51 protein-coding genes (2 of these 51 cut by a window edge) are annotated in these 57,671 nt (G+C 64.9%); 31 read left to right on the top strand and 20 right to left on the bottom strand.

Features of this window, described 5'->3' with window-relative positions; all coding sequences use genetic code 11:
• The 4 genes from HNS03_RS08250 to paaG all read right to left on the bottom strand — a co-directional run.
• Positions 1-542, bottom strand: the 5' portion of a protein-coding gene (locus HNS03_RS08250) for a TetR/AcrR family transcriptional regulator (protein WP_367194424.1). 52 nt of this gene lie to the left of the window's left edge; 542 of the gene's 594 nt are visible here — the first part of the coding sequence; its start codon is at positions 540-542; its stop codon lies off the left edge, out of view.
• Between the two features lie 46 nt (positions 543-588).
• A complete protein-coding gene (gene paaK / locus HNS03_RS08245) occupies positions 589-1,899 on the bottom strand; it encodes a phenylacetate--CoA ligase PaaK (protein WP_367194423.1) in 1,311 nt (436 codons plus the stop codon).
• A gap of 170 nt (positions 1,900-2,069) precedes the next feature.
• The gene (gene paaI / locus HNS03_RS08240) at positions 2,070-2,525 is read right to left on the bottom strand and encodes a hydroxyphenylacetyl-CoA thioesterase PaaI (RefSeq protein WP_367194421.1); all 456 of its coding nucleotides are present in this window, start codon (positions 2,523-2,525) and stop codon (positions 2,070-2,072) included.
• Between the two features lie 11 nt (positions 2,526-2,536).
• Entirely contained in the window at positions 2,537-3,334 is a 798-nt protein-coding gene (gene paaG / locus HNS03_RS08235) for a 2-(1,2-epoxy-1,2-dihydrophenyl)acetyl-CoA isomerase PaaG (RefSeq protein WP_367194419.1), read from the bottom strand.
• 212 nt (positions 3,335-3,546) lie between these two features.
• On the opposite strand from paaG, the gene paaN reads away from it, so the two are divergent.
• The 6 genes from paaN to HNS03_RS08205 all read left to right on the top strand — a co-directional run bounded on the left by paaN (position 3,547) and on the right by HNS03_RS08205 (position 10,080).
• A complete protein-coding gene (paaN, locus tag HNS03_RS08230) occupies positions 3,547-5,214 on the top strand; it encodes a phenylacetic acid degradation protein PaaN (protein ID WP_367194417.1) in 1,668 nt (555 codons plus the stop codon).
• Positions 5,215-5,359: 145 nt separating this feature from the next.
• The gene (locus HNS03_RS08225; protein WP_367194416.1) at positions 5,360-6,523 is read left to right on the top strand and encodes an ABC transporter substrate-binding protein; all 1,164 of its coding nucleotides are present in this window, start codon (positions 5,360-5,362) and stop codon (positions 6,521-6,523) included.
• Between the two features lie 257 nt (positions 6,524-6,780).
• Positions 6,781-7,653 (top strand): branched-chain amino acid ABC transporter permease, encoded by an 873-nt coding sequence (locus HNS03_RS08220; protein WP_367194414.1) that lies wholly within the window; start codon positions 6,781-6,783, stop codon positions 7,651-7,653.
• A gap of 3 nt (positions 7,654-7,656) precedes the next feature.
• On the top strand, positions 7,657-8,601 hold the full coding sequence (locus tag HNS03_RS08215) for a branched-chain amino acid ABC transporter permease (protein ID WP_367194412.1): 945 nt from the start codon (positions 7,657-7,659) through the stop codon (positions 8,599-8,601).
• Positions 8,598-9,386 (top strand): ABC transporter ATP-binding protein, encoded by a 789-nt coding sequence (locus HNS03_RS08210; protein WP_367194410.1) that lies wholly within the window; start codon positions 8,598-8,600, stop codon positions 9,384-9,386. The genes HNS03_RS08215 and HNS03_RS08210 overlap by 4 nt, the downstream gene beginning before the upstream one ends.
• A complete protein-coding gene (locus tag HNS03_RS08205) occupies positions 9,373-10,080 on the top strand; it encodes an ABC transporter ATP-binding protein (protein WP_367194408.1) in 708 nt (235 codons plus the stop codon). The genes HNS03_RS08210 and HNS03_RS08205 overlap by 14 nt, the downstream gene beginning before the upstream one ends.
• Before the next feature lie 170 nt (positions 10,081-10,250).
• Here the strand turns inward: HNS03_RS08205 and HNS03_RS08200 are convergent, their stop codons facing one another.
• Both HNS03_RS08200 and HNS03_RS08195 read right to left on the bottom strand, forming a co-directional pair.
• Positions 10,251-10,964 (bottom strand): uracil-DNA glycosylase, encoded by a 714-nt coding sequence (locus HNS03_RS08200; protein ID WP_367194406.1) that lies wholly within the window; start codon positions 10,962-10,964, stop codon positions 10,251-10,253.
• A 4-nt stretch (positions 10,965-10,968) separates the two neighbouring features.
• On the bottom strand, positions 10,969-11,568 hold the full coding sequence (locus HNS03_RS08195) for an NYN domain-containing protein (protein ID WP_367194405.1): 600 nt from the start codon (positions 11,566-11,568) through the stop codon (positions 10,969-10,971).
• Between the two features lie 337 nt (positions 11,569-11,905).
• On the opposite strand from HNS03_RS08195, the gene rpoZ reads away from it, so the two are divergent.
• The 11 genes from rpoZ to parC all read left to right on the top strand — a co-directional run bounded on the left by rpoZ (position 11,906) and on the right by parC (position 23,285).
• Positions 11,906-12,292, top strand: a complete 387-nt coding sequence (rpoZ, locus tag HNS03_RS08190; RefSeq protein ID WP_367194403.1) for a DNA-directed RNA polymerase subunit omega — start codon at positions 11,906-11,908, stop codon at positions 12,290-12,292.
• 272 nt (positions 12,293-12,564) lie between these two features.
• Positions 12,565-14,730 carry a bifunctional (p)ppGpp synthetase/guanosine-3',5'-bis(diphosphate) 3'-pyrophosphohydrolase gene (locus HNS03_RS08185; protein WP_367194401.1) on the top strand — a complete coding sequence of 722 codons (2,166 nt, stop codon included), beginning with the start codon at positions 12,565-12,567 and terminating at the stop codon, positions 14,728-14,730.
• Between the two features lie 138 nt (positions 14,731-14,868).
• Complete coding sequence (gene pyrE / locus HNS03_RS08180; protein ID WP_367194399.1) at positions 14,869-15,450, top strand: orotate phosphoribosyltransferase; 582 nt, start codon at positions 14,869-14,871, stop codon at positions 15,448-15,450.
• 275 nt (positions 15,451-15,725) lie between these two features.
• Positions 15,726-16,229 carry a DUF2062 domain-containing protein gene (locus HNS03_RS08175; protein WP_367194398.1) on the top strand — a complete coding sequence of 168 codons (504 nt, stop codon included), beginning with the start codon at positions 15,726-15,728 and terminating at the stop codon, positions 16,227-16,229.
• Between the two features lie 7 nt (positions 16,230-16,236).
• The gene (locus HNS03_RS08170) at positions 16,237-17,016 is read left to right on the top strand and encodes a pyridoxine 5'-phosphate synthase (RefSeq protein ID WP_367194396.1); all 780 of its coding nucleotides are present in this window, start codon (positions 16,237-16,239) and stop codon (positions 17,014-17,016) included.
• Positions 17,013-17,435, top strand: coding sequence for a holo-ACP synthase (gene acpS, locus HNS03_RS08165; RefSeq protein WP_367194395.1), 423 nt, complete (start codon positions 17,013-17,015; stop codon positions 17,433-17,435). The genes HNS03_RS08170 and acpS overlap by 4 nt, the downstream gene beginning before the upstream one ends.
• Before the next feature lie 171 nt (positions 17,436-17,606).
• Positions 17,607-18,359 (top strand): signal peptidase I, encoded by a 753-nt coding sequence (gene lepB / locus HNS03_RS08160; RefSeq protein ID WP_367194393.1) that lies wholly within the window; start codon positions 17,607-17,609, stop codon positions 18,357-18,359.
• Entirely contained in the window at positions 18,356-19,078 is a 723-nt protein-coding gene (rnc, locus tag HNS03_RS08155) for a ribonuclease III (protein WP_367194391.1), read from the top strand. Before lepB ends, rnc begins: the two co-directional genes overlap by 4 nt.
• Positions 19,056-19,985 (top strand): GTPase Era, encoded by a 930-nt coding sequence (gene era / locus HNS03_RS08150; protein ID WP_367194389.1) that lies wholly within the window; start codon positions 19,056-19,058, stop codon positions 19,983-19,985. The genes rnc and era overlap by 23 nt, the downstream gene beginning before the upstream one ends.
• Positions 19,986-20,224: 239 nt before the next feature.
• Entirely contained in the window at positions 20,225-20,965 is a 741-nt protein-coding gene (gene recO, locus HNS03_RS08145) for a DNA repair protein RecO (RefSeq protein WP_367194388.1), read from the top strand.
• A 73-nt stretch (positions 20,966-21,038) separates the two neighbouring features.
• Positions 21,039-23,285: a DNA topoisomerase IV subunit A gene (gene parC, locus HNS03_RS08140; protein WP_367194386.1), complete on the top strand. Its 2,247-nt coding sequence runs from the start codon at positions 21,039-21,041 to the stop codon at positions 23,283-23,285.
• Between the two features lie 84 nt (positions 23,286-23,369).
• Here the strand turns inward: parC and hspQ are convergent, their stop codons facing one another.
• The 3 genes from hspQ to HNS03_RS08125 all read right to left on the bottom strand — a co-directional run bounded on the left by hspQ (position 23,370) and on the right by HNS03_RS08125 (position 26,331).
• Complete coding sequence (gene hspQ, locus HNS03_RS08135) at positions 23,370-23,705, bottom strand: heat shock protein HspQ (protein ID WP_367194384.1); 336 nt, start codon at positions 23,703-23,705, stop codon at positions 23,370-23,372.
• 465 nt (positions 23,706-24,170) lie between these two features.
• A complete protein-coding gene (locus tag HNS03_RS08130) occupies positions 24,171-25,214 on the bottom strand; it encodes a CoA ester lyase (RefSeq protein WP_367194383.1) in 1,044 nt (347 codons plus the stop codon).
• 235 nt (positions 25,215-25,449) lie between these two features.
• Positions 25,450-26,331, bottom strand: coding sequence for a lysophospholipid acyltransferase family protein (locus HNS03_RS08125; protein ID WP_367194381.1), 882 nt, complete (start codon positions 26,329-26,331; stop codon positions 25,450-25,452).
• A 188-nt stretch (positions 26,332-26,519) separates the two neighbouring features.
• Here HNS03_RS08125 and HNS03_RS08120 point away from each other — a divergent pair, with 188 nt between their 5' ends.
• Positions 26,520-27,476, top strand: a complete 957-nt coding sequence (locus HNS03_RS08120) for an AEC family transporter (RefSeq protein ID WP_367194380.1) — start codon at positions 26,520-26,522, stop codon at positions 27,474-27,476.
• A 35-nt stretch (positions 27,477-27,511) separates the two neighbouring features.
• On the opposite strand, the gene HNS03_RS08115 is transcribed toward HNS03_RS08120, so the two are convergent.
• The gene (locus tag HNS03_RS08115) at positions 27,512-28,780 is read right to left on the bottom strand and encodes a UbiH/UbiF family hydroxylase (protein WP_367194378.1); all 1,269 of its coding nucleotides are present in this window, start codon (positions 28,778-28,780) and stop codon (positions 27,512-27,514) included.
• 186 nt (positions 28,781-28,966) lie between these two features.
• Here HNS03_RS08115 and HNS03_RS08110 point away from each other — a divergent pair, with 186 nt between their 5' ends.
• From HNS03_RS08110 to HNS03_RS08095, 4 genes are all read left to right on the top strand, one after another.
• Positions 28,967-29,902 carry a DUF2182 domain-containing protein gene (locus tag HNS03_RS08110; protein WP_367194377.1) on the top strand — a complete coding sequence of 312 codons (936 nt, stop codon included), beginning with the start codon at positions 28,967-28,969 and terminating at the stop codon, positions 29,900-29,902.
• A 93-nt stretch (positions 29,903-29,995) separates the two neighbouring features.
• Positions 29,996-30,730 (top strand): TerC family protein, encoded by a 735-nt coding sequence (locus tag HNS03_RS08105; protein WP_367194375.1) that lies wholly within the window; start codon positions 29,996-29,998, stop codon positions 30,728-30,730.
• Positions 30,731-30,763: 33 nt separating this feature from the next.
• Complete coding sequence (locus tag HNS03_RS08100; RefSeq protein ID WP_367194373.1) at positions 30,764-31,741, top strand: quinone oxidoreductase; 978 nt, start codon at positions 30,764-30,766, stop codon at positions 31,739-31,741.
• A gap of 10 nt (positions 31,742-31,751) precedes the next feature.
• Complete coding sequence (locus HNS03_RS08095; protein ID WP_367194371.1) at positions 31,752-32,969, top strand: ArgE/DapE family deacylase; 1,218 nt, start codon at positions 31,752-31,754, stop codon at positions 32,967-32,969.
• 53 nt (positions 32,970-33,022) lie between these two features.
• Here the strand turns inward: HNS03_RS08095 and HNS03_RS08090 are convergent, their stop codons facing one another.
• Positions 33,023-34,237: an MFS transporter gene (locus HNS03_RS08090; protein ID WP_367194369.1), complete on the bottom strand. Its 1,215-nt coding sequence runs from the start codon at positions 34,235-34,237 to the stop codon at positions 33,023-33,025.
• Positions 34,238-34,698: 461 nt separating this feature from the next.
• Between HNS03_RS08090 and clcA the strand changes: the two genes are divergently transcribed.
• From clcA to HNS03_RS08050, 8 genes are all read left to right on the top strand, one after another.
• Positions 34,699-36,072, top strand: a complete 1,374-nt coding sequence (clcA, locus tag HNS03_RS08085) for a H(+)/Cl(-) exchange transporter ClcA (RefSeq protein ID WP_367194368.1) — start codon at positions 34,699-34,701, stop codon at positions 36,070-36,072.
• A gap of 128 nt (positions 36,073-36,200) precedes the next feature.
• Positions 36,201-38,471: an ATP-binding protein gene (locus tag HNS03_RS08080; RefSeq protein ID WP_367194367.1), complete on the top strand. Its 2,271-nt coding sequence runs from the start codon at positions 36,201-36,203 to the stop codon at positions 38,469-38,471.
• A 5-nt stretch (positions 38,472-38,476) separates the two neighbouring features.
• Positions 38,477-39,847: a sigma-54-dependent transcriptional regulator gene (locus HNS03_RS08075; RefSeq protein WP_367194365.1), complete on the top strand. Its 1,371-nt coding sequence runs from the start codon at positions 38,477-38,479 to the stop codon at positions 39,845-39,847.
• 98 nt (positions 39,848-39,945) lie between these two features.
• Positions 39,946-41,322 carry a Trk system potassium transporter TrkA gene (trkA, locus tag HNS03_RS08070; protein ID WP_367194364.1) on the top strand — a complete coding sequence of 459 codons (1,377 nt, stop codon included), beginning with the start codon at positions 39,946-39,948 and terminating at the stop codon, positions 41,320-41,322.
• A 152-nt stretch (positions 41,323-41,474) separates the two neighbouring features.
• Positions 41,475-42,335, top strand: a complete 861-nt coding sequence (locus HNS03_RS08065; protein ID WP_367194362.1) for a D-amino-acid transaminase — start codon at positions 41,475-41,477, stop codon at positions 42,333-42,335.
• A 225-nt stretch (positions 42,336-42,560) separates the two neighbouring features.
• The gene (hfq, locus tag HNS03_RS08060) at positions 42,561-42,809 is read left to right on the top strand and encodes an RNA chaperone Hfq (RefSeq protein ID WP_367194361.1); all 249 of its coding nucleotides are present in this window, start codon (positions 42,561-42,563) and stop codon (positions 42,807-42,809) included.
• A 126-nt stretch (positions 42,810-42,935) separates the two neighbouring features.
• Complete coding sequence (gene hflX / locus HNS03_RS08055; protein WP_367194488.1) at positions 42,936-44,186, top strand: GTPase HflX; 1,251 nt, start codon at positions 42,936-42,938, stop codon at positions 44,184-44,186.
• A 63-nt stretch (positions 44,187-44,249) separates the two neighbouring features.
• Positions 44,250-45,182, top strand: a complete 933-nt coding sequence (locus tag HNS03_RS08050) for a cation diffusion facilitator family transporter (RefSeq protein ID WP_367194359.1) — start codon at positions 44,250-44,252, stop codon at positions 45,180-45,182.
• Positions 45,183-45,218: 36 nt separating this feature from the next.
• On the opposite strand, the gene HNS03_RS08045 is transcribed toward HNS03_RS08050, so the two are convergent.
• From HNS03_RS08045 to HNS03_RS08005, 9 genes are all read right to left on the bottom strand, one after another.
• Positions 45,219-46,424, bottom strand: coding sequence for a glycine betaine/L-proline ABC transporter ATP-binding protein (locus HNS03_RS08045; protein ID WP_367194358.1), 1,206 nt, complete (start codon positions 46,422-46,424; stop codon positions 45,219-45,221).
• 6 nt (positions 46,425-46,430) lie between these two features.
• Positions 46,431-47,300, bottom strand: coding sequence for an ABC transporter permease (locus HNS03_RS08040; protein ID WP_367194356.1), 870 nt, complete (start codon positions 47,298-47,300; stop codon positions 46,431-46,433).
• Between the two features lie 230 nt (positions 47,301-47,530).
• Entirely contained in the window at positions 47,531-48,544 is a 1,014-nt protein-coding gene (locus HNS03_RS08035) for an ABC transporter substrate-binding protein (RefSeq protein WP_367194355.1), read from the bottom strand.
• 495 nt (positions 48,545-49,039) lie between these two features.
• Positions 49,040-50,755: a thiamine pyrophosphate-dependent enzyme gene (locus HNS03_RS08030; protein ID WP_367194353.1), complete on the bottom strand. Its 1,716-nt coding sequence runs from the start codon at positions 50,753-50,755 to the stop codon at positions 49,040-49,042.
• A 123-nt stretch (positions 50,756-50,878) separates the two neighbouring features.
• Entirely contained in the window at positions 50,879-51,883 is a 1,005-nt protein-coding gene (locus tag HNS03_RS08025) for an Ldh family oxidoreductase (protein ID WP_367194352.1), read from the bottom strand.
• 76 nt (positions 51,884-51,959) lie between these two features.
• Entirely contained in the window at positions 51,960-52,649 is a 690-nt protein-coding gene (locus HNS03_RS08020) for a DUF3726 domain-containing protein (RefSeq protein WP_367194351.1), read from the bottom strand.
• A 2-nt stretch (positions 52,650-52,651) separates the two neighbouring features.
• The gene (locus tag HNS03_RS08015) at positions 52,652-54,343 is read right to left on the bottom strand and encodes a hypothetical protein (protein WP_367194349.1); all 1,692 of its coding nucleotides are present in this window, start codon (positions 54,341-54,343) and stop codon (positions 52,652-52,654) included.
• Positions 54,333-55,355 (bottom strand): membrane dipeptidase, encoded by a 1,023-nt coding sequence (locus HNS03_RS08010; protein ID WP_367194347.1) that lies wholly within the window; start codon positions 55,353-55,355, stop codon positions 54,333-54,335. Before HNS03_RS08010 ends, HNS03_RS08015 begins: the two co-directional genes overlap by 11 nt.
• 10 nt (positions 55,356-55,365) lie before the next feature.
• The gene (locus HNS03_RS08005) at positions 55,366-56,820 is read right to left on the bottom strand and encodes an aldehyde dehydrogenase family protein (protein WP_367194346.1); all 1,455 of its coding nucleotides are present in this window, start codon (positions 56,818-56,820) and stop codon (positions 55,366-55,368) included.
• A gap of 124 nt (positions 56,821-56,944) precedes the next feature.
• Between HNS03_RS08005 and HNS03_RS08000 the strand changes: the two genes are divergently transcribed.
• Positions 56,945-57,671: the 5' portion of a LysR family transcriptional regulator gene (locus HNS03_RS08000; RefSeq protein ID WP_367194344.1), read on the top strand. It continues 167 nt past the right edge of the window; the window shows 727 of its 894 coding nt (coding positions 1-727); the start codon lies at positions 56,945-56,947; its stop codon lies beyond the right edge, outside the window.

Raw genomic sequence — 57,671 nt, 5'->3', positions numbered from 1 at the left:
TAGTCCTGCCGGCTGACGGGTCCGTCGGGTCGGAACCAGAGATAATGCCAGTTGAGCATTCCGAACAGGGACATCGTGACCGGCTTCAGACGGGTCGGATCGCGGGCGAGATCGGGATTGGCCGCAGAGATCGCGCCGGCGAAGACGTCGACGAGCTGGCGTTCCATCTGCTTCAGCGCATCTTGCTTGTCTGCAGGCAGCCGGCCCAGATTGTTGATCTGAACCTTATGCTCGGCGTCGGCATCCCGGTAAGCCTCCAGGATCGCCGTGCACAGTCCGACCAGCCGTTGTTCCGGGTTACCGGTGTCCGGCACGGCCGAGACCGCCGCCACGAGGTCCTGCAGATGGGCCTCGATGACGTCGAACAGCAACTGCTCCTTGTTGGCGTAGTAGTGATAGAGCAACGCCTTGGAAAATCCGCACGACAGCGCGATCTGGTTCATCGAGGCGCCGTCGAAGCCGGTCTCGGCGAAGGCCTGGGCCGCCGCCGACAGGATCGCGTTGCGCTTGTCGTCGTAGTCGACCGCACGCGGGCGGGCCATCGTCGCGTTCCTTCAAGCTCGTCCCTGCAGCCGACGGCGTCTTGGTCTACGCCTTCGGGCGCCGGTCGATCACGCGCCGGGCCTTGCCCATGGAGCGCTCGACGCCGCCGGGATCGGCGACCACGATACGGGTCGAGACGCCGATATTGTTCTTGATGTGGGCCTTCAGCTCCGCAGCCTGGGATGCGCGGGTCGCTTCGTCGGCAAGGCCCTCTCTGGCTTCCACATGGACGGTGAGCTCGTCCATCCGACTTTCCCGAGTTACCTCGATAACGTAGTGCGGGGCAAGACCGCTGCAGCGCAGCAACTGCTCCTCGATCTGGGTCGGGAACACGTTCACGCCGCGAATGATCAGCATGTCGTCGGAGCGGCCGGTGATCTTCTCCATCCGGCGCATGGAGCGTGCCGTGCCCGGCATGAGCCGGGTCAGGTCGCGGGTGCGGTAGCGGATGATCGGGAGCGCTTCCTTGCTCAGCGAGGTGAAGACCAATTCGCCGACCTCGCCGTCGGGGACGGGCATGCCGGTGACCGGATCGATCACCTCCGGATAGAAATGATCCTCCCAGATGTGCAGGCCGTCCTTGGTTTCCACGCATTCGTTGGCGACACCCGGACCCATCACCTCCGACAGGCCGTAGATGTCGACGGCATGCAGGTCGAACGCGGTCTCGATTTCCTGGCGGACCGCATTGGTCCAGGGTTCGGCGCCGAAGATGCCGACCTTCAGCGACGACGCGGCCGGATCGATGCCGCGATGACGGAACTCGTCCAGGATCGCCAGCATGTAGGAGGGCGTCACCATGATGATCTCGGGCTGGAAATCCTCGATCAGCTGGACCTGGCGCTCCGTCATGCCACCGGACATGGGCACCACGGTGCAGCCGAGCTTTTCCGCGCCATAGTGGGCGCCGAGGCCGCCGGTGAAGAGCCCGTAGCCGTAGGAGACGTGCACGATCATGCCCGGACGTCCGCCCGAGGCGCGGATCGACCGGGCCATCACGGTCGCCCAGACGTCGATGTCGTGCTGGGTGTAGCCAACCACGGTCGGCTTGCCGGTCGTACCCGACGAGGCGTGCACGCGGACCACCTGTTCGCGCGGCACGGCGAACATGCCGAAGGGATAGTTGTCCCGCAGGTCCTGTTTGCTGGTGAACGGAAACTTCGCAAGGTCCTCCAGCGACTTGAGGTCGTCGGGGTGCACTCCCGCAGCCTCGAAACCGCGGCGATAATGCGCGACGTTGTCGTAGGCATGCTTGAGCGACCATTTCAGCCGCTCAAGCTGCAGGGCGGAGATCTCGTCGCGTGAGGCAACTTCGATGGGATCGAGAATGTCTCGGGTGGGGCTGAGGTCCAGCATGGCGTCGTCTCCCTGGATCACGGCGCGTCCGGGTCGACCCGACCCGAACGCGAAACCCGTGATTGATGCTCGTTCGTTGGAGCGTCGCGGGCGGTTTTTGGTTTGACTGGGCCCGCTTGCCCGGCCACGCGCGCAAAAGCGCGATGCGGCCTATTGGATTCGACCACGTGTCAGGATGACGGGTCGTTTGGTCCGTCTTTGTCGTGACCGAGAAGGCGGCCCGAAATCGTCCGCGACTGGCCGCGAAATTCCGCGACCGTCGTACCGGTCTGGTCGGCGACCGTGATGTCGTAGATGCCCGAGCGGCCTTCGCGCCAACGCTCCGCCGCCGTCGCCGTCAACACGTCGCCGAGCCTGGCGGATTTGACGAAGCTGATGGCGCAGCTCTGCGCCACGGTGCGCTGGTCGTAGGTGTTGCAGGCGAAGGCGAACGCGGAATCGGCCAGCAGGAAGATGTAGCCGCCGTGGCAGATCGCGTGGCCGTTCACCATGTGGTCCTGAACCGGCATGGTCAGCACGGATTTTCCCGGCTCGACCGAGACGATCTCCATGCCCTGGCCGCGCGAGGCCTTGTCCTCCGCCCACATGGCATCGGCACAGGCGCGGGCGATCTCGGTTGCGTCCATCGCCGCCGTCCTCACCCCTTGCGGCCGGAGAAGGCCGGAGTGCGCTTTTCCATGAAGGCGCGGACGCCCTCGGCGTAGTCCGGATGGCGACCGGCCTCGCGCTGGGTGTCGCGCTCCAGATCGAGCTGGGTGTCGAGATCGTTGGTCTCAGAGGCGTTGAGCAGACGCTTCTGGAGGGCGAGGCCGTCGGTCGGCGCATTGGCGAAGCTCTCCGCCATCGCGGTGGCCTCTCCCATCAGTGCGTCGTCGTCGACGGCCTGCCAGATCATGCCCCAGTCGGCGGCGGTGTCGGCATCGACTGGCGTCGCGGTCAGACACAGCGCGCGGGCCCGGGCCATGCCGATCAGGCGCGGCAGCACCCAGGTGCCGCCGGAATCCGGGATCAACCCGATCTTGGCGAAGGCCTGGATGAATTTCGCCGATCTAGCCGCAAGCACGATGTCGCAATTGAGCGCGATGTTGGCGCCGGCGCCGGCGGCGGTGCCGTTGACTGCGGCGAGCGTCGGAAAGGGCAGGCCGCGCAGCCTGCGGATCAGCGGATTGTAGAAAGTCTCGATGGTGCGGCCGAGATCCGGGGCCTCGCTCCCTTCCGGACGGACCCGGTCGGACAGATCCTGGCCGGCGCAGAAGCCGCGACCGGCACCGGTGAGCACAAGCGCGCGGCAGGCGAGGTCGGCTTCCGCCTCCGCCAGCGCTTCGGCCAGCGCGACATGCATCGCTTCGTTGAAGGAATTCAGCTTGTCCGGCCGATTGAGCGTAATCAGCCGATATCCCTCGCGAACCTCGGTGAGGACCGGGGTCTCGTCCATGGCGTGTCTCCCAAATCAATGGCGATCATCGGAGCGACCGGCATAGCACGCCGGCGGCCCGTGCCGCTTCTCGTCCGAAAATCAGTACTTGACTGACCGGACGGTTAATCAATTAGTATGGCTCAAAAGCCGGGCTGTCAACGCGATCGGTGTCGTTGCGGACAGGCGGCCGATCGCCGGAGTTGGAAGCCGGCGGCGCATGGGAGAGAGACATGTCGGAGTTGTTCGATCGCCATCGCGAGACCCTCGAGCGTGCCGTGGAAGCGGCGCACAGCCGAGGCTATTGGACGCCCTATCCGGAGATGCCGTCCGGCAAGATCTATGGCGAAAGCGCGAAGGCCGATGGGGAAGCTGCTTTCCAGGCGCTCCTGAACGCCCCGTTCGATCTGGATCAGCCGACCACTGGCGGCCGGGTCGGCAAGGAAGAGAGCCCTTACGGCTTCGCGCTCGGCACGACCTATCCGGCTGTCGACCCCTCCGCCCTGGTTGCCGCGGCGAAGGCGGCCGGCAAAGCCTGGGGCGCGGCTTCCGTGGAGACCCGGGTGGGGATCTGCATGGAGATCCTGGACCGGATCAACAAGCAGTCCTTCCTGATGGCGAATGCCGTCATGCACACCTCCGGCCAATCCTTCATGATGGCCTTTCAGGCTGGCGGACCGCACGCCCAGGATCGCGGGTTGGAAGCCCTGGCCTACGCCTATGACGAGATGCGGCGTGTGCCCGGTGCGGCGCGTTGGGAGAAGCCTCAGGGCAAGAACCCGCCGGCCGTGCTGGACAAGACCTTCAAGATCGTCCCACGTGGCGTGGCGCTGGTGATCGGCTGCGCGACCTTCCCGAACTGGAACTCCTATTCGGCCTATTTCGCCGATCTCGCCACCGGCAATTCGGTCGTGGTGAAACCGCATCCGATGGCGATCCTGCCGCTCGCGCTGACAGTGAAGATCACCCGCCAAGTCCTTGCCGAGCAAGGCTTCGACCCGAATGTGGCGACGCTCGCTGCGGACGAGCCCGACGCGCCGATTACCCAGGCGCTCGTGACCCATCCCGACATCGCGATCATTGATTTCACCGGCTCGCGCGCCTTCGGCGAATGGATCCGGACCAATTCGGACGGCAAGCAGGTCTTCACCGAGGAGGCGGGTGTCAACTCGGTGGTGGCGCTCTCCACGGACTCCTTCAAGGGCATGTGCGGCAACATCGCGTTTTCGCTGTCGCTCTATTGCGGCCAGATGTGCACGGCGCCGCAGAACATCTTCGTGCCCCGCGAAGGCATCCAGACAGATGATGGCCACAAGAGCGTCGACGAGGTCGCGGCCGGCATCGCGGCCGCGCTGGACAAGCTGCTTGGCGATCCCGACCGGGCGATGGGTATTCTGGGCGCGGTCCAAAATCCCGACACGCTCGCCCGCATCGAAGCGGCGCGCGCGCTCGGCAAGGTGGTGCACGACTCCGCGCCGGTAACGGGTGGCTCGGTGCCCGAAGGGGCGCGGACGGCCACGCCGCTGCTGGTCCAGCTCGATGCGGCGGACGAGGCGGCCTATTTGGAGGAGCGGTTCGGTCCGATCGCGTTCGTGATTGCCACCGATGGCGCAGACGATGCCATTCAGCGGGCAGCCGGCGCCGCCAAGACCAAGGGCGCGATCACTGCCTCGATCTATTCCACCGATACCGGCGAGCTGGAAGCGGCCGAAGCGGCCTTTGCCGATGCCGGCGCGCCGCTCTCGGTCAATCTGACTGGACAGATCCTGGTCAATCAGTCGGCGGCCTTCTCCGACTATCATGTCTCTGGCGCAAACCCGGCGGGCACGGCCTGCCTAACCGATGCGGCGTTCGTCGCCAACCGGTTCCGGGTCGCCACTGTGCGCCGGCAGGCGGCCTGAGGTCACGATAGCAAGATCAACGGCCGCGGGCAAAGAGGACCCAGGGCCGGAACCCGCATCCTGCGGCAATAAGAGGTTCGAGCGGAGCGAGGGCAGAAAGCTGATCCCGATCCGCTTCAGGACGACAAACATGGGAGGAAATCGAATGAGAACGCTTCGTCGCGTGACGCGTGTGGCGGCTGCCTCGGTGGCCGCACTTGCGATCGGTTTGACGGCGGCAGCCGCCGAAGAGCCGATCAAGATCGGGTCGGTGCTGGCCGTGACCGGACCTGCGTCCTTCCTGGGAGATCCGGAGAAGAAGACGCTGGAGATGTATGTCGACAAGGTCAACGAAGAGGGCGGCGTGCTCGGTCGCCCGTTGGAACTCGTGATCTACGATTCCGGCGGCGACCCGAACAAGGCGCGCACCTTCGCCACTCGTCTGATCGAGGACGACGAGGTCACCGCGATCGTCGGCGGTGCGACCACAGGAACCACCATGGCGATGGTGCCGCTGGTGGAGGACGCCGAGATCCCGTTCATTTCGCTCGGTGGCGCCGTGGTCATCACCGACCCTGTCAAGAAATTTGTCTTCAAGACGCCGCACACCGACAGGATGGCTTGCCAGAAGGTCTTCGAGGACATGAAGGCCAACGGCTACACCAAGATCGGCATGATCTCCGGCACCGGCGGGTTCGGAAAGTCGATGCGCGAGCAGTGCCTCGACGTGGTCGGCGACTACGGTATCGAGGTGATTGCCGACGAGACTTACGGCCCCTCCGACGCCGACATGACGCCGCAGCTTACCAAGATCAAGAACACCGACGGCGTCCAGGCGGTGATCAATCCCGGCTTCGGCCAGGGCCCGGCGATCGTCACCCGGAACTATCGCCAGCTCGGGATCGATGTGCCGCTCTACCAAAGCCATGGCGTCGCCTCCAAGAGCTTCATCGAGCTCGCCGGAGACGCGGCGGAGGGCGTGCGCCTGCCGGCCGCCGCGCTGCTGGTTGCCGACAAGCTGCCGGACGACGATCCCCAGAAAGAGGTCGTGGTCGGTTACAAGACAGCCTACGAGGACGGCACGGGCGAGCCTGTCTCGACCTTCGGCGGTCATGCCTATGACGGCCTGATGATCCTGGTCGATGCCATCGAAAAGGCGGGCTCCACCGATCCGAACGCCGTGCGCGACGCGATCGAGGAGACCTCCGGCTTCGTCGGCACCGGCGGTGAGGTCAACATGAGCCCGGACGACCACCTCGGCCTCGACGTCTCGGCTTTCAAGATGCTGGAGATCCGCGACGGCGACTGGGTCATCGTCGGCGAGAATTGATCTTCGCTCGGCCAAAGCGAGCGTCCGCCGGCCCGACGCGGCGGACGCTTCCTTCCTTCGTTTGGATTGCGACGCATTCGAGAGCCGTTCCGCTTTTCGCGGACGAGCAGATCGGCTCCAACTCATTGTTTTAACGCGTTTCCGGACGGCGAACCGGTTTCCATGTCGCCAGGAAACGCTCCAGGGGCAGTCTCTCGCTGCCAGTTCGGGCGGGCCGCTTAAGGCGCGCTCGCGTCCCGGCGGCGTGGGCGGATACTATGGCTGAATTTCTGCAATTTGCGTTTTCGGGTCTGACGGTCGGTGCGGTCTATGCGCTCGTCGCGCTCGGCTTCACGCTGATCTACAACGCCTCCGACGTGGTGAATTTCGCCCAGGGCGAGTTCGTCATGATCGGCGGTATGGCGACTGTGGCCATCGCGTCGGCCGGCGTTCCGCTGCCCGTCGCGGCGGTCGCCGCGATCGTGGTCGCGATCGCCGTCGGCTTGCTGCTGCACCGGCTTGCAATCGAGCCGGCACGCGGCGCGGACGCCGTCACACTGATCATCATCACCATCGGCGCCTCCATTTTTCTTAGAAGCGCGGCGAGCTTCGTCTTCGACAAGCAGTTCCACACGCTGCCCCCCTTTACCGGCGACACCCCAATCATTTTCGGGGGCGCCGCGATCCTGCCCCAGAGCCTGTGGGTGCTCGGCGGCGGTATGGTGATCGTGGTGTGTCTCTGGGTCTTTCTCAGCAAGACCCTGCTCGGCAAGGCGATCCTGGCGACAGCCGCCAATCGGCTCGCCGCCAAGCTGGTCGGCATCAACACCAGTTATGTCGTGGGCTTGTCCTTTGCCGTCTCCGCCGCGATCGGCGCGCTCGCCGGCATCCTGGTCACGCCGATCACGCTGACGCGCTACGATGTCGGCACGCTGCTGGCGCTCAAAGGGTTCGCCGCCGCCATGGTCGGTGGCATGGGCAGCCCGATCGGCGCGATCGTCGGCGGATTGCTTATCGGCCTCCTGGAGGCCTTCGGCGCCGGCTATATCTCGTCGGACTACAAGGATGCGATTGCCTTTCTCGCCATCCTGGCGGTGCTGTTCTTCATGCCCACCGGCCTGTTCGGCCGCGCCAGCGTGGAGCGGGTCTGACCGATGGCGCGCATCTTCTCTCATCCGCTGGCCGTGCCGGCTCTGATCGCCGCGATCGTGCTCGCCTGCGGCTTCGGGCTCGGCTCCAACTTCTATCTTCGGGTTGCCACGCTTGTGTGGATCTCCGCGCTCGCCGCGATTGGGCTGAACCTGCTCATGGGCTTTGCCGGGCAGGTCAGCCTTGGCCATGCGGGCTTCTTTGGCATCGGAGCCTATGCTACGGCCGTGGCTCCGAACGTGTTCGGGATATCGCCGCTGTTGGCGCTCGTGCTCGGGCTGGTCGCGGCCGCCGTGATCGCGCTTCTCGTTGGCCGACCGATTCTGAAGCTGAAGGGCCACTATCTGGCGGTTGCCACGCTCGGTTTCGGCATTCTGGTAGCGATGGTGCTTTCCAATGAATCCGGCCTCACCGGCGGGCCGGATGGCATGACGGTGGCTCGTCCGGTCCTGTTCGGGGTCAAGATCAAGGGCGTCGACAACTGGTATTGGATCTCGGGCGCGGTGTTGGTGCTCGGCGCATGGCTGGCGCTCAATCTGGTCAACTCGCCGACGGGCCGGGCGCTGAGGGCTTTGCACGATTCCGAGGTCGCCGCTCGCGTCGCCGGTATCGACGTCGCCCGCTACAAGGTGATCGCCTTCATCGTCTCCGCCGTCTACACCGCGCTTGCCGGCGGGATGCTGGCGCTTTTCAATGGTTTCATAACGCCCGACGTGGCGGGCTTCATGCACTCCATCGAGTTCGTGGTGATGGTGGTGCTCGGCGGCATGGGCTCGATCTTCGGCTCGGTCGTTGGCGCGGCGATCCTGATCGCACTGCCCCAGGCGCTCTCCGCCTTTCAGGAATATGAGCATCTCGCGCTCGGCTTCATCCTGATGGTGTTCATGATCTTCCTGCGCAAAGGCATCGTGCCGAGTCTCGTCGCACTCATTGCGAGGGGGGCGAAATGACCGCGCTTCAAGTATCCGAAATCGGCATCGACTTCGGCGGCGTGAAAGCGGTCGATTCCGTCTCCTTCACGATCGAGGAAGGCCAGATCTTCTCTATCATCGGCCCGAACGGCGCCGGCAAGACCACGCTGTTCAACTTGATTTCCGGGGTCTATCTGCCGAAGGTGGGCCGGGTCGCGCTGTTCGACGAGGACGTGACGGGGCTGGCGCCGAACCGGCTGGTGGCGCGCGGCCTGTCGCGCACCTTCCAGAACCTGCAGATCTTCTTCCGCATGACGGTCGCGGAAAATGTCATGGTTGGCCGGCATTTGAGAGAGGCGCGGGGCGTGGTGCCGCATCTTCTGTCGCTGCCGTCGGTCGTGCGCCAGAACCGGGAGAGCCGACGGGAGGCGCTGCGCCTTCTGGAGCGCATCGGGCTTGTGGGGCGGGCCGACGATCTGGCGGCAAATCTACCGTACGGCGCGCTGAAGCGGTTGGAGATCGCCCGCGCGCTCGCCACCGAACCGAAGGTCCTGCTGCTCGACGAGCCGGCGGCCGGCTGCAATCCGCGCGAGACGGAAGAGATCGAGCATCAGATCAAGGAGATCGCCGACAGCGGCGTCACCGTGGTGCTGGTCGAGCACGACATGAAGCTGGTCATGCGGATTTCCGACCGCATCCATGTGCTCGATTACGGCCGAACGCTTGCGGAAGGCGAGGCGGAGGCCATCCGCACCAATCCGGAGGTGATCAAGGCCTATCTCGGAACCCATGGCGCGGAGGAGGCGGCCCGTGCTCGAGGTTGAAACTCTGATTTCCGGCTACGGCCGGATCGAGGCGTTGCACGGCGTGTCGGTCTCGGTGGGCGCCGGCGAGATCGTAACGTTGGTCGGCGGCAACGGGGCGGGCAAGACCACGCTGCTCAGAGCCATTTCCGGGGTGCAGCCGGTCACTGGCGGTCGCGTCGCATTCGAAGGCGCGGACATCACCCGGGTGCCGGCCCACAAACGGATTTCGCTCGGCATCGCCCAGGTGCCGGAAGGCCGGCAGATCTTCGCGCCGCTCTCGGTGGAGGACAATCTCCGGCTCGGCGCCTATCGCAGCAAGGAAGGCCGCAATACGGTCCAGTCCGACTTGGGCCGAATTTTCGAGATGTTCCCGATCTTGGCGGAACGCCGGCGCAACCCGGCGGGCGGGCTTTCGGGTGGCCAGCAACAGATGCTGGCGATCGGACGCGCGCTGATGGGCCGGCCGCGTTTGCTGCTGCTCGATGAGCCCTCGATGGGGCTGGCGCCGATCCTGGTGGATCAGATCTTGGAGGCGATCGTGACGCTGCGCAAAGCCGGCGTCACCGTGTTCCTTGTGGAGCAGAACGCGTACGCCGCGCTCTCGATCGCCGATCGGGGCTATGTGATCGAGACTGGCGCGATCGCCAAGGAGGGGAGCGGCAAGGCGCTTATTGAGGACCCGGCCGTTCGCGAGGCGTATCTGGGGGTTTAACTACTCGCCGGATCGGGCGATCCCCGAATTCGGCTACTTGTTCCGCTCATTCCCGCGAAAGCGGGAATCCATAGGGCAGTTCCATGACGCGTCTGGTTCGCGGCTTGGCCAAATCTCCAACCATTTACGCCCACCCCTGAACTCGATTGCCTCGGCTCGCTACCGACTCACTATGGATTCCCGCTTTCGCGGGAATGAGCGGAGGTTTTGGTGAGGGCGGAGGTTCCAAGATCCCCGACGATGCGCTTAAAAACGCTCTCAAACATCTCCGCCGTCAGCCGGCCGGTGTTCGTGTTGTAGCGGGAGCAGTGGTAGCTGTCGTAGAGGCGGGGGGCATCCGGCAATTGATGCACCGTGCCGTGGGCGAACTTGTGCCGGGCGGGCCGGTCGCCAAGGGCTACGATGGTGGCATCGTGCGCGATCTTGCCGAGCGCCAGGATCGCGGCAAGCTTTGGATGCGCGTCCATCGTTGCCGACAGGAAGGGCAGGCAGGTGCGGATTTCCATCGGCAGCGGCTTGTTCTGTGGCGGGACGCAGCGCACCGCGTTGGTGATGGCAGCCCCCGTTAGTGCCAGGCCGTCATCCGGATCGGCCCGGTAGGTGCCAGTCGAAAAACCGAACTTGTCGAGGGTGGCGTAAAGCAGGTCGCCGGCATAGTCACCGGTGAACGGCCGGCCGGTCCGGTTGGCCCCCTTCAGGCCCGGCGCGAGCCCGACGATCAGAAGCCGCGCCTCCGGATCGCCGAAGGTTGGCACCGGCGCGTTGAACCATTCCGGCGCCATCGCCCGGTTTTCGGCCCGAAAGTCCGCCAGACGCGGGCAGAGCGGGCAATCGTGTCCCGGATCCGGGATGTTTGCCGGAATGACGGCCACCTGAGCGGACACAGCCTTACAGATCGTCCTGATCGGCCGTTTCGCGGGGGTGGCGATCGGCCCGTTCGGCGGCGCGCGCGGCGCGCTCGGCCGGGTCGCGGCCCACTTTGGCTTCCAGGTCGACCAGGTCGAGGAAATGGTCGGCCTGACGGCGCAAATCGTCGGCGATCATCGGCGGCTGGGTCTGCAGTGTCGAGACCACCGACACCTTGCGGCCGCGTCGCTGGATCGCCTCGACCAGGCGGCGGAAGTCGCCGTCGCCGGAAAACAGGACGACATGGTCGACATGCTCGGCCATCTCCATGGCATCCACGACGAGCTCGATGTCCATGTTGCCCTTCACCTTGCGCCGTCCGTTCTGGTCGTAGAACTCTTTGAGCGGCTTGGTGACGACGTTGTATCCGTTGTAGTCCAGCCAGTCGACCAGCGGCCGGAGCGTCGAATACTCCTGGTCTTCAATCATCGCGGTGTAATAATACGCCCGAAGTAGAAAGCCTTTGGAGTTGAATTCTTTCAGAAGGCGGCGGTAATCAATGTCGAAGCCAAGCGCTTTGGCGGTTGAATAAAGATTGGCGCCGTCGATAAACAGCGCGATACGCTCGCGATCGTCAAACATGGGAAACGCTTTCTATATGTACGCGGAAACCGGGCGCAGTACTCTACGTTGAAATGCAGGAGCGGATAAAAATGCAGGTCCGATGTCCGCCGGCCTGCTTTTGAGCGGCGGCTAAAATAATGAAAAGAGGCCGACGCGTTCGAATCGAACCTGTATTTTTCGTGACATATTCCACTTGAAAATCATCTGCAAGACGATGCCCGAATTATCCCCCAAGAGGGGCGGGTCAACGTATGTGGGGTCGACGTTCCGAAAACGCTACTTCCTCATCTTGCAATTGAACCACGCAAGCTGATATTTCCATCGGTTTCCCCGGACGGAATAGGAGTAGTGTCCCATGGCCCGCGTGACGGTCGAAGATTGTATCGACAAGGTCGATAACCGGTTCGAGCTGGTTTTGCTCGCAAGCCATCGGGCGCGGATGATTTCCAGCGGTTCGCCGATTTCGGTCGATCGCGACAACGACAAGAACCCGGTCGTGGCGCTTCGCGAGATCGCGGACGAGACCGTGAACACCGGCGTTCTCAAGGAAGAGCTGATTCATTCGCTGCAGAAATATGTCGAGGTCGACGAGCCGGAGGCCGAAGCCGTGCCGATGATCGCAGCCGACGCCGGCGGCGCGAGCGAGGACGAGGTCGACCTGACGTTCAACCGGATGAGCGAGGAAGAGCTCCTGAAGGGTCTGGAAGGCATGGTGCCGCCCGACAAGAGCGACGACCTCTAAGGCGAGCGGAACGACGGGGGCGACCTCTGCCGTCGCCCCGTCTTCGACCTGCCATCGATCAGACTGCCCGGACGGCCGTCGGGGGGCCGCCGGGTTCCGGAGCGTTTCGCGCACCCAGCCCGGGATTGCGCGACGTTCTCAAGATCCAGGATCGATCGGGAACGGGCCATCGCCGTGCGCGGCCGGTGGCCCTTCAGTTCTGGCGGCTGTGAGGAGCGCTTAGGGCTCTCGCGGCTCCCAGCCCCGTCGATGTTCGGGGCGTGCGGCCACCCATGATGCGACAATACGAACTCGTCGAGCGCGTGAGCCGGTACAATCCAGCCGCCGACGAGGGGCTTCTCAACAAGGCCTATGTCTATGCCATGCACAAGCATGGCAGTCAGACGCGTGCCTCGGGCGATCCGTACTTCTCCCATCCTCTGGAAGTCGCTGCGATCCTGACCGATCTCCGGCTCGACGATGCGACCATCGCGGTCGCGCTCCTGCACGACACCATCGAAGACACTGATGCCACCCGTGCCGAGATCGACGAGATGTTCGGTGCGGAGATCGGCAAGCTCGTCGAGGGCCTGACCAAGATCAAACGCCTCGACCTGGTGTCGAGCAAGGCCAAGCAGGCGGAGAATTTCCGCAAACTGCTGCTGGCGATCGCCGACGACGTGCGGGTGCTTCTGGTCAAGCTCGCGGATCGGCTGCACAACATGCGCACGATCCGCTACGTGCCGCCGCACAAGCGCATCGCGGTCGCGGAAGAGACCATGGAGATCTATGCCCCGCTCGCCGGACGCATGGGTATGCAGGAAATCCGCGAAGAGCTGGAGGACCTCGCCTTCAAGGTGCTCAATCAGGAAGCGAGCGCTGCGATTTCCGCCCGGCTGGAAAGCATGCGCGGGCGCAACAGCGGTCTGATCCAGGAGATCGAGGAAGACCTGACCGAGCGGTTGGCGGAAGAGGGGATCGCCGCCATCGTGGCCGGCCGGGAGAAGCGACCCTATTCGATCTTCCGTAAGATGCAGCGCAAGTCGGTCAGCTTCGAGCAGCTTTCCGATCTCTACGGCTTTCGCGTCATCGTCGACGACGTTACCCAATGCTACCGCGTGCTCGGGATCGTCCACACCACCTGGCCGGGGGTGCCGGGCCGGTTCAAGGACTATATCTCCACCCCGAAGCAGAACGACTATCGCTCGCTTCACACCACCGTGGTGGGGCCGAGCCGTCAGCGCGCTGAACTCCAGATCCGCACCCACGCTATGCACCGGGTGGCCGAATACGGTATCGCCGCGCACGCCCTATACACCGACCGGGAAGGCGGTGGGCGCAACATCGCCCGGCTGACCGCCGACAGCCGCGCCTACGAGTGGCTGCGCCACACCATCGATCTTCTGTCGGAAGGCGACAGCCCGGAAGAATTCCTCGAAAACACCAAGCTGGAGCTATTCCACGACCAGGTGTTCTGCTTCACGCCGAAAGGCCGCCTGATCGCGTTGCCCCGCGGGGCAACGGCCATCGACTTCGCCTATGCCGTGCATACCGACGTCGGCAACACCTGTGTGGGATGCAAGATCAATGGTCAGATCATGCCGATCATGACCGAGCTGAAGAATGGCGACGAGGTCGAGATCATCCGCTCCAAGGCCCAGCGGCCGACCGCTGCGTGGGAATCCCTCGCGGTGACCGGCAAGGCGCGCGCGGCGATCCGGCGCGCCACCCGTGAAGCCTCACGCCAGCAATATTCCGGGCTCGGTCGCCACATCGTGGAACGCGCCTTCCAGCGCCTGGCGCGCACCGTGACGCCGGAGCAGTTGAATCTCGCCGTCAATCGGCTCGGCCAGGCGAGCGTGGAGGATCTCTTGGCGGCCGTCGGGCGCGGGGAGCTGTCCTCGCGCGAAGTGGTCAAGGCCGTGGATCCGACAGCCGAGGTCGATGGCGAGCCGAAGCCGGTGAAGAAAGCCGCCAAGCGCAAGCCGGCGGCCAAGGAGGCGCCGTCCTCGCTTCCGATTCGCGGCCTGCGCGGCGATTTTCCGGTTCGCTTCGCCCCGAACGTGGGAGCCGTGCCCGGCGATCGGATTGTCGGCATCATGACGCCGGGCGAGGGGGTGACGATCTATCCGATCCAGTCGCCCGCGCTGAAGGAGTTCGACGACCAGTCGGAGCGTTGGCTGGATGTGCGCTGGGATATCGACGAGGACAATCCTCAGCGCTTCCCGACCCAGATCGTTGTGGCGGCGATCAACGAGCCCGGTTCGTTGGCGTCGATCGCCCAGGTCATCAGCGACAACGACGGCAACATCGACAACATCAAGATGATCCAGCGGGGAGACGACTTCCACGATATGATCATCGATCTGGAAGTTTTCGACCTGAAGCATTTGACGCGGATCATTCAGCAGCTTCGCGGCCTGCCGGTGATTTCCGATATCCAGCGCGTAAGCGGGTAGCGGCGGTCTGTCTTCTGCCGTCGCGCCGCCTGAGGCCTGGAATGGCCGCGCGATCTGTGGGAAAGCGTGACGCGCGACGCGAACCGGCAATGCTCTGCTGCCGGCCTTGTTCCTTCGAACCGAAAGGTGCAGTTCAGCATGACCCGCGACGAGGTCCTCGACATCTTCCGTGAGTGCGGTGCGATCCTGGAAGGGCACTTCGTGCTCACCTCGGGCCTCCATAGCCCGGTTTTCCTGCAGAAAGCGCGGGTCTTTCAGTATCCCGACAAGACCGAGATTCTGTGCAAGGCGCTGGCGGAGCGCGTGCGCGCGGAGGTGCCGGGCGGGATCGACCTGATCGTTTCGCCGGCCGTCGGCGGTATCGTACCGGGCTACGAAACCGCGCGTCATCTCGGCGTACGGGCGGTTTGGGTGGAGCGCGAGGACGGAGAGTTCCGCTTGCGGCGGTTCGAGATTCCGAAAGGCGCGCGCGTCATGATCGTGGAAGACATCCTGTCCACGGGACTTTCCATCCGCGAGACCATGGCGGCGGTGGAGAAGCTTGGCGCGAACGTGGTGGCCTGCGGCGTGCTGGTGGATCGCTCCGACGGCGAGGTGGACGTGGGCGTGCCGCTGGTCGCGCTGGCGGGCTACAAGGTGCCGGCCTATCCCGCCGACCAGCTTCCGCCAGAGCTTGCGGCGCTGCCGGCGGTGAAGCCCGGAAGCCGGGGACTTGCGTAAGGCCGCTGGGCGCGCCACTTGCCTTGAGCGGATCTTCCGATCGGCCGGTGCCGGCGGCTGAAATCAGGCAAATGCGAATTTTGCCTGAAGACGGTCACGATGCTGTGGATTCCTTCAACAACAATCAACATCTCTGCGCCTAGAGTTGAATGCGCAGCCGAACCAGCCGACGGGCACGCCGTTTTTAGACCATGATTTTCAGTCGCCGCGAAAAACCGGGATTGAAGGAACGCCTCCGCGTGGCCCTCTGGCCGCGGCGCTCCTGGGGCCGTTCGATGCGCTATTTCCGCAAGCGCGTCATGCGGCTGTCGGCCTCGCCGCATGCCATCGCGGCAGGGGTGGCGGCAGGCATGTTCGCCTCCTTTACGCCCTTCGTCGGTTTCCATTTCATTTTGAGTTTCGTGGTCGCGTTCCTGATCGCCGGCAACCTGATCGCCGCCGCGCTCGGAACGGCAATCGGCAATCCGCTGACTTTCCCGCTGATCTGGGCGGCGTCCTTCGAAGTCGGGCGCACGGTCCTCGGCACACCGTTGCCGTCGGCAAACAGCGCGGTCGCCGCGGCAGATATGTCGTCGGGGCTGTTTGCCAAGTCGTTTGAATCCATCTGGCCGGTAATCGTGCCGATGGTGGTGGGCGGCGCCATGCTGGGCCTGGTCGTGGGCGCGATCGGCTACGTCGTCACCCGCTACGTGGTCTCTGCCTACCAGACCGCCCGGCGCACCCGGTTCCAGGCGCGCCTGGAGACCCTGCGCGCGCAGAAGACCAGCCTGGAGTCGTAAGGCGGATATGGTTTTGGAAACGGTGCGGCCCCTGCGCCTCGGCGTCAACATCGACCACGTGGCGACGCTTCGCAACGCGCGCGGCGGGCGTGATCCCGACCCGCTCCGGGCCGCGCAAATGGCGATTGATGCCGGCGCCGACGGCATCACGGCGCATCTGCGCGAGGACCGTCGCCATATCGTCGACGCGGATATTGCGCGCCTTGCCCACGAAATCGCTCGGCCGCTCAATCTGGAAATGGCGGCGACCGACGAGATGGTCGCGATCGCGCTGCGCACCGCCCCCCATGCCGTGTGTCTGGTGCCGGAAAATCGGGCCGAACGCACCACGGAGGGTGGCCTCGATGTGGTCGGCGGAGAAGCGCGCCTTGCCGTTCCGGTCGGGCTGATGCGCGACAGCGGCATCCGCGTTTCCCTGTTCGTCGAACCCGATCCGCGTCAGCTCGATGTCGCTCGCAAGCTCGGCGCCGCCGTCGTGGAGCTGCATACCGGCCGCTACTGCGATCTGGTTGCCGCCGGAGATGGCGAGGCGGCCGAGGCCGAACTGCGCCGCCTGACCGAAGCCGCCGCCTATGGCGAGGAAATCGGCCTGGAGGTTCATGCAGGGCATGGGATTTCCTTCGAGACGGTCGCTGCGATTGCCGCCGTTCCTCAGGTGGTGGAATTGAACATCGGTCACTTCTTGGTGGGCGAGGCGGTGTTCGTGGGGCTTGCCACTGCGATCGGAGAAATGCGAGCGCGCATGGACGCGGCGCGGGCCGAAGCCGCTGCGGGAGAGCGACCGTGATCATCGGCATCGGGTCCGACCTGATCGACATTCGACGGATCGAGAAGACGCTTGAGCGGTTCGGCGATCGCTTCGTGGAGCGCGTCTTTACCGAGGTGGAGCAGGCGCGCTCGGATCGCCGGGCGAACCGCGCCGCCTCCTATGCCAAGCGGTTCGCGGCCAAGGAGGCTTGCTCCAAGGCGCTCGGGACCGGCATCCGTATGGGCGTGAAATGGCGGGAAATGGGGGTGGTCAACCTGAAGACCGGCAAGCCCACGATGGAGCTTCATGGCGACTCCGCCCGCCGGTTGGCGCAGCTGACCCCCGCGAACCACATTGCAACCATCGATTTGACCATTACCGACGAATGGCCGCTCGCCCAGGCCTTCGTCATCATCTCCGCATTGCCGGCGCCGAACGATGATCCGGCCGGCCGCTGACGCTCCCGTTTCGAAGCGGTGCGTTGCGCCTCTCCGGTCGACCCGATATCAAGACGTGGGGATCGCGGCGGGACGCCTGCTCGAATTCGAATCGGCTCGGCCGAAATTGCAGTATTGAAATGACCGTGCCGGCCTGGATTGAGGTCGGCCCCAGCCACACCCAAGGACCCGATGAGCGTGACAAGCGAAAAAACCGCGAAGCAGGGCGGCCTCTACGAGACCGTGAAGGTTGTCGTTCAGGCGCTTTTGATTGCGCTGGTTATTCGAACGTTCCTGTTCCAGCCCTTCAACATCCCGTCGGGCTCGATGATGGACACGCTCCTGGTCGGCGACTACCTGTTCGTGAACAAGTTCAGCTACGGCTACAGCCGTTACTCGTTTCCGTTTGGGATCGCGCCGTTTTCCGGTCGCGTCCTGGCTTCGACGCCGGAGCGGGGCGATGTCGCCGTCTTTAAGCTTCCCGCCGACAATTCGACCGACTTCATCAAGCGGGTGATCGGCCTTCCCGGCGATAAGATCCAGGTCACCGACGGCACCGTCTACATCAATGGCGAGCCCGTGCAGCGGCGTAAGATCGGCGATTTCGTCGACACCGACGAGAACGGCAAGACGATCCGCATTCCGCGCTACATCGAGACCTTGCCGAACGGCGTCTCCTACGAGGTGCTCGACGCCGACGAGCATGGCTTCTGGGACAACACCCGCGTCTACGAAGTGCCGCCCGGCCACTATTTCATGATGGGCGACAACCGGGACAACTCCGCCGACAGCCGCGTCCTCAACTATGTCGGCTACGTGCCGTTTGAGAATTTTGTCGGGCGGGCCTCGATCATCTTCTTCTCCATCAAGGACGAGGCACCGGTTTGGCAGGTCTGGCGCTGGCCGTGGGACGTGCGGTGGGGTCGGATCTTCAATACCCTATGAGCGCACACGCCGGAGATCCGTTCGACGCGGTCGAAGCGGTTCTCGGACATCGCTTCCAGGATCGCTCGCTTCTCGCGACCGCCTTGACCCACGCCAGTGCGCTGACATCCTCGGCCAAGGCGATCGACAGCTATCAGCGGCTGGAGTTTCTGGGCGATCGGGTGCTCGGCCTGGCGGTCGCGGCCCTGATCTACCAGGCCTATCCGGAGGCGGAAGAAGGCGAGCTCGCCCAGCGCTACAATCAGCTCGTGAAGGGCGCGACCTGCGCCGAAGTGGCCAAGGACTGGGGGCTGGACCGGGCGCTGAACTTAAGCGCCGGCGAGGCCCAGGCAGGCGGGCGGCGTAAGACGGCGATCCTTGCCGATGTCTGCGAGGCGGTGTTGGGCGCGCTTTTTATCGACGCCGGATTTGAGACCGTGCGCGCCGTCGTGGTGCGCGATTGGGAGCCGCGAATGCGGCGGGCGGCGACTCCGATTCGGGACGCGAAAACGACGTTGCAGGAATGGATTCAAGGCCGGGGCGGCCCGACGCCGATTTATCGGCTGGCCGGACGCAGCGGGCCGGATCATCAGCCACGGTTCGTGGTCGAGGTGGCGGTCGCGGGGCTTGAGGACGGGGTCGGCGAGGGCGGTTCGAAACGCGAGGCGGAACAGAACGCCGCGCGCGCTGTCCTGATGCGCGAAGGAGTTTGGAGGGATGACATCGGTGGACGAAGCTGAGGGCGGACCGAAGCCGGCGACCCGCTGCGGCATCGTCGCGCTGATCGGCGCGCCGAACGCCGGCAAGTCGACGCTCGTCAATGCGCTTGTCGGGATGAAGGTCTCGATCGTCACCCACAAGGTCCAGACCACCCGGGCGGTGGTGCGCGGCATCATGCTGGAAGGCGACACCCAGGTCATCCTGGTGGACACGCCAGGCATTTTCGCGCCGCGCCGCCGGCTCGACCGGGCGATGGTGAAGACCGCCTGGGGCTCTGCCCAGGATGCCGATCTGGTCTGTCCGTTGATCGACGTTAAGCGCGGCCTCGACGAAGCGGCGGAAAAGATCCTGGCGGGGCTGGAGAATATCCGCCGTCCGAAATGCCTGATTCTCAACAAGATCGATCTGGTGCCGAAGACCGATCTCCTGGGGCTGGCGCAAGAGGCTAACGCGCGCGCGTCGTTCGACGAGACGTTCATGATCTCCGCCCAATCCGGCAGCGGCATTCCAGCGCTGAAAGAGGGGCTGTGCCGCCGCATGCCGGAAGGGCCTTGGCTTTATCCGGAGGATCAGATTTCCGACCTGCCGGAGCGAATGCTTGCAGCCGAAATCACCCGCGAAAAGCTGATGCTTCGCCTCCACGACGAGTTGCCTTATGCCTCGACGGTCGAGACGGAGCAGTGGAAGCGGCTGCGCGACGACAGCGTGCGCATCGAGCAGACCATCTACGTGGAGCGGGAAAGCCAGAAGAAGATCGTGCTCGGCCAGGGCGGCCAGACGATCCGCGCCATCTCCCAGGCCGCGCGCGCCGAAATCGCGCATATGGTGGAGCGGCCGGTGCATCTCTTCCTGTATGTGAAGGTGCGCAGCCGCTGGGCCGACGATCCCGAGCGCTACCGCGAGATGGGGTTGGACTTTTCGAACTGAGTTTGCAGGAGAAACTCCGCTCATTCCCGCGAAAGCGGGAATCCATAGTGAGTTGGCGGTAGAGCACGGTCTCCGGCCACGCAGTAACCTGTCGGAAGACGGTTCGCGCACGGCGAAAGAGTTGCGTCTCACTTGATAGGCCCTATGGATTCCCGCTTTCGCGGGAATGTCCGGAGTGAACATCTTCGGCCATAGCCCTTGTCGCCGATGGCGGGACCTTGCGGAGATCGAGCTAAACCATGGAATGGCGGGACGAGGGGATCGTGCTTTCCACCCGCGCGTTCGGTGAGACGAGCGTGATCCTCGACGTGCTGACCAAGGCCCATGGTCGTGCCTCCGGGCTGGTGCGCGGGGGGCGGTCGCGACGATTGCGGCCGGGGCTGCAGCCGGGCAATTCCCTGGACGTCACCTGGCGGGCGCGCCTTGACGACCAGCTCGGAAATTTTGCCGTGGAAGTAGCGCAGTCGCGCGCCGGCCGGCTGATGGAAACGGCGACCGGCACCTTCGGCATTCAGGCGGCTGCGGGGCTCCTGCGCTTGCTGCCCGATCGCGACCCGCATCCGCGCCTCTATGAAGCGCTCGGCCTCATGCTGGACCATCTCGACGAGCCGCGCGCGGCCGGCGCGATCATGGTGCGTTTCGAACTCGCTTTCCTGGAGGAGGTGGGGTTCGGGCTGGATCTGGCGAGCTGCGCGGCGACCGGCGTAACCGCCGATCTCGTTTGGGTCTCGCCACGCACGGGTCGCGCCGTCAGTCGTGAGGCGGGCGCGCCCTATGCCGACCGACTTTTGACGCTGCCGGGCTTTCTGTCGGGCGGGGAGAGCGCCACTCCGGCCTCGCCGGTGGAGCTGCGCGCCGCCTTCGACCTGACCGGCTATTTCCTGGAAGTCTGCCTGCTCGGACCGGCCGACAAGACGTTGCCGGCCGCGCGCCAGCACTTCGTCTCCGCCGTCGCCCGAGGTCTAGGCGCGAACCATTGAATTCCAGGGTGGCTGCGGGTTTGCGGGCGAATCACTGCTTGCCACGCCGACGACACAAAGGTACCCAGGAGCCATGGGTGAAACACTGATTCCAGACGGCGAAGGCATCGAAGAGGTCGACCTCAAGGCGGCCTTGGAAGAGCGCTATCTCGCCTACGCGCTGTCGACCATCATGCACCGTGCGCTGCCCGATGTGCGCGACGGCATGAAGCCCGTGCATCGCCGGATCCTGTTCGGCATGCGCCAGCTTCGGCTCGATCCCGGCACGGCGTTCAAGAAGTCGGCGCGCGTGGTCGGCGACGTGATGGGTAAATTCCACCCGCACGGCGACCAGGCGATCTACGATGCGCTGGTCCGTCTCGCCCAGAATTTCGCGGTGCGCTATCCGCTGGTCGATGGTCAGGGCAACTTCGGCACCATCGACGGCGATGGGGCTGCCGCCATGCGCTACACCGAAGCGCGGATGACGGCGGTTGCCGGCCTGATCCTGGAAGGCCTCGACGAGGACGCGGTCGACTTCCGCGAGACCTATGACGGGCTGGAGCAGGAGCCGGTGGTGCTGCCGGGCTCGTTCCCGAACCTGCTCGCCAACGGTGCCTCCGGCATCGCCGTCGGCATGGCGACCAACGTGCCCCCGCACAACGTGGCCGAACTCGCCGACGCCGCGCTGCACCTGATCAAGCACCCGGACGCCTCGACCGAGACGCTGGTGAAGATGGTGCCAGGACCGGACTTTCCGACCGGCGGCATCATCGTGGAAAACGCCGACACGATCCTGGAGGCCTACAAAACGGGGCGCGGATCGATCCGGGTCCGGGCGCGCTGGGAGAAGGAGGAGCTTTCCCGCGGCACCTGGCAGATCGTGGTGACCGAGATCCCCTACATGGTCCAGAAGGGCCGGCTGGTGGAGCGGATCGCCGATCTATTGACGGCGAAGAAACTGCCGCTCCTGGAAGATGTGCGCGACGAATCCGCGGAGGATATCCGCCTCGTTCTGGAGCCGCGCTCCAAGACGGTCGATCCGGCGCTCCTGATGGAATCGCTGTTCCGGCTGACCGACCTGGAAAACCGCGTGCCGCTCAACATGAACGTGCTGATGGGCGGCACGGTGCCGAGGGTGATCGGGCTCAAGGAGGCGCTGAAAGCCTGGCTCGACCACGTCAAGGAGGTGCTGGTCCGCCGCTCGCAGCACCGGCTCGACAAGATCACCCGCCGGTTGGAGATCCTGGACGGTTTCCTGATCGTCTATCTCGATCTCGACCGGGTGATCCAGATCGTCCGCGAGGAGGACGATCCGAAGGCGGAGTTGATCAAGGCCTTCGATCTGACCGAGGTCCAGGCGGAAGCTATTCTCAACATGCGTCTGCGCTCTTTGCGCAAGCTGGAAGAGATGGAGATCCGCAAGGAGCACACCAACCTGACGGAGGAAAAAGCCGGGCTGGAGGCGCTGCTTGCCGACGACGGTGCTCAGTGGTCCAAGGTCGCCGACAAGGTGAAGGACCTCAAAAAGACGTTCGGACCTCAGACAGATCTCGGCCGCCGCCGGACCAGCTTCGCCGAGGCCCCGGCGATTTCCGGCGATATCGATGTCCAGGCGATGATCGAGCGCGAGCCGATCACCGTGGTGGTCTCCGAAAAGGGCTGGATCCGCGCGCTCAAGGGCCACATCCAGGACACGTCCCAGATCGCCTTCAAGCAGGACGACAGCCTGAAGCGTGTGCTGCACGCGGAGACCACCGACAAGCTCCTGATCGTCTCCACCGGCGGGCGTTTCTACACCATCGGCGCCGACAAGCTGCCGGGCGGGCGCGGGCACGGCGAGCCGATCCGGCTGATGGTGGACATGGAGCAGGGCCAGGACGTTGTCGACGTGCTGGTCCATCGGCCGAACGGGTTGCTCCTGGTGGCGTCCACGGCGGGGCGGGGCTTCGTGGTGGCGGAAAGTGAGCTCGTGGCCAACACCAAGCGCGGCAAGCAGGTGCTGTCTGTCGGTGCCACGGAAGAATGCCTGCGAGTGGTGGATGCCGCCGGCGACACGGTTGCCGTGCTGGGCGAGAACCGCAAGCTCCTGATTTTCCCGAAGGCGCAGATCCCGCAGATGGCCAAAGGCCGCGGCGTTCGGCTGCAGCGCTACAAGGACGGCGGCCTGGCGGACCTCAAGGTCTTCTCCGCCGACGATGGCCTGAGCTGGACCGATTCCTCCGGCAGGCGCCATGTGCGCACCATGGAGGAGCTGCGCGACTGGCTCGGCGATCGCGCCCAAGCCGGACGCCTGCCGCCGCCGAAGTTCCCACGCGGCAACCGGTTCGACGCAAATTAAAGTGCATACAGGCGAAGCGGAGATCGGTTCGCCCGCTGCTGTTCGTCGGAAAGACGTGTGCTCGCTCTTAATTGAGCTCGCACGTCAGTGGCGGCGGGCTTCCCGGCTCTGATAGATCCCGTCTTCCCGCTGGCCGAACATCTCGGAAACCTGGGGGTGGCGGATCGGCTCTCCGCTCTCGTCGGGCAGCAGGTTCTGTTCGGAGACGTAGGCGACGTATTCGGTCTCTTCGTTCTCCGCGAACAGGTGATAGTAGGGCTGATCCTTGGACGGGCGGATATCTTCCGGGATCGCGAGCCACCACTCCTCGGTATTGGCGAATGTCGGGTCGACATCGAACACCACGCCCCGAAATGGGTAGAAGCGATGGCGTACGACCTGGCCGATCTGAAATTTCGCTGTCCGCATCATGGGGCTCATCTGGCAATCCTTCGGGGCGTCCCTCCCGAATCGCGTGAGGCGGCCGGCTTGGAGCCTGACCCGCGAAGCTGATCTCCGTCACAGGGTGGGAGCGAAAGTCGAGGCGCATTTCGCCATCAAATCGCGCACCCGTCTAAACCGCCGACACGCGCACTGCAACCATCAATTCCAAAATGACAATTGCCCACACCCGATCCTAAAGGCTGTTACGGACTTGGAACAGAAGCTGCGTTGGGGAGAAAGAGGCGGACAACAGGAGAAAGGCGATCCGAATACTCGTTCGTATTTGGGCGCTTTTCGACGCATTGGCCGACCGTCGCTCACCACCCTTTCGGGCCGGCCGCTTTTTGTCGCTCCGGTTCGTCGCCGATCTCGACCGGTACCTCCGATGCGCACATCGATCGGCTCCTTCCGGAGCGAAGAAGGCGGCGGCGGCATCGCTCCATTCGGAGTTCATAAAAGCCTCTAAAACCCGTAGCGTGCCCCCTGGTCGGGATCTTTGGCGGCGACCGCCTTGGCCAGATCGACGATGACCTTGGCCTGCTTCCAGGTGGCGTCGTCCTGCATCTTGCCATCGATCATGACGGCGCCGCTGCCGTCGGGCATGGCATCCAGGATCTTCTTGGCAAAGTCGACTTCGTCCGCCTCCGGGCTGAACACGCGCTTGGCGATGTCGATCTGGCTCGGATGCAGCGACCACGCGCCGGCGCAGCCCATCAGGAAGGCGTTCTGGAACTGGGCCTCGCAGGCTTCGGCGTCCTGAAAGTCGCCGAACGGGCCATAGAACGCCTTGATGCTGGCTGCCACGCAGGCGTCCACCATGCGGGCGATAGTGTAGTGCCAAAGGTCCTGCTGGTAGGCCGAACGTGCCGCGTCGGAGCCATCGGGATCGGACAGCACCCGATACAGCGGATGGCCGCCGCCGACCCGTGTGGTCTTCATTCCGCGCGAGGCGGCGAGATCGGCCGGGCCAAGGCTCATGCCGTGCATGCGCGGGCTCGCGCTCGCGATCGCGGAAACATTCTCCACGCCTTGCGCCGTCTCCAGGATAGCATGCAGCAGGATCGGCTTTTTCAGGCCGTGGCGCGCCTCGAGCTGGGCCAGGAGCTGGTCGAGATAGTGGATGTCCCAGGGGCCGTTGACCTTCGGGACCATGATGACGTCGAGTTTGTCGCCGACTGCGGGCACGATCTCCAGCACATCTTCCAGCATCCACGGGCTGTCGAGGCTGTTGATCCGCGTCCAAAGCCCGGTGTCGCCGAATTCCGTTGCCTCGGCCATCGCGATGAAGCCCTTGCGCGCGGCGAGCTTCTGATCGGCGGGAATCGCGTCTTCCAGATTGCCCAGGATCACGTCCACCTTGGTCGCAAGCTCGGGGATCTTGGCGCGGACCTTTTCGTTGTGCGGTGGAACGAAGTGGATCATCCGCTCCAGTTGCACTGGCAAGGTCTGGTAGGGCGCGGGAGCGCCGACGGCGAGCGGTTCGTAGAAGCTGCGGGGCGTCTTCAAGGCAGGCGTCTCCTCTCAAGCGTTTCCAGGCGAAGTGGGCACCGGTTCGCCGTTCGAAATTGCTACAAAATAATGCTTTCGAGCCGGTCAGCCTTTCCGTGAAAGTCGAAATGGGTTCTGGTTTTTTGTGGGTTGATGACGGTCCCGACCGGTCGCCGACCCAATTCCGATCGGTCTCGTCGATCATGCCGATGCTGCGTTGCGGCACAACCCCTTCTTGCGACGCTGCCAGCCTTTAGCGCTGCTCGTTTTTTGGAGTGTCTTCCGGCCGAAGCGCCCATTTGCGGTGCGACCACATCCACTGCTCGGGAAAGCGGCGGATCCAGTGCTCGAACAGGTCGTGGATCGCTTGGGTGGTCTCGACGATATCCCGGTCGCGATCGTTGCTTCGTGCCTGCTCCACTTCGCGCACATGCAGGCGAAAGTGGACGCCCTTGGTTCGCACCAGGCAGCCGGCCACGATCGGTACATCGGCGCGTCGCGCAATGGCCGCGGGAAACGGGTTGGCATAGGCTGGCCGGTCGAAAAAGCTCAGTTTGATGCCACGACGCTCGCGCAGATCGGCCAGAAAGCCCACGGCACCGCCGGATTTCGCCAGCGCGATCGTTTGCCTTGCCGCCGCATGGCCTTTGGGAAACAGGCCGCCGCGATAGATTGGTTCGCGCAGGCTGCGAACGTAGCGTTCCACGAGCGGGTTCTGGATCGCCTGATAGGTGCCGGCGATCGCGATGTCCTTGCCAAGGGCAGGGGCAGCCGCCAGTTCCCAATTGCCGAGATGAAGCGATACGAAGACGCAGCCTTTGCGCGCCAGTCGGCGATAGTGGTCGATATCGTCGGGCAGCTCGACGCGCTCCGGGTCCATCGCGATTCGATCGACATGAACCGCCTCTCCAAAGACGCGGCCGAGATTCTCCCAGCTCGCCAGCGCGATGCGGTCGCGCTCGGACGCGGCAAGCTCTGGAAACGCTGCCGCAATGTGCTCGCGCACTCGGGCGTGCCGTCTCGTATGAGGGGCAAATTGGCGCCACAGCCAGCCGCTGACTGCGGAAGCCCGGTCGGGCGACATCGCCTGCAGCGGCGCAATCAGCGTCCGCAATCCGGCATATTCGAGCCGCATGCGTGCCGGTCCGAAAATGCCGGGATAGTGGGGAGAGACTGGCAAAAGCGGTTCGATCTCGTCTGTTCGTCGATGTCGGGACGGGTGGTGGACGCTGCGGGGCCATATAACGCCGGTTGCGTTTTGGTGCCATTCGCGAAACAGGTGGGTGCGCGCTAAGCGACCCGCCAACCGCCCGCCGATTCTCGATGCACGACGTTCTTTCGCTGGCCTTTCCGTTCTTCGGCCTGATCTTTCTCGGCTACGGCGCCGGGCGGATCATACGGCTGCCGGCCGATGGGCTGGCGTGGCTGAACTTCTTCGTCATCTACCTCGCCCTGCCGGCTCTGTTTTTCCAGCTTCTGTCGGAGACGCCGATCGAGCAGCTCGGAAGCTGGGGTTTCATCGTGTCCACCACGCTGGTGACGCTTGCCATGTTTGCCCTTGCTTTTGGGGTCGGGGTGGCGCGAACCGGCGGCGATCTGCGGGTGGCGACGATCCAGGGCATCGTCGGTTCCTATTCCAATGTCGGCTATCTCGGTCCCGGCCTGACGTTGGCGGCCCTTGGACCGGCTGCGACGGTACCGACCGCGCTGATCTTTTGTTTCGACAGCGCGCTCCTGTTCGTCATCGTTTCCGTTCTCATGGCGGTTGCCGGGCGGGAAGGCGAGGGGGCCGGACGCACCGCCTTCGTCATCCTGAAGCGGATCTTCACGCATCCGTTCATTCTCGCGACGATCGCCGGTATTGCGGCGGCGGCGATTGATTTCGAACCGCCCCAGGCGCTGGACCGGCTTTTGACCATGCTGCGCGGTGCGGCGGCGCCGTGCGCGCTGTTTGCGATCGGCGTGACCGTCTCCAGCCGGTCGATCCGGCGGGTCCCGTCGGAGTTGCCGGCGTTGCTGGCCATCAAGCTCGTGCTGCACCCGATTATCATCTTCGTGGTGCTGAGCTGGGTCGGCGGAATCGATCCATTGTGGATCGCGACGGCCGTTTTGATGGCCGGCCTGCCGCCGGCGACCAATTGTTTCGTGCTGGCGAGCCAGTATCAGGTCTATGTGGAGCGCGCCTCCAGTGCGGTCCTGATCGGCACCGTCGTTTCCGTGGTGACGGTGACGGCGCTGCTCTACCTCGTCACCCACGACCTGCTGCCGGTCTTGTTCTGAGTGCGCTCGATTGTCCGTCTAAAGACCGCTCAACCCTACCGGAATTGATCTCGTTCTCCGATGTCGGATCGTTTCGATCCGAATCCGGCGGGATCCAGCGGCAGCCCGCGAACGAGCCGCGGGGCGCCGACGGTGGGCGCGAGCCCTTCGCGCATCATGAACCGGCGCACCGGCGCGAAGCGGGAGGCGGCAAAGAGGCCGACCCCGCGCGCCAGCGATGCCGGTAGGAAATCGCTCAACAGCGACCGGTTGAGGAGATCGACGGCGAGCGTGCGACTTTCCACGTCGGCCCGGCGGCTGCGGCCATAGGCGGCAAGGGTCGCCTCCGATCCGAGATCGGCGTGGCGGCGTTGGCGGGCGGAACAAAGCACCTCCACCAAGGCGGCGATATCGCGAAAGCCGAGATTGAGCCCCTGTGCGCCGATCGGAGGAAAGCGGTGCGCTGCCTCTGCGACCAGGGCGGTGCGGTTGGCGCCGAGCTTTCGGGCCACTTGGCTCGAAAGCGGCAACAGCCCGCGCGTGGCCTCCACCGTGACCCGGCCCAGCATCCGATGCGAGCGGATCTCGATTTCGCGGGACAACTCGTCGTCGGACAGCGTTTCGATACGGGCGGCTTCCTCGCCGCGCACGACCCACACCAGGCTGGAGCGCCGGCCCTGCAGCGGAACGATTGTGAATGGCCCGGAGCGGGTATGGAATTCCGTGGATGCGTCGTGATGAGGACCGTCGTGGCTGAAGATCGTCACGAAGGCGTGCTGAGGATAGGACCAGCTTCGGACGCCGATGCCGGCGGTTTCGCGCAGGAAGGAGCGTGCGCCATCGGCGGCGACGGCAAGGCTTGCGGAGACCGACGTCTCGCCGGCGGCAAGGACGATCCGCCCGCCCTCATGGACGACATCGGTCACCGGCGCGTCGATCCAGGTGAGACCGGCCGCCGTCGCCGTCTCCACCAGTGCGGCGTTGAGGGCGTTGTTTTCGATGTTGTAGCCGAACGCGTCCAGGCCGATTTCACCGGCTTCGAACGCGACTTCCGGAGCGCGGATCAGCCGGTCGGTCGTATCGACGATGCGCATGGTGCGCATCGGGGCGGCGGACTGTTCCGCACGCTCCCAGGCGCCGATGGCCTCCAGCACGTTGACGGAGCCGGTCAGGAGCGCCGTGGTGCGCGGGTCGGCGGCGGGCTTGGGGCCGATCAGGACCGTGTCGAAGCCGTTCGCCTGGAGCAGCAGCGCAGCGGTGATCCCGGCCGGCCCGGCACCGACGACCGCAACCTCGTGTCGGATATTCGGTTGTTCGGGCTCCATCGCGCTGTCCTCATTTCCGATTGTCCGTCTTCTCTCAAAGACGAGGCGGCCTATCTATCGTCGATCCAACTATCCATGTGGCGGACACCGGGCCTCTGCCAAGGGGGTAGCGTGTCGCGGGGCTGCACGCGAATCCTGTGATAGACCGGATCGATCAGGAAAAGTGAAACGTCGCCGCGCCTCGACATGACAGCCCGCACGAGACAATCCGTTTCATCCGACGCCCGGACCGGGGCCGCCACCCCCGATCTTGAGCCGGTGAAGCCACTTTTGACGCCGAAGCGCGGGCGCGTTCTGGTGATCGTGGCGGTGGCGCTGGCGGCCTTGATCGGGTGGCTCTATCTGGCCGCCACCGTGATGGCGGTGCCGGAAGCGCTGCGCTCGGCACTCGGGCCCGGCATGAACCTCCTGAATGTCGGCGGATCGCCTCAGGTGCCGGCCTTTCTGACGGCGCTGTGTGCGCCGGTCACGCTGGCCAACGGTATCGATCCCACGACGGTGGCCGTCACCGTCGCCATGTGGGCGGCGATGGTGTTCGCGATGATGCTGCCCACGGCCGTTCCGATGTTCACCACCTATGCCGCCATCGCCGGCCGGGCCCGCCGCAACGGCGAGCGGGTGCCGTCGATGGGTCTGCTCGGGGCCGGCTATGTCAGCGTTTGGGTCGCCTTCGCGGTGGTTGCCGGGGCGGCTCAGCTCGGCCTTGTCGCGCTCGGCACGATGTCGCCTGCCATGACGCCGCTTGCGCCGGCGCTTGCCGGAACGACGCTGATGGCCGCCGGACTCTATCAGCTCACGCCGGCGAAATATGCCTGTCTGACCCGCTGCCGCGCACCGTTTTCGATCCTGGCGTCGCGCTGGCGCACGACCGACTACGGCATGTTTCGGCTCGGCCTGGAGGAGGGCGTCTACTGCCTCGGCTGCTGCTGGGCGCTAATGGTGGTGATGTTCGCCGTCGGCGTCATGAACGTGGTCTGGATGGCGATCTTCACGGTCCTGATGGTGGCGGAGAAGGCGGGATCCGGGCGCGCGCTTCCGCGCGGGATCGGGATCGCCTTGCTCCTCTGGGGCGCTATGCTGTTCACATTGTCGGAGCCGGGGCGACGCCTTCTCGGACTATAACCGATCCGCCGAGAGCGATGAACGTCCGGCGCCGGTCGGCGTTTCTGTGTTGCACGCGACTGGCCGCATTGGACGTTGGGGGAGCTGACGCGCATGGAATGGATCGCGGATCCGCAGATTTGGGCAAGCCTCGTCACCCTGACGGTGATGGAGATCGTTCTCGGGATCGACAACATCGTCTTCATCTCGGTGCTGGTTTCCCGATTGCCTGCCTCCAGCGCCGATTCGGCGCGGCGCATCGGTCTGTCGCTGGCGCTCGTCCTGCGCATCCTGCTGCTTCTGGTGATCTCCTGGATCATCGGTCTCACCGCGCCGCTCTTCACGGTGTTTGGCGAGGCGTTCTCCTGGCGCGACATGATCCTGCTCGCCGGCGGCGCCTTTCTCCTGTTCAAGGGAACGCTTGAGATCCACTCCGGCATCGAGGGCGAGGAGGACGAGCACGGCGCCCAACCGAAGCATCCCGCCTTCTGGTCGGTGATCGTGCAGATCCTGTTGATCGACCTGGTGTTTTCGGTGGACTCCATCGTCACCGCCGTCGGTATGGCGGAGCATGTGGAGGTGATGATCGCCGCGGTCGTGATCTCGATCGGGATCATGTTCGTGGCGTCTGGACCGGTGGCGGCCTTCATCAAGGAGCATCCCACAACCAAGATGCTGGCGCTCTCCTTCCTGCTTCTGATCGGCGTCGCCTTGATCGCGGATGGTCTCGGCTTCCACATTCCGAGGGCATACATCTACTTCGCCATGGCATTCTCCGCCCTGGTGGAGGTCCTGAACATCATGCGCCATCGCAAGCGCAAGGCGATGCACGTAGAGAACCAGAACTAGCCGGCGCGTTTTCGCCGGAGCAAGGAGGGTACGATGACGAAGGCAATCGTGGTTCACGAGACCGGAGGACCTGAGGTCCTCAAATGGGAGGACGTGGAGGTCGGCGAGCCGGGGCCAGGGCAGGCGCGCATTCGCCACACCGCCGTCGGCCTGAACTATATCGACACCTATTTCCGCTCCGGCCTCTACAAGGCGCCGAACGGGCTTCCGTTCATCCCCGGCAATGAGGGCGCCGGCGTGGTCGAGGCCGTGGGCGAGGGCGTCACCGAGTTGAAGGTGGGCGACCGGATCGCCTATCCGGGAGCGCTCGGCGCCTACAGCCAGGAACGCATTGTCGACGCCGCGCGGGTGGTGAAGGTGCCCGACGCGATCGACGACAAGAGCGCCGCCGGCATGATGCTGAAGGGCATGACCGCGCGCTATCTCCTACGCCGGACCTATCCCGTCACCGCCGGCACCACGATCCTGTTCCATGCCGCGGCCGGCGGCGTCGGCCTGATCGCCGGCCAGTGGGCCAAGCATCTCGGCGCCACCATCATCGGAACCGCCGGTTCCGAGGACAAGGTCGAGCTCGCCAAGGCGCATGGCTACACCCATGTGATCAACTACCGAACCGAGAATTTCGTGGAGCGGGTGAAGGAGATCACCGGCGGCAAGGGCGTCGACGTGGCCTACGATTCCGTCGGTCGCGATACCTATCCCGGCACGCTGGACTGCATCCATCCGCTGGGGCTCTGGGTGCCGTTCGGCCAGTCCTCCGGGCCGATCAAGGATTTCGATCTTCAGATCCTGAACCAGAAGGGCTCGCTCTTTTGCACCCGGCCGACGCTTTTCCACTACATCGCCGAGCGTGCCGACCTGGAAGAAACCGCTCGCGACCTGTTCGATGTGGTCGCGTCCGGCGCCGTGTCGATACGGGTCAACCAGGAATATCCGCTTGCCGAGGCCGGGCGGGCCCATACCGACCTGGAGGGGCGCAAGACCACCGGCACCACGGTCCTGATCCCGTGAGGCGACTGCGATGATCGAGAACGAGGTCGACGGCCGTTTCGACGAGGCCGTGACGTTTCTCCAGGAGATCGTCCGTATCCCTTCGGAAAATCCGCCGGGCGACTGTGCCGAGGCGGCGGATCGCATCGCCCGGCTCTATGAGGGCCTCGGCCTCGAGATAGAAGAGCACCCGGTGCCCGATCCGTTCGTGCGCCAGTACGGCATGCGCAGCGCGACCAACCTGGTCGTGCGGCGCACCTTCGGCGCCGGCACCGGACCGATCGTGGCGCTCGCCAGCCACGCCGACGTGGTCCCGCCGGGCGAGGGCTGGACCAGCGATCCCTATGGCGCCGAAATCCGCGGTGGCGCCCTCTACGGCCGCGGCGCGACGGATGCGAAGGCCGATGTCGCGAGCTACGCCTTCGCGCTTCTGGCGCTTGATCCGGTGGCCGACCGCCTCAACGGAACCGTCGAACTGCATGTCACCTTCGATGAGGAGGTCGGCGGGTTCGTGGGGCCGCAATGGCTGCTGGGCCAGGGACTGACCCGGCCGGATCTGGTGATTGCCGCGGGTTTCGTCGCGGCGATCACCACCGCCCACAACGGCTGTCTCCATCTGGAGGTGGTGGTTCGCGGCCGGGCCGCCCATGCCGCTGTGCCGGAAAGTGGCGCGGATGCGCTGGAGGCGGCGACCGACATTCTGAGCGCGCTTTATGACGAGCGTCGGCGGCTGTCCGCCATCGTCAGCGAGGAGGCGGGTATCGGATCCGCCAAGCTGACAGTCGGCACCATTTCGGGCGGCGTGCACACCAACGTCGTGCCCGACCGTGTCGTGCTGAAGGTCGATCGACGACTGATTCCGGAAGAGGACCCGGAAGCGGTAGAGGCCGAACTCACCCGGCGCGTGTTCGAGGCGGCCGGCGGGCACGAAGGCATCGAGGTGGAATGTCGCCGGATCATGCTTGCGGGTGCAATGCGCACGGTGCCAGGGGCGGAGCGGATCGTGGAGCCGCTCAAGCGTCATGCGGAAGCCTTGCTGGGGCACCCCGTTCCCGCCACCGGCGCACCGGTCTATACCAGCGCCCGCCACTATGCCGCCGCTGGCATTCCTACGGTACTCTACGGCTCCAGTGCGGCGGTCACTGCGGCCGCCGACAGCCACGCCGCCAACGAGCACGTGGAACTCTCCGACTTCAAGAACGCGATCAAGGTCGTCGCCCTGACATTGGCGGATCTTCTCGCCGAATAGCGCAATTTCGGGACGGGAGACCGGTCCGCCCGTTTCCCGAACGTGCATTAGGGTCATGACCCCTGGGTCTCCGGCCGGCGAATGACCAGGATCGGAATGAAGCTCAGCGCCTGGATGGCGCACAGGATCGCAAACGCCGTGCGATAGCCTGCGGCCGAGGCGCCGCCATGGTCGGCGGGGAAGAAATCGAGCAACTCGCCGAACAGCCATTGGACCAGGAAGGCGGCGACGAACACGAAGAAGTTCAGCGCCGTGTTGAGGCGACCCGCCGCGCTCGGGCTGAAGGACGACGACCCGACCACGAAGGCGAGCACACCGACGCTGCCGAAGAAGACGTAGAGCAGCCACAGCGGCGCAGTGAGCGTGGGAGGGACCACGATCATCAGGATCTGCACGACCAGAAATCCGAAGCAGCCCAGCACGAACACCCGTTCGATCGACACGCCGCGCCGCGCCGCGCGCTGGCCGAGCCAGCCGAAGCTGAGAAAGCCGAGCATCAACGCGATTCCGATCACTGATAGCCAGATCGCCGCGGTTGCCGGAGCGACGCCGGCTGCATCCCGGAGCCAGGGACCGGCCCACAACCCGGAGACCGATAGCGAGATCGCCTGAACCGCCGTCGACAGGGGGCAAAGGCGCCAGAACGGCCGCGACACCAGGATCGAACGGAGCTCGCGCAGGAGAACCCGGGTGGGAGCGGGGGCTGCTGCCGTGTCGTGGCGCGGCACCACGAACAGAGTGACGAACGCCAGCACGAACAGTCCGATCCCCAGCACGAAAAAGATCGAGCGCCAGCCGAACGCGGTGATCAGCGCCTCTGTCGGGGCGCCGCCGATGAACGCGCCGATCCCGCCGACCGACATGTGCAGCCCATTGATCATCGGCAGTCGATCGGGCCCGAACCACAACCGATAGGCCGCAAACGAGGCCGTCAGGCAGGTCGCCGTACCGAACCCCATCAGAAGGCGCCCGACGCCCAGCCACCAGAACGAACCGGCCGTGGCGAACAGAAGGGTTCCGGTGCCGGCGACCAGCAAGAGCGTGCCTTGCACCCGGCGCGGCCCGAACCGGTCGATGAGGATACCGTTCGGGAGCTGGGTACAGGCGAAGGCCAGAAAGAACAGGCTGGTCAGAAGGCCGAGCTCACCGGGGCTGAGCGCAAATTCCTCAGCGATCGGCTCGCCGGCAACTGCGTTGATCACCCGGATCAGGAAGCTCAGCAGATAGCCGATCGAAAAGGGCAGGAACACGCGGAGGAAAAGCGGCATACGAGCGTCCTGGAACTCTCAGGAATCCTGGAAAGGTCGGGTGGCCGGCGCACGGGCGGATGACAGATTGCAGCGCGGGCCTGCGTCGGCAGGTCGGCTGCAGTGCGCAGCGATGATGCATGTCTTGCTTATCTTGTAGGCAGTGAGGGCGGCAAGTCGGCGTCGTCGTTTGAGTGGCTCGATCGGTGCATGAGTGCGTTTCCGGGCCAAGTGAAGACCGGTTGGCCGCCCGCATCCCGCGCCAGCCGGCGACGGACCTTTCGAGCACGCACGGTGCCCGTTGCGGTCTCCTTAAGCTGCTGGGATCTATCCTGTTTCCTCCATTTGCGCTGGTCCGCTGCGAAAACACCGGGATCGCATGATCCGCAAGGGATGATATTCACATCTTGAGGATCGCCATGGCAAAACGGCGCGGCGATCGAAATGGGCGAGGGCGGGTGCGGCATGGACGGGATTGGCCAGTGACAGGATCGCCAGCGTCGACGCGCACTTCCGATGCGGGCTTCTATCTGCTCGCCATGCTCGTAGGGACGTTGACCGGGGCCCTGGGCACGACCTTCCATCTGGTGGCCGATCGTCTGCTTGTTTGGCATCGGGCGCTGGCCGCCGTGGCGCCGATGGAATGGGCGCTGCCGATCGCCGCCGTCTCCACCAGCATCATGGTGGTGGCCGCTGTGTTTCTGGTGCGCCGATTCGCGCCGGAGGCAGGCGGATCCGGTGTGCAGGAAATCGAGGGCGCGATGGAAGGGGTGCGCCCGCTTCGCTGGCGCCGGGTGCTTCCGGTCAAGTTTTTCGGTGGGTTGCTGTCGATCGGGTCCGGGCTGGTGGTCGGACGGGAAGGGCCGACGATCCATATCGGCGCTTCGATCGCAGCCAGCCTGTCGGATGCCGTTCGCCCTGGCTTGGTTGAACGGCGCGGCCTATATGCCGCCGGTGCCGCCGCGGGCTTGGCGGCTGCCTTCAACGCGCCGCTCGCTGCCGTCCTGTTCGTCATCGAGGAGACGCGTCGCCAGTTTCCCTATTCGTTCCGGACCTATATGGGGGTCGCGATCGCGGCGATCTTTTCCACGATCGTTACCGAGCAAATCGCCGGCATCGGACCGGACCTGGCGATCCGTTCGTCCATGGTCGCGCCGCATTTCCTGATCGGATTCGCGCTTTTGGGCGCGCTCCTGGGTCTCTTCGGGTTGGTCTTCAATTGGCTGCTGCTCTGGTCGCTCGATGCGGTGCTTGCGCTCGGCAAGGTGACGTCACCGTACCTGTTCCCCGCGGTCTGGGGGCTCCTTCTAGGTGCTCTGCTGATCGTCTTTCCTGCCGCCACGACAGGCGGGGAGACGCTGATACTGGCTTTGGTCGCCGAGCATTGGACCGTCGCGGGGCTCTTCCTGTTGGTGCTTCTGCGGCTTGGCACGACGATGGCGAGCTATTCCACCGGCGCGCCGGGCGGCATTTTCGCGCCGATCCTGACGCTTGCCACCTCCACCGGATTGGCGATAGGGGCCGCCGTCGCCTACCTCGTCCCCGGCGCCGAGGGGGTTCCAATCGCCTTCGCGATCGCCGCAATGGGTGGGCTTTTCACCTCTACCGTGCGTGCGCCCATGGTCGGGGTCGTCCTTGTCCTGGAGCTGACGGGATCGTTCGAACTGCTGTTGCCCGTCTTCATCACCTGTATCGTCTCGAACCTGGTGGCGGAACTGTTGGGCGGGCAGCCGATCTACGAGCAGCTTCTTGCCCGGACGCTGCGTCTTGCCGGCCAGCCCGTTCCCGATTCCACATCCGACCACACGCCGGTCGAACTCGGCTGGGAACGCGAGCGGGAAAAAAGTGACACCTGATTTCTGCCCGCCATCCGCCTTGGCCAGTGGATGGCGCGACCCGGTGGACGGTGTCGTCTCATTTTTGCAACAATGTTGTTGATCGGTGACGCCGCCGACGCGGTGGTGATTCCGACGATTGAGCGGTTATGACGGCAAGCGACATTACGACAGACCATCCTTTACGCCCGCAGAGCGACCGGCGGCCCTGGATCCGCACGGCGAGCATGTGGACCGTGGGCGCCGCGCTGGTATCCGTCACGGCCACCTTCCTGGTCTTGACCGGGCTGACGCCGATCGCGCCGGACGGCCAGGTGGTGGAAATCGCGCTCGTCATCAACGCGCTGCTGGTCGGGATTCTGGTCGTCGGCGTGGCCTGGGAGGCGGTCAGTCTGTGGCGGGCCCGTCGGGCGCGTCGGGCCGGGGCACGCTTGCACGTACGCGTCCTCGCGCTGTTTTCGCTGATGGCGGTGCTGCCGGCGGCGCTGGTGGCGGTGGTGGCCGTTATCACCCTCAACCGGGGTCTCGATCGCTGGTTTGAGGAGCGAACCCGGGCCATCGTCGACAATTCCGTCGCCGTCGCGGATGCCTATGTGGAAGAGCATGCCGGCGTATTGCGGGGCGATCTGATCGCGATGGCCCATGACGTCGATCGCGCCCGTCAGCTCTACGATCACGAGCCGGCGCGGTTCGACCAATATCTCCAGACCCAAGCCTCGTTGCGGCTTCTGCCGAAGGCGTTCCTGCTGGCGGAGAACGGCACGGTCATCACCAGCGCCATCATCAATCCGGATCTGGAACTCGCCATGCCTCCGGCCGCCGCGTTGAAACGCGCGGAAGATGGCAGTCCGGTGATGATCGCACCGGGCGATGCCAACCAGGTCGGCGGCATCATGAAGCTGAAGGCCTACGACGACCTCTATCTCTACATCGCCCGGCCGATGGATTCGCGCGTGTTGGAATATCTCCGCGTGAGCCAGGACAATGCCCAGGAATACAAGGCCTTGGACGAGAGCCGGTTGGGGATGCAGGTCGCGTTCGCGCTCGTCTATGCCGGCGTGACCCTGGTGCTCCTGGTGTCGGCGATCTGGCTCGGCTTTGGCTTTGCGAACCGGCTGGTGGCCCCGATTCGCGGCCTGATCGACGCCGCCGACGAGGTTGCGCACGGTAACTTGGCCGCCGAGGTTTCGATCGATCCCAACGATGGCGACCTGGCTCACCTGGGCGAAACCTTCAACACCATGACCAGCCAGCTCCGTACCCAGCATGCGGAGCTTCTGTCGGCGAACGAGCAGATCGACCAGCGTCGGCGCTTCACTGAGGCGGTGCTCGCCGGTGTCACGGTCGGTGTTCTGGGCATCGAGCCGGACGGCACCGTCTCGCTGGCGAACCGGTCGGCGCTGACGATCCTCGGCACCCATGAAGACGAGCTGATCGGCCGGCCCCTGCGCGACGGCGTGCCTGAGATGGCCGGGCTGATGGACGGTGGCTCTCATGTTGGCTTCCGGGCTCGCCAGGGGCAGATCACGCTGAAGCGCGACGGCAAGGAGCGCACGCTCGCCGTGCGCATCACCGTGGACCGCGCCGACACCCACCGCCAAGGCTGGGTGGTGACCTTCGACGACATCACCGACCTGGTCGCCGCTCAGCGCACTTCCGCCTGGGCCGATGTGGCGCGCCGGATCGCGCACGAGATCAAGAACCCGCTGACGCCGATCCAGTTGTCGGCGGAGCGTCTGAAACGGCGCTATGGCAAGCGGGTCGAGGACGATCGCGCGGTGTTCGATCAGTGCATCGATACGATCGTGCGCCAGGTCGGCGACATCGGCCGGATGGTCAACGAGTTCTCGACTTTCGCGCGGATGCCGAAGCCGGTGATCGAGGAGCGCAACCTTACCGAAGCGGTGCGCGAGGGCGTATTCCTGCAGAGCGTCGGCCATCCCGGGGTCAAGGTGGAAACCCAGTTCCCGGAAGAGCCGGTGATCGGCCGGTTCGACCATCGCCTCGTGGTGCAGGCGGTCTCCAACCTGGTCAAGAACGCCGCCGAGGCGATCGAGCAGAAGACGGAGGCCGATGAGGCCGAGCACCAGGGGCGGGTCGACGTCACCATCCGCACCGAGCAGGACGCGCATATCATCGAGATCGTCGACAACGGCATCGGTCTGCCGGAGGAAGGGCGTCAGCGGCTTCTGGAGCCCTACATGACGACGCGCGAGAAAGGCACCGGGCTCGGCCTCGCGATCGTCGGCAAGATCGCCGAAGACCACGGCGGCCGTGTGGAGCTGCTCGACGCCAAATCGGCCGGCTACGACCACCCCGGCGCTTGCGTCCGTCTCATTCTCGCCGTCGCCGGTCCGCCGCCCGACGGCGACGGCAGCGCCGAGACACCACCCCTTTCGTCAACGGGCAACGGGACTTAGTCAGAATGGCGACCGACATCCTTATTGTCGACGATGAGCGCGACATCCGCGAGTTGATCGCCGGTATCCTGGAAGACGAGGGATTCGGCGCGCGCACCGCCGCCCATTCCGACCAGGCGCTGGAAGAGATCGCGACCCGAAAACCGAGCCTTCTGTTTCTGGACATCTGGCTTCAGGGCAGCCGGCTCGATGGGCTGGCGCTGCTGGACGTGATCAAGGAGCAGCACCCGGATCTTCCGGTCGTCATCATCTCGGGTCACGGCAACATCGAGACGGCGGTGTCCGCGATCAAGCGCGGCGCCTACGACTATATCGAGAAGCCGTTGAAGGCGGACCGCCTGATCCTAGCCGCAGAGCGTGCGCTGGAAGCCTCCAAGCTGCGCCGCGAAATCGCGGACCTGAAAGCGCGCAGCGGCGAGGCGACGGAGCTGATCGGCCAGTCGGCTGCGATGGCCACGCTGCGCACCATGATCGAGCGCGTGTCCTCCACCAACAGCCGCATCCTTTTGTCCGGCCCTTCCGGCTCCGGCAAGGAGCTGGTGGCCCGCACGATCCACGCCGGGTCCCAACGCGCCGAAGGGCCGTTCGTCATCGTCAATGCCGCAACCATTACGCCAGAGCGGATGGAGGAGGCGCTGTTCGGCACCGAATCCTCAAACGGGGGAGGCCGCGCGGTCGGGGCGTTGGAGGAGGCACACGGCGGCACGCTCTATCTCGACGAGATCGCCGACATGCCGCTGGAGACCCAGGGCCGCATCCTGCGGGTTCTGGTGGATCAGACCTTCCAGCGTGTCGGCGGCACCAACCGTGTCCACGTCGACGTGCGCATCATTTCCTCCAGCGCGCGCGATCTGCAGCACGAGATCGAGAACGGGCGCCTGCGCGAGGATCTGTTCCATCGCCTGAGCGTGGTGCCGATCCGGGTTCCCTCGCTCGCCGAGCGGCGGGAGGACATCCCGGTGCTGGTGGATCATTTCCTGCGTCAGATCACGGCGGCGGCCGGGCTGCCGATGCGCAAGATCGGACCGGATGCCATGGCGGTGCTCCAGGCCCACGACTGGCCCGGCAACATTCGACAGCTTAAGAACAACATCGAGCGGCTTCTGATTCTAACCCGCGACCAGGACGCCGAGCAGGCGATCTCGCCGGACCTGTTGCCGGCGGAGGTCGGAGCCCTGGTGCCGCCGCTGTCTTCCGGGCCCGGGGGCGAGCATTTTATGGCGCTACCGCTGCGCGATGCTCGTGAAATCTTCGAGCGCGACTATCTGAAGGCCCAGATCAACCGGTTTGGCGGCAACATTTCGCGCACCGCGGAGTTCGTGGGGATGGAACGCTCGGCCTTGCATCGTAAGCTGAAGTCGTTAGGCATCGCCTGAGCCGACTTGAGCGGGACAGAGGCGCCCGCGAGGACGGACATCGATCAGCTTTGGGCCGACCCGGCTTGCCGTAAGGTCCCTTGGTCCAGCGAGGACGCATGCGCATCGTCATTTGCGGCGCCGGTCAGGTCGGCTTCGGCATTGCCGAAAAGCTCGCCCAGGAAGAGAACGATGTCTCGGTGATCGACACGTCGCCGCGGTTGGTCGGCATCATCCGCGACACGCTCGATGTCCGCGGCGTGGTCGGCTACGGCTCGCATCCCGACGTCCTTGCCCAGGCAGGGGCGGAGGACGCCGACATGTTGATCGCGGTGACCCAGGCCGACGAGGTCAACATGGTCGCCTGTCAGGTCGCGCATACGCTGTTCAACGTGCCGACCAAGATCGCCCGCATTCGCGCTCAGAGCTATCTGCAGCCGCACTATCAGGACCTGTTCGCGCGCGACCATCTGCCGATCGACGTGATCATCTCGCCGGAAATCGAAGTCGGCGAAACGGTGCTGCGGCGCATGTCGTTGCCGGGCGCGGTGGAGACCGTGCGGTTCGCGGACGGGGCGGTGATCGTGGTCGGCATCCTGTGCGGCGAGGACTGTCCGGTTATCGATACGCCGCTGCGCCAGCTCACCGAGCTGTTTCCCGATCTCGGCGCCGTGGTGACGGGCGTGTTCCGCAACGGCCGGCTGTTCGTGCCCCAAAGCAACGATACGATCTTCGTCGGCGATCTCGTCTACATCGTCGCCCGGCACGATCAGGTGCGCCGGACCCTCGGCATCTTCGGTCACGAGGAGCCGGAGGCGAAGCGAGTCGTCCTGTCCGGCGGCGGCAATATCGGCGCCTATGTGGCGCGCGAGCTGGAACGGCGCAAACCCGAGGTCAAGGTCAAGATCATCGAGCAGTCGCGCGAGCGGGCGGTACAAATCGCCGACGAGCTCAAACGCACCGTGATCCTGCACGGCTCCTCCCTCGACCAGGAGATCCTGCGCGAGGCCGATATCGAGGATGCCGACGTTCTGGTGGCGCTGACCAACGACGACCAGGCCAACATCATTTCCGGCGTGATGGCCAAGACGCTGGGTTGCAAGCGCAACTTGGCGCTGATCAACAATGCCAGCTATCCGGCCTTCGCCCACGCGCTGGGGATCGACGCGTACGTGAACCCGCGCGCGGTCACCATCTCTCGGGTGCTGCGCCATGTGCGTCGGGGCCGCATCCGGTCGGTCCATTCCTTGCAGAATGGTGCGGCGGAGGTCATCGAGGCGGAGGCGCTTCAAACTTCGTCGTTGGTCGGCAAGCCGCTGCGCGATCTCGATCTGCCGGACGGAATCCGCATCGGCGCGATCTACCGCCGCAAGGGCGCCATCACGCCGACGGGCGATACCCAGATCATGGCCCACGACCGGGTCGTCATCTTCGCGCTCGCCGAGCGGGTCCGCCAGGTCGAGCAGATGTTCCGCGTGAGCCTGGAGTTCTTTTAGGCCGAGCGGGACCCTGTTTTCCGTCCGGAATCGTGATGAAAACAAACGGGTGGAGCGAATTCGGCCCGTCGATGTCACGACATTCGCTCGGGAACCTTTTGAAAAACGACCGGTCGCCGGCATAAAAGGTCGACCGACATTTGGAGTGATCGATGAGCCGCATTGCCTATGTCAACGGCCGCTATGTCCGCCACGCCGATGCCGCCGTTCATATCGAGGACCGAGGCTATCAGTTCGCGGATGGCGTCTACGAGGTCTGCGAGGTGAAGGACGGAAGCCTCATCGATATGACCCGGCACCTGGACCGGCTCGACCGGTCGCTCAACGAGCTTGAGATTGCGCAGCCGATGGGCCGCAGGGCGCTGGTGGCGGTGATGCGCGAAGTGATCCGCCAAAATCGGGTGAAGAACGGGATGATCTATCTTCAGGTCACCCGAGGCGTCGCGCCGCGCGATCATGTGTTCCCGGCCGCGACCGTGCCGCCATCGCTGGTGATCACCTCGCGTGCGGCCGATCCGCGCAAGGCGGCGCGCACTGCGGAAGACGGCGTCGCCGTTATCACGCTGCCGGACAATCGCTGGGAGCGGGTGGATATCAAATCGGTATCTCTGCTGCCGAACGTGATTGCCAAGGAGAAGGCCCGCCGCGCCGGCGCGAAGGAGGCCTGGTTGGTGGATGCCGACGGCTATGTGACCGAAGGTGCCTCCACCAACGCCTGGATCGTGACCGCCGAGGGCAGCTTGGTGACGCGTCCGGCGGAGCACGGCATCCTGCGGGGGATCACCCGCGCCGCCGTTCTCGATCTGGCGGCTCGCGAGGGGCTGACGGTGGAGGAACGCCCGTTTACGGTCGAAGAGGCCTACCGGGCGCGCGAGGCCTTCATCACCGCCGCGACCACGCTGGTCATGCCGGTGGTGCGGATCGACGATCATGCGATTGGCAACGGCCAGCCGGGATCGATTGCAACTGCGCTCAGGACTCGCTTTCACGAAGTCGTCGAAAGAGTTGGCTAGCGTCGTATTTTCGTCCAAGCGTGCCGGCCTACTGGCACGCGCCATGCAATTGAGTCGACAGGAAGCACCCGGCGTGCCTCCGCGACCGTGGAATTTCCACGTTGCGAACCACATGCAGATGCGCCATCTACGCGATGGATCATACCCGATAACGGTGGACGACTGCCGGGCCTGGCTCGGCATTCGAAAAACAAACTCCACCACATAAGAAGGTAACTTGAACTTATGGCTGACCGGACACAAAATCTACAAGACACGTTTTTGAACTATGTCCGCAAGAACAAGACGCCGCTGACCATCTTCCTCGTCAACGGGGTGAAGTTGCAGGGTGTGGTGACCTGGTTCGATAACTTCTGTGTGCTTCTGCGGCGAGATGGCCATTCGCAGCTCGTCTATAAGCATGCGATTTCGACAGTGATGCCGAACCAGCCGGTGCAACTGTTCGACCCGAGCGACGAGAACGCAGGAGGCTGATTGGAACAGCGTCCGTACGACCGTTCAGTTTCTGAACAGGATCATGCCGTCACTGAGGACGGTGTCAGGGCGCGCACGCGGGCCTTGGTGCTGCTGCCGGATCTCAAGCAGCCCACCGAGTCCCGCATGCCCAACGCTTCTGGGGCCACGCCGGCCCGCTCTGCGGAGGCGCGCCTGGAAGAAGCGGTCGGCCTGGCCCAGGCCATCGATCTCGACATTGTCGGCGCCTGGATCATCCGTCTGTCGAGCCAGCGCCCGGCGACCTTGTTCGGCACCGGCAAGGTCGACGAGATCAAGCTGCGCATCACCACCGAAGACGCCGGACTGGTTGTCATCGACACCAGCCTGACGCCGGTTCAACAGCGCAACCTGGAACGTGCCTGGGGCGTGAAGGTGCTGGACCGGACCGCACTCATTCTGGAAATCTTCGGCGACCGTGCGAACACGCGGGAAGGCGCGCTGCAGGTGGAGCTTGCCCATCTGCACTGGCAGAAAAGCCGTCTCGTGCGCTCCTGGACCCATCTGGAGCGCCAGCGCGGTGGCTACGGCTTTCTCGGCGGCCCCGGCGAAACCCAGATCGAGGCGGACCGGCGCCAGATTCAGGATCGAATCAACCGGCTGGAGCGGGATCTGGACAGTGTGCGCCGGACCCGCGCGCTGCATCGCAAGAAGCGGTCCCGGCGCGATCAGCCGGTGGTTGCCTTGGTCGGCTACACCAATGCCGGCAAGTCGACGTTATTCAACCGTCTGACCGAAAGCACGGTGCGCGCCCAGGACCTGTTGTTCGCGACCCTGGATCCGACGTTGCGCCGGGTTCGGCTGCCGCACGGCATGGAAATCGTGCTGTCGGACACCGTGGGCTTCATTTCGCACTTGCCGACCGATCTTGTGGCGGCATTCCGCGCGACCTTGGAGGAGGTGGTCGAGGCCGACCTGATCCTGCATGTGCGTGACATCGCCCATCCCGACAGCGCCGCTCAGGCAGCAGACGTGGAATCGACATTGTCGGCGCTCGGGATCGACGGGCGCGACAGCGAGCACGTTCTGGAGGTTTGGAACAAGGCCGATCTGCTGGAGCCGAACCAGCGCGAGCGCGTATTCGCCGATCAGGGCAAGGACGCCGTGGCCGTTTCGGCGCTGACGGGCGAGGGCATCGACCGGCTGCTCGACCGCATCGAGGCGAAGCTGACGGAGGGCCGCTCGCGCGCCGACGTGATCCTGCCGGCGGAGGAGGGCGAGTTGCTCGCCTGGCTCTACCGCTCCACCGAGGTGTTGGAGCGCCATGACGAACCGGATCAGATCCACCTGACGGTGCGCATCCCGGCCGCTGTGGCCGAGCGGTTCGCCCGTAAGGCCGGCCCCTACGTGGTGGCGTAAGGCGTTTCAGGCGAGGCGGGAACCGTTCCCGTCCGATCCCATCCCAAACCGACAGGAGCGCGCGTGGCATCCGGGTCGAAGCACGTCGTCTACGCCGCGTTGGCGGGCAATCTCGCCATTGCGGTCACGAAATTCGCAGCCGCCGCCTGGACCGGCTCCAGCGCGATGTTGTCGGAAGGCATCCACTCCACGGTGGACACCTCCAATCAGGCGATCCTGCTTCTCGGCATGAAGCGCGCCCAGCGGCCGCCGGACGCGCGCCATCCGTTCGGCCATGGCATGGAGATCTATTTCTGGGCGTTCGTGGTGGCGCTCCTGATCTTCGCGCTCGGTGGCGCGCTCTCCATCTACGAGGGCGTCGAACGTCTGCTCCATCCCGAACCTATTCACCAGCCGTGGGTGAACTTCCTCGTGCTGGGGATCGCGATCGCCATCGAAGGTTCGGTGTTTCGTATTGCGTGGAAGGAGCTGCGCCACCAGCAGCCCAACCGCTCGATCTGGCAGGCACTGCGCCTCAGCAAGGACCCAAGCGTGTTCGCGATCTTCTGCGAGGATGCGGCGGCACTCGCGGGCCTCACGGTTGCGCTCCTCGGTGTCGGGCTCGCCTATTTCCTCCACATGCCGGTGTTCGATGGCATCGCCTCGATCCTGATCGGGCTGATCCTGGTGGCGACCGCGGTGTTTCTGGCCAGGGAGACCTTGAGCCTGATGACCGGAGAGGCGGCCTCGACCGCTCTGCTGTCGGACATCCGCGGCGTGTTGACGGCCGATCCACGGGTGTTGGAGCTCGGCGAGGTGCTGACCATGCACCTCGGCCCAAGCGAAGTGCTGGTTGCCGTATCGCTGGATTTCGACGAGACGCTGTCCGGCGAAGAGGTGGAGACCACCATGCGTGAACTGACCCGTGCGCTGGAAAGCTCTCGCGACGAGATCAGTCGTGTGTTCCTGCGGCCGGTGCGTTCCATCGGCGAGGCGCCGACGCCGGTGCTGCCGTAACGGCCCGCAGCACGTGTCGCCGCCCCCCTGATTCAGTCAGTCATTGGTGAGCGCTTCGAGGGCATCGGACGGGGAGAGCTTCCCAACGACGGCGCCGTTGTGGTCCACGATCACCAGGGGCGTGGCATTCTGCTTGTAGCGTGACAGCACCTCGGAAAGCACCTGGTCGTCCCGGGCGGTTTCCGGGGTCGGCAGGTTGTCCGCCGAGTTCCACCAGCTTTCCGGCGCTTCGCGCTCGGTGTAGAGCAGATGCTCGGTCACGGCCGCGACCGGTCGGTTATCGCCGTCGACCACCACGACGGACTCCACCCCTTCGCCGTCGAGCAGCGTTGCCAGCCGCGCCTTGGAGAGCTCCGAAGCCGGCAGCGTGGTCGCTTCGCGCAGGGTGCTGGCGAGCGTGACCACACGACCGCGGTTCACGTCCCGCACGAACCGTTCGACGTAGTCGTCGGCCGGATGCAGCAGGATGTCCTCGCCGGTGCCGACCTGGCGCAACTCGCCATCGTTCAGGATCGCGATATGGTCGCCGAGCCGGAGCGCCTCGTCGAGGTCGTGGGTGATGAACACGATCGTCTTCTGCAGCTTGGCCTGCAGCTCCTTGAGCTGGGCCTGCATGTCGCTGCGGATCAGGGGATCGAGGGCGGAGAAGGCCTCGTCCATCAGCAGGATATCGGCGCTGGTGGCCAGCGCGCGGGCGAGGCCGACGCGCTGCTGCATGCCACCGGAGAGGTGGCGGGGATAGCGCTCCTCGTAGCCGGCCAGCCCCACCGTTTCGATCTGCTCCATGGCGGCGGCCTTGGCCTTGTCGTCGGCCACGCCGCTCACCTTGAGCGGATACATCACGTTCGCCAGCACCGTCTTGTGGGGCAACAGCGCGAAGCGCTGGAACACCATCGAGATCTTATGGCGACGAAGCTCGCGAAGCTGCTTTTCGTCGAGGGTGAGGACGTCGTCGCCGTCGATCAGAATGCGCCCGGCGGTTGGGTCGATCAGCCGGTTGATGTGGCGGATCAGCGTCGACTTGCCCGACCCCGACAGTCCCATCACCACGAAGGTCTCGCCGGGGGCGATCTTCAGGCTGATGTCGCGGATGCCGATGACGTGGCCGGTCTCCTCCAGGATCTCGCGCTTGTCGGCGCCAGCCTTGACGCGCTCCAGGACGGATTGCGGGTCTTCTCCGAAGATCTTGTAGACGTGCTCGATCGAGATCTTCGGCTCCCGCGGCGGGGCTTTTTTGTTCATCGGGCCCTAGCTGCTTTGAAGGTGCTGTTGGACGCGGCGGCCATAGGCCTGGGCGATGCGGTCGAAAATGATGGCCAGGAACACGATCGCGAGGCCGGCGAGCAGGCCGCGGCTGACTTCCAGGCGCTGGATGCCCTGCAGGACCTGATAGCCGAGACCGCCGGCACCGATCATGGAGGCGATCACCACCATGGACAGCGCCATCATGGTGGTCTGGTTGATGCCGGCCATGATGGTCGGTAGCGCCAGCGGGATTTGCACGGAGAACAGGCGTTGGCCGGAGGTCGCGCCGAAGGCGGTGACGGCTTCGATCACCTCCGCGTCGACCTGTCGGATGCCGAGATTGGTGAGGCGGATCACCGGCGGCACCGCGAACACGATGGTGGCCAGCAGGGCGGGGATCTTGCCCGGGCCGAACAGCATCACGAACGGGATCAGATAGACGAAGATCGGCATCGTCTGCATCACGTCGAGGATCGGCAGCATGATCGACTGCATGCCGTCGGAACGCGACATCAAGATGCCGAGCGGAATGCCGATGATGATGGCAAGCGCCGTCGCGGTCAGCATCAGCGCGATGGTCGCCATCGCCGGCTCCCACAGCCCGATCAGGCCGGTGAGAAACAGCATGATCACGATGCCGATGGCGGTCATGATCGAGCGGGTGGCGAGGTAGCCGAGCCCGGCGATCGCCAGGATGACCACATACCAGGGCAGCCAGAGCAGGCCGTCTTCGATGCTGTTGAGAAGGCGTAGGACCGGCAGAAACAGGAGCTCGAGCTGGCGCCCCCACTCGATCACGACCCAGTTGAACGCGTCGTCGATCGCAAGCCTGAGCCCACGCGTGTTAATCAGCTCCGGAAAGCCGGATTCCATCGTTCAATCCCTCTGGTTCAGCCGGCCCGTGCGAAGCGCCGGTCGTTGCCGTCGCCCGGTTCTGATTTCGATCGCACGGACGGTCCACGGATGATGGCCGGGCCAGGTCGCGTAGGTTTGAGCGGGATGCGGGGATAAAATCGGTCCCTTTTTTCCCGCTCGCGCCCGGCCATCATCTTATGCAAGTCGCGCACCGACATCCGGCCGAGACCGGATGTCGGCCCTAATTTTTAGGAGAGCGACTCCTTCACCTTCGTCGCGACGTCCTCCGGGACCCACTTGGTCCAGACGTCCTCGAAGTTCTTCAGGAAGTAGGCCGCGGTGTCCTCCGGGCTGGCCGACTGCTGGTCGCCCCAGGCGAGGACCTTGTTCACGACGTCGTTCGGCACCTGCATCTTGGAGAGATACTCCGCGACCGGCGCGGCCTTTTCCTTCAGCTCCGAGGTCGCCGCGACGGCCACTTCGCCCTTCTTCCAGCCGGAGACCTGCGGGTCCGCGCAGTCCTTGTCGGTCAGGCACTTGAACTTCTCCGGGTCGTACGCCGGCATGTCGAGGCGGACCAGATTATAGCGACCGATCACGGCCGTCGGGCCCCAATAGTAGGCAACGATCGGCTCCTTCCGGGTCACCTTGCGGGCGATCGAGGCCTTAAGATTGGCACCGGAGCCCGGCGAAAAGAGCTCATAGGTCTCTTCCAGGCCAAGCGCGTCGAACAGATTGTTGGTGATGATCTCGCAGCCCCAGCCGGGCGGGCAGCCATAGAGCCGGCCCTTGTCCGGGGAGGACGGCTCGGTGAAGACCTTCCAGTTGTCCTTCAGGTCGCTCACCGATTTGATCTCGGGATGCTCCTCGGCGAGATAATCCGGGATCCACCAGCCCTCGACGCCACCGTCGCCGAAGATGTCGCCGGCTTTGTAGACGTTGCCCTTGGCGATCGCCTTGTCCCAGATCGCCTGAGCGGTGGAGACCCACATCTCCGGCGCGATGTCCGGCTGCGACTTGGTCAGCATGCTGGTTGCGGTCGGCACGGTATCGCCGGGCACGATTTCGGCGTTGCAGCCGTAGCCGTCGGCCAGAATCGTCTGCGTGACGTTGGCGAGCACACTGGCTGACAGCCACGTCATGTTGGCGATGGTGATGGTGTCGTCAGTCCCGCATTCCGCGGCGTCCGCACGCGATGGTGCGAAACCGGCCGCAAGCAAGGCGATGCCGCCCGCTGCGACTAGCGGCTTCAGATAGCTCATCGTGCTGCTCCTCTTGGTCCACATTGGGCGGCGCCGGGATGGCCAACGCCGGTTCGGCGCCCCGGAGGTGACCGGGACGCGACGAGTGCCGAGCCGGAGCCTGCCTCGAAGAGGCTGGCGCAAGAGTCCGATTAAGACAAATAGGAATATCTGTCGTTGGCTTCAGGAAAACTGAAACGCGTGACTCAGCGCCATCATTTTGGCGGGGGTGGCATGCGAAAGTCAACGGCCGCCCTTGGCGCCATTTTTGGGCGTTATACGCCGCCCATCGTCACCCTTGCGTGAGACGGCCCCGGATATCTCAGGTACCCTGACCAGATGAGCGGGAGTGTTTCGGGGGCAAAAATGCCAATCATTAGCCGGCTTATCGATTGCGGACGGCAGAAATACTCCGAAAGGGTGGAACCGCCATGCGCCGGCCAATGGGATTGTCTGAACGTGACATTAGGTCGGGGCCGAACGACGTTTGTCGCCACGCGGCCCCGACCAAAAGGCTCACTTCAGGAAGTTGTGGTCCAGCAGCGTCCAAACGTCGTCCAGGCGTCCGTTCATCACCGCCTTGGCGCCGTAGACCGCCGTGGAGACCACTTCGCCGGCGTTGATCGTCGGCGGCATGACCAGCTCCATGCGGTTCACCTTGACGTCGAGCAGGGCCGGGCCAGGCTGGGCGAGCCATTCGGTCATGGCGGCTTCCAGATCGTCGGCGTTGGTCACCTGGGCCCCGTAGAAACCGCAGGCCTTCGCGAGCTCGCCGAAATTCGGGTTTTTCAGGTCGGTGAAGGAATCCAGCAGCCCTTCGACCTTCATCTCCATTTCCACGAAACCCAGCGTGCCGTTGTGGAATACCAGGATCTTCACCGGCAGCTCTTCCTGGACCAGCGTCAGGAGGTCACCCATCAGCATGGACATGCCGCCGTCGCCGCACATGGCGATAACCTGGCGGTCCGGATAGGCTTTGGCGCAGCCGATCGCCTGCGGGTAGGCGTTGGCCATGGTGCCGTGCAGAAGGCTTGTCAGAAAACGCCGATGTCCCTTGGCGTGGATGTAGCGCAGCATCCACACGAACGGCGAGCCGCCATCGGCGGTGAAAATCGCGTTGTCGGGGGCCAGCCGATCGAGGGTCTTGGCGACGAATTGGGGATGGATCAGCTCGGGCGAGGGTTCCTTCGTCTGCTCGTCCAAGTCCTTGAGGCTGTTTTCGTGCTCCTGCAGCGACCGTTTCAGGAAGCTGTCGTCGCTGCGGGCGTCGATCATCGGCAGGAGGGCGTCGATCGTGTGTTTGATGTCGCCGACGAGACCCATGGAGATCGGCGTGCGCTGACCGAGATGGGTCGGGTCGCTGTCGATTTGAATGATTTCCGCGTGCTGCGGATAGAACTGGGTCCAGGCGAAGTTGGTGCCCAGGCATAGGAGGAGGTCGCAGTGCTCGACTGCCTCGAAGCCTGACTTCATGCCGATGATGCCGGTCATTGAGACATCGTAGGGGTTGTCTCGCTGCAGGAATTCCTTGGCGCGCGAGGTGTGGGCAACCGGCGCCTTCAGCTTTTCTGCCAGCGCAACCACCTCGTCATGAGCGTTGCGGCAGCCATAGCCGCCATAAATCGTGACCTTGCCGGCCTGATTGATACGCTCGGCCAAGGTCTTCAACTCGTCGTCGCTCGGCCGCATTACCGGGGCAGGCCGCGACACCCGCCAATGGTGGCTGTCGGAGGTCGTCTGCTTGCTGGTGTCGCCGTTGATGATGATCACCGCTACGCCGCGCTTGTTCAACGCTGCCTGGGCCGCCATCACCGTGATCCGGCGCGCCTGTTCGGGATGGGCGACATATTCGCAGAAGACGGAATATTGCTCGTAGATCTTTTTCTGGTCGACCGACTGAGGAAAGCCGAGGCCCTCCTGAACCCGGTCGATCTGCGAGCAGATCAGAACCACCGGCGAACCATTGCGGTGGCTTTCGAAAATGCCGTTGACGAAATGTAGGCTGCCGGGGCCGGTGGAGCCGGCACAGACGGTGAGCTCGCCGGTCATGTAGGATTCCGCGCCGGCGGCGAAGGCGCCCACTTCTTCGTGACGGACATGGACCCATTCCATGCCTTGGCGGCGCATGGCGTCGGTCACGTAGTTGAGCGTATCTCCCACGATGCCGTAGCAGCGCTTCGCGCCCGCCTCCAGCAACGCCTCGACCATCACGTCGGCTACAAGCTTCGCCACGTCGCGTCCCTCCCACAAAAGATCCGGGCCTCCCTGGCCCGAGCGCATCCCCCATAAAAAAATAGGGAACGCGGACCGGAGCAGTGTCAAGCATGCCGATGACGGATGGGCGACAGGCAGACGCTACTTTGCGTACGCTTCGATCCGGTCGATCAGTGCGTTCGGAACGTCGGTGCCTTCGCGTTCGATCCGGTCTCTGTTGGCAAAGCGGCGTCTGCCGGGAAGGCGGGCGCCGTCCTGGCTCTCGATCGCGTCGACGAGGGCATCGACACGGTCTGTGAACACGCCGCCGGCAAAGGCGCCGGGATCGATCGCGAAGAAGAACTGGCCGGTCCTTGGCGGGCCGCCGGCCGTTCCTGAAAACGGGCTGGCATCCTTGCCGAGTGTGGCGCCGGAGAGCGCGGCGGCGAAGATTTCCACCATCAGCCCGGCGCCGAAGCCCTTGGCGCCGCCGGAAGGCGTCATGGAGCCTTTTAATGCGGCCTCAGGGTCCGTGGTCGGGTTGCCGTCGGCATCGAGCGCCCAGCCCTCCGGGATCGCTTCGCCCTCCCGCGCCCGCATCATGATTTCGCTTTTCGCCACCGTGCTGGCGGACTGGTCGATCAGGACGCGCGCGGCGTCGTCGCCGGGAACGGCGAGCGAGAAGGGATTGGTGCCGATCACCGGCGTCTTGCCGCCGGTGGGCGCGATCGAGGCCGGCGCATTGGTGAAGCCGAGCCCGACCAGACCTTCGGCGGCGAGCCGTTCGGTGTGATAGCCGAGCACGCCGCAATTGTAGGAATTGTGGACGGCAAGTGCTGCGATGCCTTGGTCGCGGGCGGCTGGAACGAGCTGCTCGAAGCCGGCCTCGATCGCCGGATGGGCAAAGCCGGTCGCGGCGTCCACGCGCACTGCACCCGGCTTCGGCCGAGTGACGGTCGGCTGGGCGCGACCATCCACCTTTCCGCATTCCACATGCTCGCAGTAGATCGGAATGTAGTGCAGCCCGTGACTGCGAATCCCGTCGCGTTCGGCCGCGACAGCCGCGCGCGCCATGGCATCGGCGGCCGGTTCGCGGGCCCCGGCGCCGAGAAGGGCACGATAGGCGAGGCTTTCGATATCCGTGAGGGTGAGGCGGGTGGTGGTCACGACGGTCTCTCGGCTGTCTGAGCGATTTCGGGAAATGGGGGAACCGGCGTTTCGTCCGAAACGGCGATGAAACGGATCAATGGCTGTCGATACGCCCGGCGCCGGCCCCGCGCTCTCGAGAGGCATCGGAGGCCGGCACCAGAGTTTTGGCGATGTGACGCTTAAGGCGGACCATCGCCTCCGGTTCGTCAGGAATGCCGGTGGAAAGCACGCGGGCGCGATCGGCCGGCTCGCCGTAGCGCTTCAGACCGGTTTCCGCGGGCGTATCTTCGTCGGAACCTGCGATCATCAGATCGAGCGGACCGGCCCAACCGGTCTCCAGCGGATCGGCCTCTGGGACGGTGACGATGCCGGTTGCAATCGACGCGCCGTCGGACCGGTCGCCACGGCTGAGGATGAGGCGTGGAACGGTGGACACCACGGTGAAGAGGCCAATCGCCGCGACCGGCAGCAGGACACCTTTCAGGGTGATCCGGCTCGCTCCGGCATTGAGCAGGTCGCAGGCGGCGACACCGGCCCGGAACGGGCACAGGGGCCGGTCGGTGCCGACAATCGTCCAGCCATTCTCGTCCTCGCGGGCGTGGCCTGGATTGGAATCGCCGCTTGCGACGGCGTCCAGCACATCGGCCGAGAGGGTGAGCGCCGGCAGCCCGGCGGCGGCAAGCCAGCCGGCGGCCCGGCCGGCCTCGCTGGCAAGGCCGTAGGCGAGGCCGACACCGACCGCGGCCTTGCGCACGGTGCCTTCGATTTCGTTCAGCGACAGCATCGTCATATTGTCCCCGGCGACAGCACGAACCAGTCAGGATGGCTGGGCGTCAGCTCATCTGGCAACGGCGCGCCGGCGAACATGGTGATCCGGGTCCAACGATCGGACTTCGGATCGAACTTGGAGGCGCCGAAGAAGGCGAGCTTGCAGCGCAACAGGTCGACCGGCAGGCAATCGGCAGCGATCAGGTTGTCGTGGATCTCGCCGTAGGGATTGCGGGCGACCGTCTGCACCCGGGCCGCGATCTGGCGCAGCTCCGGCCGGGCGAGCGTCACCTTGACAACCAGGCTGTCGTCGTCGGCCTCCTTGAGGGCGGTGGCGAGCGCCTGAACGTCACGGGCGATCGCCAGCGGCATCTCCCGGTCGGACCCGTCCTCCTCGAAGCGCTCGCCGAGCCGGGGTTCCAGCTTTTCTTCCGAGACGTACCAGAACCGGCTCTGGGCCGGCGGGTCGGCAAAGTCGATCCGAAGCGCCCAGGCGTAGTGGATGCGGACTAGCTCCTTCAGCCGGCCGACGGTCATGCCGGCTTCGAACGCGTTCGTCTCGCGGGCGCTCATGGTCGCCGTCAGCGGGTCGACCAGATCGCCGTGCGGCTCCAAAAGCAGCGTGACGGTCAGCTCCTGGGCTTCCGGACCGAGCTCGTCTTCGGCAAACCGGTAGATGGCATCGAACGGGGCAGGGTGGGCGAACGGATTGTTGGCCTCGATCCAGCCGGAAAGGGTGTCCAGGTCGTCCGCCAGCTCAGCGATCCGAGTGCTTTGGCGGGCGTCGTCCACTCGCCATTCGGCGACATGGGCCTTCGCCCGCGCCAGGTTCGACAGGATCGCCGCCGCGCTTTCGGCCTTTGCGTGCGCAAGATTGCGCACCCGCGCAAGCGCCGTTTCCCGCGCGGCGATCCAATTGTTGATCAAAACCGGGTGGGTTGCCAGGAACGGCGCCATTCCGAGCCCGGTCGCGTTGCCGATGCCGAGCCTGCGCTTGGTTGCGCGCGCAAGGGGTGCGCAAGTCTGCGGTGCGCGATGGCGCGCAATGTGCTCGACCAGATCCAGCGTGAAGCAGCGGATCAGGTAGACGTTCAGCATCTCCGCCTGGAACGGGCCCTCAAGTTCCGGCCGCTCCGCGATCACCCCACGATCGGCAATGCCGAACTTGCCGTTGCCGTAGACGGCGGTGGTTCGCATCAGATAGCCGACACTGGCGACCAGCACCGGATCGGGTTGGCGGCCGGCGGCGAGGCTTTCCACCACATGGTCGAAAAAGCGCACGCTCCGGTTCGCCCTCGAGAGCACCAGTTCGCTTGGGCGGTAGCGCCCGGCCTCCTGGCGCGGGGCGTTTTGAGACAGGCGTTCGATATCGGCAGCCATCGGTTCGCCGTCGAACAGCGCGAAGGTCGCGTCCCAAGCCTGGGCGATCACCCGATCGCTGCGCTCCTCGGCGCTGAGCTTTTGGGAAAAGGCGATCAGGCTATAGGTCCGCTCCGGACCGCAAGCATGGTAGACGACATGGCCGTAACCGTTTGGATCAAGGGCATTTTCGCCCTGTTCGACGCGCCAGCCTTCCGCCTTCAGGCGGCGCATTAGCGTCGGCATGAAGGAGAGCCGGCTCGGAAAGAAGCTGCCGAGCCGCGCCAGCCGCATCACCGTCGAGGGCGGCCGCAATCCGACGGTGCGGTGGCCGGCCGCCTCAGCCGGCATGGCTCGTTCTCGCAGCCGGTGCCGCCGCTGCCGGTTCGAACGCACGGCGGTAGAAGGCGAGCCAGTTGCCACCCATGATCCGCTCGACATCGCGCGGCGAGAAGCCGACCTGGGCGAGCCCCTTGGCGATATGGCCGAAATCCCGGTTGTCGCGGAACCAGTCCGGCTGTGGCGGGAATCCGGCCGCCGACGCGCTGCCTTCGCCGTAGTCCAACTCCTTGGTCCAGCGCCCGTTGCGCATCCACTCCACCACCGTGTCGGGCTGGTCGAGGCAGAGGTCGCTGCCGATGCCGATATGTTCGACGCCGATCAAGTCCGCCGTTTTCGCCACCATCTCGCAGAAGCTCGCCAGGCTGCAAGCCGACTTGTCCTTCAGATGATGCGGATAGAGCGAGAAGCCGAGCATGCCACCGGAGGCGGCAAGGGCTTTGAGAACGGTATCGGACTTGTTGCGTAGGCCCGGGTGCCAGAAGGAGGGGTTGGCGTGGGTGATCGCGATCGGCCGCTCGGAGTGTTCGATCGCGTCCAGGGTCGAGCGTTCGGCGGAATGGCTCATGTCGATGGTGAGGCCGACCCGGTTCATCTCCTTGACGACCTGGCGGCCCATGCGGGTGAGGCCGGGATCGTCCGCCTCGTAGCAGCCGGTCGCGAGCAGGCTCTGGTTGTTATAGGAAAGCTGCATGAAGCGTACGCCGAGCTGGTGCAGGATCTCCACCAGCCCGATGTCGTCCTCGATCGGCGAACAGTTCTGCAGGCCGAAGAAGATGCCGGTGCGGCCTTCGCGCTTGGCCGCCTCGATGTCGGCGGCGGTGCGAACCGGCCGGATCAGCTCCGGATAGAGCTCGAACCAGCGGTTCCAGCGCTCCAGGTTCGCGACCGTCTCGCGGAAGGTTTCGTGATAGCAGATGGTGACGTGAACGGCGTCGAGCCCGCCTTCGCGCACCTGGCGGAACAAGGCTTCCGACCAGTTGGAATATTGCAGTCCGTCGATCAGAAAAGCGGGAGACGCCATCCGGTTGCCCTCAGCTTTCGGGATCGCCGGCCTTGAGGTAGGCCGTTTTCACCTGGGTGTAGAACTCCGCGGCGTAGCGGCCTTGCTCGCGCGGGCCGTAGCTGGAGTTCTTCCGACCGCCAAAGGGCACGTGATAGTCTGTGCCGGCAGTGGGCAGATTGACCATCACGCAGCCCGTCTTGGCGTTGCGTCGGAAATGGGTCGCCCGCGCGAGTGAGCGCGTCACGATGCCGGCGGTCAGGCCGAACTCGGTGTCGTTGGCGGTGGCCAGCGCTTCGTCGTAGCTGTCCACTTCGATGATCGCCGCGATCGGCCCGAAGATCTCCTCCCGATTGATCCGCATGGCGTTGGTGGAGCCGGTGATCAGCGCCGGGCTCATGAAATAGCCGTCGGTCTCACGCTCGACCCGCTCGCCTCCACACGCGATCGTGCAGCCTTCGTCTTTGGCCAGGTCGAGATAGGAGAGATTGGAGGCAAGCTGCGCTTCGCTGGCAACGGGACCCATGGTGGTCGTCTCGTCGAGAGGATTGCCGACGGTCATCGCCGATAGCGCGGCCGTCAGCTTCTCCACGAACGCATCATGGACGGCGGTGTGCACGACCAACCGGGAGGAGGCGGTGCACTTCTGGCCGGTGCCGGAATACCCCCCCGCTACGGCGCAGGCGACGGCCACTTCGAGATCGGCATCGTCCATCACCACCAGCGCGTTCTTGGAGCCCATCTCGAGCTGAACCTTGGTCAGGTTCCGCGCGGCCGAGACGGCGACACCCCGGCCGACATCGAGCGAACCGGTGAAGCTGATGGCATCGACGCCGGGATTGTCGATCAGCGGTTGGCCGACGGCCGAGCCGGAGCCCATGACCAGATTGAAGGTGCCGGCCGGTAGGTCTTGGCGGGAGATGATTTCCGTCAGTGCCCAGGCGGAGGCGGGGGTCAGGTTCGCCGGCTTCCAGATCACCGTGTTGCCGAAGGCGAGGGCGGGGGCGATCTTCCAGGTCGCCGTCGCCATCGGGAAGTTCCAGGGCGAGATCACCGCGACCACCCCCATGGGTTCGCGGCTGACGTCGACTTCCACGCCGGCTCGGACGGAGTCGGCCTTGTCGCCCTGCAAGCGCAGCACTTCAGCGGCGTAGTAGGTGAAGAACTGGCCGGAGCGGTACACCTCACCGACACCTTCGGCGAGCGGCTTGCCTTCCTCGCGCGACAATAGGCGGCCCAGCTCCTTAGAGCGGGCCATCAACTCGCGCCCGATCGTCTCAAGCGCGCTCGCACGCGCCTCTAACCCGGTGCCTGCCCATGCGGCGGCTCCGACGTTGGCGGCTTCCACGGCCTCGTTCGCGTCGTCGGCCGAGGCCTGCGCATAAAGACCGATCAGGTCGGAAAGATCGGATGGGTTGCGGTTCTCAATGGAGGTGTCGGACCGGCGCCATGATCCGGCGATATAGGTCCCAAAGGTCTCAGTCACAGCGGACAATCCAACAGCTTGACGCATTTTGAAGGGTGATGCGCGCAAGCTTGGGGAGGGCGCTAACTTCAATCAAATCGAAACTTCTGTTATATATTTCATTCTTTCTGAAGTGGAGACGGCAATGGCGCTGACGCTGGGGCAGCTCCGTGTGTTCGTCGAGGTGGCCGACCTCGGCAACATCAAGGACGCGGCGGAAAAGATCGGGCGCACACCGTCGGCCGTCTCTATGTCGCTGAAACAGCTTGAGGACGAGCTGGGTGGCGCGCTGTTCGAAAGCGACCGCAAGACCCGGCTCACCTCGCTCGGCGAATACGTCCTGATCGTGGCGCGGGCGGAGGTGAGGGGGTTCGACCGCTCGGTAAGCTCCATCCAGGCTTATGCCCGCAACGAGATCGGCAGACTGGAAGTGGCGTGCGTGCCATCTGTGGCGGCTCAGCTCATGCCCCAGGTTCTGAACCGGTTCCTGGCCGAGCGGCCGGACATCGAGCTCGATGTCCGCGATGCGGATTCACAATCGGTGGAGCTTTCCATCGAACGTCAGCGCGTGGAGCTGGGCATTGCGGGCCGCCCCTCGTCGGAGGGGATCGTCGCCTTTTCGCCCGTGTTTCGCGACCGGTTCGTTCTGGTTTGTTCCGCCGACAATCCTCTGGCGATCAACGATGCGCCGATCTCTGCGGTGGAGCTTGCCGAGCAGCGCTTCATTGCGAACGGCGCTTCGGCGCGCATGCGCGATCCCGCGTTTCAGGCGGTCGCCCGCGCCTCCCGACTGATGGTGCGCAACGTCACGTCGCTGCTCGCCCTGGTGAGAGCCGACTTCGGCGTCACCGTGCTGCCGGCCCTGTCGGCTG

The sequence above is a fragment of the Amorphus sp. 3PC139-8 genome (genome assembly GCF_040750475.1).
In the GTDB taxonomy this organism is placed as follows: Bacteria; Pseudomonadota; Alphaproteobacteria; order Rhizobiales; family Amorphaceae; genus Amorphus.
Note: the sequence above shows the minus strand (reverse complement) of the source record. Positions and strands in the feature narration are given on the sequence as shown.

What these genes read in the sequence shown, in the direction of transcription:
- paaK (WP_367194423.1), bottom strand. Translation starts at nt 1,899, where the DNA reads ATGCTGGACCTCAGCCCCACCCGAGACATTCTCGATCCCATCGAAGTT.
- paaI (WP_367194421.1), bottom strand. Translation starts at nt 2,525, where the DNA reads ATGGACGCAACCGAGATCGCCCGCGCCTGTGCCGATGCCATGTGGGCG.
- paaG (WP_367194419.1), bottom strand. Translation starts at nt 3,334, where the DNA reads ATGGACGAGACCCCGGTCCTCACCGAGGTTCGCGAGGGATATCGGCTG.
- paaN (WP_367194417.1), top strand. Translation starts at nt 3,547, where the DNA reads ATGTCGGAGTTGTTCGATCGCCATCGCGAGACCCTCGAGCGTGCCGTG.
- HNS03_RS08225 (WP_367194416.1), top strand. Translation starts at nt 5,360, where the DNA reads ATGAGAACGCTTCGTCGCGTGACGCGTGTGGCGGCTGCCTCGGTGGCC.
- HNS03_RS08220 (WP_367194414.1), top strand. Translation starts at nt 6,781, where the DNA reads ATGGCTGAATTTCTGCAATTTGCGTTTTCGGGTCTGACGGTCGGTGCG.
- HNS03_RS08215 (WP_367194412.1), top strand. Translation starts at nt 7,657, where the DNA reads ATGGCGCGCATCTTCTCTCATCCGCTGGCCGTGCCGGCTCTGATCGCC.
- HNS03_RS08210 (WP_367194410.1), top strand. Translation starts at nt 8,598, where the DNA reads ATGACCGCGCTTCAAGTATCCGAAATCGGCATCGACTTCGGCGGCGTG.
- HNS03_RS08195 (WP_367194405.1), bottom strand. Translation starts at nt 11,568, where the DNA reads ATGTTTGACGATCGCGAGCGTATCGCGCTGTTTATCGACGGCGCCAAT.
- rpoZ (WP_367194403.1), top strand. Translation starts at nt 11,906, where the DNA reads ATGGCCCGCGTGACGGTCGAAGATTGTATCGACAAGGTCGATAACCGG.
- HNS03_RS08185 (WP_367194401.1), top strand. Translation starts at nt 12,565, where the DNA reads ATGATGCGACAATACGAACTCGTCGAGCGCGTGAGCCGGTACAATCCA.
- pyrE (WP_367194399.1), top strand. Translation starts at nt 14,869, where the DNA reads ATGACCCGCGACGAGGTCCTCGACATCTTCCGTGAGTGCGGTGCGATC.
- HNS03_RS08175 (WP_367194398.1), top strand. Translation starts at nt 15,726, where the DNA reads ATGCGCTATTTCCGCAAGCGCGTCATGCGGCTGTCGGCCTCGCCGCAT.
- HNS03_RS08170 (WP_367194396.1), top strand. Translation starts at nt 16,237, where the DNA reads ATGGTTTTGGAAACGGTGCGGCCCCTGCGCCTCGGCGTCAACATCGAC.
- lepB (WP_367194393.1), top strand. Translation starts at nt 17,607, where the DNA reads ATGAGCGTGACAAGCGAAAAAACCGCGAAGCAGGGCGGCCTCTACGAG.
- rnc (WP_367194391.1), top strand. Translation starts at nt 18,356, where the DNA reads ATGAGCGCACACGCCGGAGATCCGTTCGACGCGGTCGAAGCGGTTCTC.
- era (WP_367194389.1), top strand. Translation starts at nt 19,056, where the DNA reads ATGACATCGGTGGACGAAGCTGAGGGCGGACCGAAGCCGGCGACCCGC.
- recO (WP_367194388.1), top strand. Translation starts at nt 20,225, where the DNA reads ATGGAATGGCGGGACGAGGGGATCGTGCTTTCCACCCGCGCGTTCGGT.
- parC (WP_367194386.1), top strand. Translation starts at nt 21,039, where the DNA reads ATGGGTGAAACACTGATTCCAGACGGCGAAGGCATCGAAGAGGTCGAC.
- hspQ (WP_367194384.1), bottom strand. Translation starts at nt 23,705, where the DNA reads ATGAGCCCCATGATGCGGACAGCGAAATTTCAGATCGGCCAGGTCGTA.
- HNS03_RS08125 (WP_367194381.1), bottom strand. Translation starts at nt 26,331, where the DNA reads ATGCGGCTCGAATATGCCGGATTGCGGACGCTGATTGCGCCGCTGCAG.
- HNS03_RS08120 (WP_367194380.1), top strand. Translation starts at nt 26,520, where the DNA reads ATGCACGACGTTCTTTCGCTGGCCTTTCCGTTCTTCGGCCTGATCTTT.
- HNS03_RS08115 (WP_367194378.1), bottom strand. Translation starts at nt 28,780, where the DNA reads ATGGAGCCCGAACAACCGAATATCCGACACGAGGTTGCGGTCGTCGGT.
- HNS03_RS08110 (WP_367194377.1), top strand. Translation starts at nt 28,967, where the DNA reads ATGACAGCCCGCACGAGACAATCCGTTTCATCCGACGCCCGGACCGGG.
- HNS03_RS08105 (WP_367194375.1), top strand. Translation starts at nt 29,996, where the DNA reads ATGGAATGGATCGCGGATCCGCAGATTTGGGCAAGCCTCGTCACCCTG.
- HNS03_RS08100 (WP_367194373.1), top strand. Translation starts at nt 30,764, where the DNA reads ATGACGAAGGCAATCGTGGTTCACGAGACCGGAGGACCTGAGGTCCTC.
- HNS03_RS08095 (WP_367194371.1), top strand. Translation starts at nt 31,752, where the DNA reads ATGATCGAGAACGAGGTCGACGGCCGTTTCGACGAGGCCGTGACGTTT.
- HNS03_RS08090 (WP_367194369.1), bottom strand. Translation starts at nt 34,237, where the DNA reads ATGCCGCTTTTCCTCCGCGTGTTCCTGCCCTTTTCGATCGGCTATCTG.
- HNS03_RS08080 (WP_367194367.1), top strand. Translation starts at nt 36,201, where the DNA reads ATGACGGCAAGCGACATTACGACAGACCATCCTTTACGCCCGCAGAGC.
- HNS03_RS08075 (WP_367194365.1), top strand. Translation starts at nt 38,477, where the DNA reads ATGGCGACCGACATCCTTATTGTCGACGATGAGCGCGACATCCGCGAG.
- trkA (WP_367194364.1), top strand. Translation starts at nt 39,946, where the DNA reads ATGCGCATCGTCATTTGCGGCGCCGGTCAGGTCGGCTTCGGCATTGCC.
- HNS03_RS08065 (WP_367194362.1), top strand. Translation starts at nt 41,475, where the DNA reads ATGAGCCGCATTGCCTATGTCAACGGCCGCTATGTCCGCCACGCCGAT.
- hfq (WP_367194361.1), top strand. Translation starts at nt 42,561, where the DNA reads ATGGCTGACCGGACACAAAATCTACAAGACACGTTTTTGAACTATGTC.
- hflX (WP_367194488.1), top strand. Translation starts at nt 42,936, where the DNA reads ATGCCCAACGCTTCTGGGGCCACGCCGGCCCGCTCTGCGGAGGCGCGC.
- HNS03_RS08045 (WP_367194358.1), bottom strand. Translation starts at nt 46,424, where the DNA reads ATGAACAAAAAAGCCCCGCCGCGGGAGCCGAAGATCTCGATCGAGCAC.
- HNS03_RS08040 (WP_367194356.1), bottom strand. Translation starts at nt 47,300, where the DNA reads ATGGAATCCGGCTTTCCGGAGCTGATTAACACGCGTGGGCTCAGGCTT.
- HNS03_RS08035 (WP_367194355.1), bottom strand. Translation starts at nt 48,544, where the DNA reads ATGAGCTATCTGAAGCCGCTAGTCGCAGCGGGCGGCATCGCCTTGCTT.
- HNS03_RS08020 (WP_367194351.1), bottom strand. Translation starts at nt 52,649, where the DNA reads ATGCTGTCGCTGAACGAAATCGAAGGCACCGTGCGCAAGGCCGCGGTC.
- HNS03_RS08015 (WP_367194349.1), bottom strand. Translation starts at nt 54,343, where the DNA reads ATGCCGGCTGAGGCGGCCGGCCACCGCACCGTCGGATTGCGGCCGCCC.
- HNS03_RS08010 (WP_367194347.1), bottom strand. Translation starts at nt 55,355, where the DNA reads ATGGCGTCTCCCGCTTTTCTGATCGACGGACTGCAATATTCCAACTGG.